The sequence below is a fragment of the Comamonas halotolerans genome, from assembly GCF_030162935.1.
Classification (GTDB): Bacteria; Pseudomonadota; Gammaproteobacteria; order Burkholderiales; family Burkholderiaceae_C; genus Comamonas; species Comamonas halotolerans.
Genome location: NZ_JASAUZ010000056.1, coordinates 1 through 57,671, shown reverse-complemented (window position 1 = coordinate 57,671; position 57,671 = coordinate 1). Strand labels below are relative to the sequence as shown.

At 55.7% G+C, this 57,671-nt stretch carries 43 protein-coding genes and 6 tRNA genes (1 of these 49 running past the window's edge); 30 read left to right on the top strand and 19 right to left on the bottom strand.

The annotated features are described in order from the left end of the window. On the bottom strand, positions 1-643 hold the 5' portion of the coding sequence (selD, locus tag QEP11_RS15925) for a selenide, water dikinase SelD (RefSeq protein ID WP_284337628.1). The gene continues 425 nt to the left of window position 1, outside the view; only the first 643 of its 1,068 coding nucleotides appear in the window; it begins with the start codon at positions 641-643; the stop codon falls past the left edge of the window. Between the two features lie 581 nt (positions 644-1,224). On the opposite strand from selD, the gene QEP11_RS15920 reads away from it, so the two are divergent. Both QEP11_RS15920 and QEP11_RS15915 read left to right on the top strand, forming a co-directional pair. Further along, positions 1,225-3,414, top strand: coding sequence for a TonB-dependent siderophore receptor (locus tag QEP11_RS15920; RefSeq protein WP_349816782.1), 2,190 nt, complete (start codon positions 1,225-1,227; stop codon positions 3,412-3,414). Between the two features lie 5 nt (positions 3,415-3,419). Further along, positions 3,420-4,565: a PepSY-associated TM helix domain-containing protein gene (locus tag QEP11_RS15915; RefSeq protein ID WP_284337627.1), complete on the top strand. Its 1,146-nt coding sequence runs from the start codon at positions 3,420-3,422 to the stop codon at positions 4,563-4,565. Between the two features lie 420 nt (positions 4,566-4,985). On the opposite strand, the gene QEP11_RS15905 is transcribed toward QEP11_RS15915, so the two are convergent. From QEP11_RS15905 to fdnG, 8 genes are all read right to left on the bottom strand, one after another. Next, a tRNA-Sec gene (locus QEP11_RS15905) sits at positions 4,986-5,081 on the bottom strand. 95 nt (positions 5,082-5,176) lie between these two features. Next, positions 5,177-6,232 carry a Bug family tripartite tricarboxylate transporter substrate binding protein gene (locus QEP11_RS15900; RefSeq protein ID WP_284337625.1) on the bottom strand — a complete coding sequence of 352 codons (1,056 nt, stop codon included), beginning with the start codon at positions 6,230-6,232 and terminating at the stop codon, positions 5,177-5,179. Between the two features lie 107 nt (positions 6,233-6,339). Then, complete coding sequence (selB, locus tag QEP11_RS15895) at positions 6,340-8,265, bottom strand: selenocysteine-specific translation elongation factor (protein WP_284337624.1); 1,926 nt, start codon at positions 8,263-8,265, stop codon at positions 6,340-6,342. 83 nt (positions 8,266-8,348) lie between these two features. Then, positions 8,349-9,758, bottom strand: a complete 1,410-nt coding sequence (gene selA, locus QEP11_RS15890; RefSeq protein WP_284337623.1) for an L-seryl-tRNA(Sec) selenium transferase — start codon at positions 9,756-9,758, stop codon at positions 8,349-8,351. Positions 9,759-9,833: 75 nt separating this feature from the next. Further along, positions 9,834-10,808, bottom strand: coding sequence for a formate dehydrogenase accessory protein FdhE (gene fdhE / locus QEP11_RS15885; RefSeq protein WP_284337622.1), 975 nt, complete (start codon positions 10,806-10,808; stop codon positions 9,834-9,836). A gap of 107 nt (positions 10,809-10,915) precedes the next feature. Beyond that, the gene (locus QEP11_RS15880) at positions 10,916-11,542 is read right to left on the bottom strand and encodes a formate dehydrogenase subunit gamma (RefSeq protein WP_284337621.1); all 627 of its coding nucleotides are present in this window, start codon (positions 11,540-11,542) and stop codon (positions 10,916-10,918) included. Continuing rightward, positions 11,539-12,468, bottom strand: a complete 930-nt coding sequence (gene fdxH, locus QEP11_RS15875; protein ID WP_284337620.1) for a formate dehydrogenase subunit beta — start codon at positions 12,466-12,468, stop codon at positions 11,539-11,541. The genes QEP11_RS15880 and fdxH overlap by 4 nt, the downstream gene beginning before the upstream one ends. Positions 12,469-12,481: 13 nt before the next feature. Further along, complete coding sequence (gene fdnG / locus QEP11_RS15870) at positions 12,482-15,541, bottom strand: formate dehydrogenase-N subunit alpha (RefSeq protein WP_284337619.1); 3,060 nt, start codon at positions 15,539-15,541, stop codon at positions 12,482-12,484. Between the two features lie 369 nt (positions 15,542-15,910). On the opposite strand from fdnG, the gene mnmH reads away from it, so the two are divergent. The 7 genes from mnmH (at position 15,911) to QEP11_RS15835 (ending at position 22,263) form a co-directional block, all read left to right on the top strand. Further along, positions 15,911-16,954 carry a tRNA 2-selenouridine(34) synthase MnmH gene (gene mnmH, locus QEP11_RS15865; protein WP_284337618.1) on the top strand — a complete coding sequence of 348 codons (1,044 nt, stop codon included), beginning with the start codon at positions 15,911-15,913 and terminating at the stop codon, positions 16,952-16,954. A gap of 176 nt (positions 16,955-17,130) precedes the next feature. Beyond that, complete coding sequence (locus QEP11_RS15860; RefSeq protein ID WP_284337617.1) at positions 17,131-17,697, top strand: zinc ribbon domain-containing protein; 567 nt, start codon at positions 17,131-17,133, stop codon at positions 17,695-17,697. A gap of 56 nt (positions 17,698-17,753) precedes the next feature. After that, on the top strand, positions 17,754-18,401 hold the full coding sequence (locus tag QEP11_RS15855; RefSeq protein WP_284337616.1) for a hypothetical protein: 648 nt from the start codon (positions 17,754-17,756) through the stop codon (positions 18,399-18,401). 82 nt (positions 18,402-18,483) lie between these two features. Beyond that, entirely contained in the window at positions 18,484-19,671 is a 1,188-nt protein-coding gene (locus QEP11_RS15850; protein ID WP_284337615.1) for a zinc ribbon domain-containing protein, read from the top strand. A 123-nt stretch (positions 19,672-19,794) separates the two neighbouring features. After that, on the top strand, positions 19,795-20,682 hold the full coding sequence (locus QEP11_RS15845; RefSeq protein ID WP_284337614.1) for a pirin family protein: 888 nt from the start codon (positions 19,795-19,797) through the stop codon (positions 20,680-20,682). A gap of 14 nt (positions 20,683-20,696) precedes the next feature. After that, complete coding sequence (locus QEP11_RS15840) at positions 20,697-21,206, top strand: retropepsin-like aspartic protease family protein (protein WP_284337613.1); 510 nt, start codon at positions 20,697-20,699, stop codon at positions 21,204-21,206. A gap of 16 nt (positions 21,207-21,222) precedes the next feature. Beyond that, positions 21,223-22,263 (top strand): endonuclease/exonuclease/phosphatase family protein, encoded by a 1,041-nt coding sequence (locus QEP11_RS15835; RefSeq protein ID WP_284337612.1) that lies wholly within the window; start codon positions 21,223-21,225, stop codon positions 22,261-22,263. A 130-nt stretch (positions 22,264-22,393) separates the two neighbouring features. On the opposite strand, the gene mmsB is transcribed toward QEP11_RS15835, so the two are convergent. From mmsB to QEP11_RS15805, 6 genes are all read right to left on the bottom strand, one after another. Beyond that, entirely contained in the window at positions 22,394-23,377 is a 984-nt protein-coding gene (gene mmsB / locus QEP11_RS15830; protein ID WP_413788743.1) for a 3-hydroxyisobutyrate dehydrogenase, read from the bottom strand. Between the two features lie 4 nt (positions 23,378-23,381). Continuing rightward, entirely contained in the window at positions 23,382-23,783 is a 402-nt protein-coding gene (locus QEP11_RS15825; protein WP_284337610.1) for a DUF488 domain-containing protein, read from the bottom strand. A gap of 6 nt (positions 23,784-23,789) precedes the next feature. Continuing rightward, entirely contained in the window at positions 23,790-24,179 is a 390-nt protein-coding gene (locus QEP11_RS15820; RefSeq protein WP_284337609.1) for a TfoX/Sxy family protein, read from the bottom strand. 88 nt (positions 24,180-24,267) lie between these two features. Beyond that, on the bottom strand, positions 24,268-25,434 hold the full coding sequence (locus tag QEP11_RS15815; RefSeq protein WP_284337608.1) for an acyl-CoA dehydrogenase family protein: 1,167 nt from the start codon (positions 25,432-25,434) through the stop codon (positions 24,268-24,270). Positions 25,435-25,478: 44 nt separating this feature from the next. Then, positions 25,479-25,886: a lysozyme inhibitor LprI family protein gene (locus QEP11_RS15810; RefSeq protein WP_284337607.1), complete on the bottom strand. Its 408-nt coding sequence runs from the start codon at positions 25,884-25,886 to the stop codon at positions 25,479-25,481. A gap of 72 nt (positions 25,887-25,958) precedes the next feature. Further along, positions 25,959-27,482: a CoA-acylating methylmalonate-semialdehyde dehydrogenase gene (locus QEP11_RS15805; protein WP_284337606.1), complete on the bottom strand. Its 1,524-nt coding sequence runs from the start codon at positions 27,480-27,482 to the stop codon at positions 25,959-25,961. A 113-nt stretch (positions 27,483-27,595) separates the two neighbouring features. Between QEP11_RS15805 and QEP11_RS15800 the strand changes: the two genes are divergently transcribed. The 6 genes from QEP11_RS15800 (at position 27,596) to rssA (ending at position 39,838) form a co-directional block, all read left to right on the top strand. Then, complete coding sequence (locus QEP11_RS15800; protein ID WP_284337605.1) at positions 27,596-28,495, top strand: LysR family transcriptional regulator; 900 nt, start codon at positions 27,596-27,598, stop codon at positions 28,493-28,495. 137 nt (positions 28,496-28,632) lie between these two features. Beyond that, complete coding sequence (locus QEP11_RS15795) at positions 28,633-31,842, top strand: bifunctional diguanylate cyclase/phosphodiesterase (RefSeq protein WP_284337604.1); 3,210 nt, start codon at positions 28,633-28,635, stop codon at positions 31,840-31,842. Positions 31,843-31,994: 152 nt separating this feature from the next. Continuing rightward, positions 31,995-35,519 carry a chromosome segregation protein SMC gene (gene smc / locus QEP11_RS15790; protein WP_284337603.1) on the top strand — a complete coding sequence of 1,175 codons (3,525 nt, stop codon included), beginning with the start codon at positions 31,995-31,997 and terminating at the stop codon, positions 35,517-35,519. A 27-nt stretch (positions 35,520-35,546) separates the two neighbouring features. Beyond that, entirely contained in the window at positions 35,547-36,740 is a 1,194-nt protein-coding gene (locus QEP11_RS15785; protein WP_284337602.1) for a cell division protein FtsZ, read from the top strand. 17 nt (positions 36,741-36,757) lie between these two features. Then, on the top strand, positions 36,758-38,860 hold the full coding sequence (ligA, locus tag QEP11_RS15780) for an NAD-dependent DNA ligase LigA (protein ID WP_284337601.1): 2,103 nt from the start codon (positions 36,758-36,760) through the stop codon (positions 38,858-38,860). Next, a complete protein-coding gene (gene rssA, locus QEP11_RS15775) occupies positions 38,861-39,838 on the top strand; it encodes a patatin-like phospholipase RssA (RefSeq protein WP_284337600.1) in 978 nt (325 codons plus the stop codon). It begins immediately after the preceding gene. Positions 39,839-39,898: 60 nt separating this feature from the next. Here rssA and QEP11_RS15770 read toward each other — a convergent pair whose 3' ends face one another. Further along, entirely contained in the window at positions 39,899-40,183 is a 285-nt protein-coding gene (locus QEP11_RS15770; protein WP_284337599.1) for a hypothetical protein, read from the bottom strand. 140 nt (positions 40,184-40,323) lie between these two features. Between QEP11_RS15770 and QEP11_RS15765 the strand changes: the two genes are divergently transcribed. Next, complete coding sequence (locus QEP11_RS15765) at positions 40,324-42,816, top strand: YgiQ family radical SAM protein (protein WP_284337598.1); 2,493 nt, start codon at positions 40,324-40,326, stop codon at positions 42,814-42,816. Between the two features lie 48 nt (positions 42,817-42,864). Here the strand turns inward: QEP11_RS15765 and QEP11_RS15760 are convergent, their stop codons facing one another. From QEP11_RS15760 to QEP11_RS15750, 3 genes are all read right to left on the bottom strand, one after another. Then, positions 42,865-45,315: a putative bifunctional diguanylate cyclase/phosphodiesterase gene (locus tag QEP11_RS15760; RefSeq protein WP_284337597.1), complete on the bottom strand. Its 2,451-nt coding sequence runs from the start codon at positions 45,313-45,315 to the stop codon at positions 42,865-42,867. A 17-nt stretch (positions 45,316-45,332) separates the two neighbouring features. Then, positions 45,333-46,868, bottom strand: coding sequence for a methyl-accepting chemotaxis protein (locus QEP11_RS15755; protein WP_284337596.1), 1,536 nt, complete (start codon positions 46,866-46,868; stop codon positions 45,333-45,335). A gap of 333 nt (positions 46,869-47,201) precedes the next feature. Next, entirely contained in the window at positions 47,202-48,398 is a 1,197-nt protein-coding gene (locus tag QEP11_RS15750; protein WP_284337595.1) for an amino acid aminotransferase, read from the bottom strand. Between the two features lie 118 nt (positions 48,399-48,516). On the opposite strand from QEP11_RS15750, the gene uvrB reads away from it, so the two are divergent. From uvrB to QEP11_RS15680, 14 genes are all read left to right on the top strand, one after another. Next, a complete protein-coding gene (gene uvrB / locus QEP11_RS15745) occupies positions 48,517-50,577 on the top strand; it encodes an excinuclease ABC subunit UvrB (RefSeq protein ID WP_284337594.1) in 2,061 nt (686 codons plus the stop codon). A 244-nt stretch (positions 50,578-50,821) separates the two neighbouring features. Then, positions 50,822-51,358, top strand: coding sequence for a Fe-S cluster assembly transcriptional regulator IscR (gene iscR, locus QEP11_RS15740; protein WP_042412774.1), 537 nt, complete (start codon positions 50,822-50,824; stop codon positions 51,356-51,358). Positions 51,359-51,452: 94 nt separating this feature from the next. Continuing rightward, positions 51,453-52,673, top strand: coding sequence for an IscS subfamily cysteine desulfurase (locus tag QEP11_RS15735; protein WP_284337593.1), 1,221 nt, complete (start codon positions 51,453-51,455; stop codon positions 52,671-52,673). A gap of 43 nt (positions 52,674-52,716) precedes the next feature. Continuing rightward, on the top strand, positions 52,717-53,118 hold the full coding sequence (iscU, locus tag QEP11_RS15730; RefSeq protein ID WP_284337592.1) for a Fe-S cluster assembly scaffold IscU: 402 nt from the start codon (positions 52,717-52,719) through the stop codon (positions 53,116-53,118). Positions 53,119-53,120: 2 nt separating this feature from the next. Further along, positions 53,121-53,444, top strand: coding sequence for an iron-sulfur cluster assembly protein IscA (iscA, locus tag QEP11_RS15725; RefSeq protein WP_284337591.1), 324 nt, complete (start codon positions 53,121-53,123; stop codon positions 53,442-53,444). A gap of 72 nt (positions 53,445-53,516) precedes the next feature. Then, positions 53,517-54,035 (top strand): Fe-S protein assembly co-chaperone HscB, encoded by a 519-nt coding sequence (gene hscB, locus QEP11_RS15720; RefSeq protein ID WP_284337590.1) that lies wholly within the window; start codon positions 53,517-53,519, stop codon positions 54,033-54,035. A gap of 81 nt (positions 54,036-54,116) precedes the next feature. Continuing rightward, complete coding sequence (gene hscA, locus QEP11_RS15715) at positions 54,117-55,988, top strand: Fe-S protein assembly chaperone HscA (protein WP_284337589.1); 1,872 nt, start codon at positions 54,117-54,119, stop codon at positions 55,986-55,988. Positions 55,989-56,001: 13 nt separating this feature from the next. Further along, positions 56,002-56,334 carry an ISC system 2Fe-2S type ferredoxin gene (gene fdx, locus QEP11_RS15710; RefSeq protein ID WP_284337588.1) on the top strand — a complete coding sequence of 111 codons (333 nt, stop codon included), beginning with the start codon at positions 56,002-56,004 and terminating at the stop codon, positions 56,332-56,334. A gap of 18 nt (positions 56,335-56,352) precedes the next feature. Continuing rightward, positions 56,353-57,090, top strand: a complete 738-nt coding sequence (gene dnaQ / locus QEP11_RS15705; RefSeq protein ID WP_284337587.1) for a DNA polymerase III subunit epsilon — start codon at positions 56,353-56,355, stop codon at positions 57,088-57,090. Positions 57,091-57,118: 28 nt separating this feature from the next. After that, positions 57,119-57,193: transfer RNA gene (locus QEP11_RS15700), tRNA-Val, on the top strand. Positions 57,194-57,223: 30 nt separating this feature from the next. Beyond that, positions 57,224-57,298: transfer RNA gene (locus tag QEP11_RS15695), tRNA-Val, on the top strand. A 27-nt stretch (positions 57,299-57,325) separates the two neighbouring features. Continuing rightward, positions 57,326-57,400: transfer RNA gene (locus QEP11_RS15690), tRNA-Val, on the top strand. A 30-nt stretch (positions 57,401-57,430) separates the two neighbouring features. Beyond that, positions 57,431-57,505: transfer RNA gene (locus QEP11_RS15685), tRNA-Val, on the top strand. 26 nt (positions 57,506-57,531) lie between these two features. After that, positions 57,532-57,606 (top strand) — tRNA-Val (locus tag QEP11_RS15680). Positions 57,607-57,671: the final 65 nt, after the last annotated feature.

Genomic DNA, 57,671 nt, shown 5'->3' with positions numbered 1-57,671 from the left:
TGGTGGTAGCCGCAACCATGGATTGGTAGCCGACATCATCCAGAAGATTCTTCTTCAGCGCGGCTGACAAGATGCCCACGCCCAGAGGTTTACCCAGAATCAGAACGTCACCGGCCTTGGCGTCGGCATTGCGCTTCATGTGCTTGGGGTTGACGATGCCAATGCCGACAAGGCCATAGATGGGCTCAACAGAATCAATGGAGTGCCCGCCAGCCAAAGGAATGCCTGCTTCCTGACAGATTGAGGCACCGCCATCCAAAATGGCCGCGATGGTCTCATGGGGCAGCACATTGATAGGCATGCCCACAATTGCCAATGCCATCAGGGGGGAGCCACCCATGGCATAGATGTCACTGAGCGCATTGGTGGCAGCAATACGCCCGAAATCACGCGGATCATCCACGATCGGCATGAAGAAGTCAGTGGTGGCGACAATCGCCTGTTCGTCATTGATGCGGTAGACCGCTGCGTCATCGGCAGTCTCTGTTCCTACCAGCAAGTCTGGGAAAAACTGTTTGGGCAAAGTGCTTTGACCAATCAATTTGGCCAGCACGCCCGGGGCAATCTTGCAACCACAGCCTCCACCATGCGACAAAGATGTGAGACGGGGAGTGGATACGGTAGTTTCAGGAGCTTGTGTCATGGTGATTTCAGAGGCTGCACGCAGCACAGAAAAGTGATTTGCACACGGAAAGATGAGGCATGCAGAGCACATGCAAACCATCATTGTGCGCCAGTTAAGGGGTGGATAGCAGCTTGCGGTTATGCGCGATATCGGAGCAGGAAACACAGTGTCCTGTGAGGGCTGGAAGGGCTTGTGCGAAACAGTTGGATAGAAGCATTCGATAGGTCCACAAATTTGAATCAGCAAACTCGGTGTGCTGGCTGCTAAGTTAGCAGGGACTAAGCCCGCCCAGACAAGCACATTGAGCACGTGATCGAGTTAGCTCAAAGTCCCGGATGCTCCTGCCAAGCAACTGTAAACGCTTGCCCATCATTCATCTCGGCGGAGAACTATGCAGTGTGCTGTGCAGACATTGCTGGACGGATGCGGTGGCAAGGTACCCCATCAACCGTTGTGAAACTGCGTTCAAAGAATGGTTTATGAATGATGCTTTGAATTTTGAATAATAATGATAATTATTGTTAATTACTAGAGGCAACCAATTTCGTCGTTTGAAGCAATAGCCAGCAACGGAGTTTGGTGAAAAATCAAGGTCATTCATGATTCAGAAAAAATTTGCTCTGCGCCGGTTGGTGAGCCATCCGGTATGCATGTGCATTGCTTTAGCACCTTCTGGTGCTGTACTGGCGCAGTCAGTTTCTCCAGTTCTTCCAGAGGTGCAGGTCGAGGCAAGCTCAGCATCAGACTCTGCGCTCAATGCCACGGAGGGCACAGGCCAATACACATCAAGTGGAACTAGCAAGGTCTCGACTCCTCTGGGATTGAGCATTCGAGAAACACCACAGTCTTTGACTGTCTTCACATCTCAGCAGATGGAAGACCAAAAGATGCAGAACATCACAGACGTTCTGAATCAGGCGACCGGCATCTTTGTAAATCGCTATGAAACTCACAGAGGCCAATTCACGGCACGGGGTTTCGATCTGAACACACTAATGATTGACGGAGTTCCCACTACCTGGGATCAGGCTTGGAGTTCAGGCGAGCTATTTAGCAGTCTTGCCATGTATGACCGAGTGGAAGTCGTTCGAGGTTCCACAGGGTTGACATCAGGAACGGGTGACCCATCTGCTTCAGTCAATCTGGTGCGAAAGCGTGCAATGAGCGATGTGCTGACTGGCAGCGTTGAATTGGATATAGGAAATTGGTCACAAAGGCGCGCGTTATTTGATATCAGCACACCTCTGAACGAGGCCAGGACATTGCGAGCACGCATTGTTGGCGAACACTCTCAGGCAGACAGCTGGGTTGATTTGTTGAGAAATAAGTCGCAGACCATTTTCGCCACAGTCGAGGCTGATCTGACGTCAAGCACAATGTTGCGTGCAGGTTTGAGCCGTCAAAAAACGAGTCCCCAAGGCACGATGTGGGGAGGCTTGCCAGCCTGGTATGACGATGGCTCATCCACAGACTGGAGCCGCTCCAAGACTACGTCTGCAGACTGGACGCGTTGGGACACTTCCTATCAAACCTATTTCGCAGGCCTTGAGCAAAAAATGGGCGAGGGCTGGAAGCTCGATATCAATTACGCCCGAGGGAATCGTGAAGCAGATTCCCGCCTGCTCTATTTGATGGGAAGCCCGAATGCTTCCAGTGGGCTAGGCATGTACGCGTGGCCAGGCTCTTACAAAGTGAACACTGAGCAGGACGATTTCAGTGTCCAAGCTGCAGGACCATTTCAACTCTTTGGGCGCAAGCACGACTTGTCCTTGGGCTATTCGTACTCAAAGCAGAGGTTCAATTCAGACAGCCGAAGCGCACAAGGAGCCATGGCTCCTGACTTCAATGACTGGGATGCATCCTGGCAAGAGCCAGTGTGGGGAAGCCTTTCCTACTATGGCAGCAGTGTGACTGAGCAGCAGTCAGTTTACCTGGCCTCACGTTGGGGCTTGACAGATCAGCTCAGGATTATTTTGGGAGCACGTCTCACCAACTATCGCAAGTCGGGCGATGATATTTTTGCCAGCGTATACAGCATTCGCCATAACAGTGAGTTCACGCCATACGCGGGCGTGGTGTATGACCTGAATGATTCCCTGTCGCTGTATGCCAGCTACACGGACATATTCAAGCCACAAAAAGAGCGCGACATCAATGGTCGTTATCTTGATCCAATATTGGGTAAAAGTATCGAGACGGGCATCAAGGGGGAGTTCTTTGATGGAAAGCTCAATGCATCCGCTGCTGTCTTTCAGATTCGACAGAACAATTTGGCTCAGGCCACAACCGAAACGATTCCGGGCTTGGGCGGTGTACCTGAGACAGCCTATCGCGCAACACAGGGAGCGAAAAGCAAGGGGGCCGAGATTGAGGTGACAGGGCAGTTGAAACCAGGCTGGAATCTCAGTGCTGGCTACACACAGTTTTCTGTGCGCGATGCTGAAGGCAAACAAGTGAACACGATGAATCCACGGAAGATGCTGCGCTTGTTTAGCACCTACCGATTAAATGGTTCGTTAAATGCTCTCACTTTGGGCGCTGGCCTCACATGGCAATCGGCAACTTACACAACTGCTGAGAATCCACTCAAGCAGATGAAGCGCATTAACGAGCCCTCATATGCACTGTTTAACCTGATGGCTCGCTATGAGTTCTCCCCGCAATTGTCAGCGCAGTTGAACATCAACAATGTGTTTGACAAGAGTTACAGAGCATTTTTCAGTGCGACAAGCCAGTACACCTACGGCGCACCTCGCAGCGTGTTGCTGTCTGCCAAATATACGTTCTAACAGCTATGCAGAATCGAACCATCAAGATCTGGGCATGGCTGCACAAGTGGAGCAGTCTTGTATGCACAGTGTTCATGCTTCTGCTGTGTCTCACCGGCTTGCCGTTGATATTCCATCATGAGATAGGGCATTTGCTCGGGACGGAAGTTGAGGCTCCGCAATTGCCCCCAGATACAAAACGTGCCAATGTCGATGAGGTCATTGCCGTAGCCCATGCTCAGCATCCGGAGCGTGTTGTTCAATACATTTCTAACGCAGAAGATGATCCCAATATTTGGTTCGTAACTCTGACACCGACACCTGATCCAACTGATGATTTTCGCTCGGTGGCGGTGGATGCACGCACTGCTGAAATCCTTGCTCAGCCGCGATTTGATCAAGGTTTCATGTGGGTAATGTTGAAACTGCATGTTGATTTATTCGCAGGATTGCCTGGCAAGCTGTTTTTGGGATTCATGGGGCTCTTGCTATTGATCGCAATTGTCAGTGGCGTGGTGCTCTACGCGCCATTCATGCGCAAATTGGAGTTTGGAACGGTTCGCCGGAATCGTCGCGCACATATCAAGTGGCTGGATCTACATAATTTGTTGGGCATCGTGACGCTTGTCTGGCTGTTCGTTGTGGGAGCCACTGGCATGGTCAACACCTGGGCAGATTTGATGATCAAGTACTGGCAGCATGATCAGCTCAGTGCATTGGTTGCCCCTTATCAAGGTCAGCCAGTCACTCCTGTTGAGCAGCGCGCGTCACTACAGTCAGCCATGGATGCAGCCATGAAAGAGCTACCTGATTCGCAGCTGTCTTTTGTTGCCTTCCCGGGTACGGCTTTTTCAAGCCCGCATCACTACGCCTTCTTCATGCACGGGAATGAGCCTCTGACATCCAAGCTGTTACAACCTGTCTTGGTGGATGCCCAAAATGGCCAGATCACTGCAGCCCCCACACTGCCTTGGTACTTAACGGCACTGCTCTTATCCCAACCGCTTCACTTTGGTGACTATGGTGGAAGGGCCATGCAAATTATCTGGGCGCTACTCGATATTGCCAGCATCATCGTTCTAGGCAGCGGTCTATATCTTTGGTGGAACAAGCATCGGCAGTCGAAGAAGGAGTCACTGTCCGTGGCCCAAACCGAGGGAAGTGCTGCATGAGTCGTTCTTCACAAACTTTGTCTCTTTGGATGGCGCCAACCGCACTCGGGGTGCTGACGATTGTGGGCTTGATCTCGGCACTATTTAGCGACGGAGGTTGGGGCGATCACTTGGCCAATGTTTGCCTTGCCATCCCGACCTGTGCTTTCATCTGGTATGGATGGATACGAGGAAGCAATAGAAGCGATTGATGCGAAGTCAGATCACTTCAGAGACGAATATGGGTGATTCGCTTTCTAAATTTATGCGCAATCAGTTTCAGTCAACGGGGCTTGGAGTGGCTTTCCAGCCGTTCGTCCATGTTCTCTCCTACGGCCAAAATGAGTGGGCAGTTGATAGGCGTAAAAGCCAAAAGCTGATGTGCTTATCAATGAAAAAGCCCCTTGCGGGGCTTTTAAGAGTTCCATGGAACCCTGAATCTGGCGGAAAGCAGCTGGAGTCGAACCAACCCGAGAGTGGCTAACACCCTCCACCGGGTTTGAAGCCCGGCCGCACCACCGGGTACGGTTGCCTTCCAAAGGAAAAGTCAATTCTAGGGTAAAAATGCTTTCGCTTGCCGATCACACACATGAATAATCATGTCTGCGAGGGGGAATGATGGCACGCTGAAATCAATTGGGCTGGACATCAGCCTCATGGAGCAAGCGTTTCCAGATCGCCATTTCTTCGATCCAGTTTTTTGCAAACTTTTGAGGCGTATCGTCACTCAAAGGAACGAACCCTGCAGTCAAGACACGTGCATTGACGTCTCGTTGCGTCAGGGCAGAGCGAAAAGCCTGTCCAATTTTTTGCACAATTTCAGGCGGAGTCCCACCGGTTGCCACAACGCCTAGCCAGCCAGATATACGCAGTGCTTCCTGCTTAAAGCCTGCTTCTTCAAAAGTGGGAATATCTTGAAGCGCAGGTACGCGGTGAGCGCCTGTAAATGCCAGCGCACGGAGTTTTCCCGACTCGATGTGCTGTTTCAGGGAAAGCGTGCTGCCCATACCCATTTTCAAAGATCCTCCCACCAGCTCCTGGGTCATGGGGGCCTCACCTTTGTATGCAATATGGGTCATGCCTCCATTCGCCAGTTTGTCCAGTGTTACAAATGCAAGATGCGCATGGGAGCCAATGCCATAGGAACCGTAGCTAAGTCTGCCTTTGTTGGCGCGTATGTACTCAACAAGCTGATTGACTGTGTGAACGGGTAGCTCCGAGTTGACGACCAGAACAATAGGGGCCCAGCAGATCCGTGAGACTGGCGCAAAGTTTGTCTGCGGATCAAATGGCATTTTCTTGAATAGAAACTGCATGGAGAGCATGGTGCTCGTGGTGCCCAGATAGAGGTTGTGACCATCGGGAGTGGCTTTGGCTACAACATCGCCACCAATCAGACCAGCGCCTCCTGGACGGTTCTCAATGATCACTGGTTGCTTCAGTTGTGCGGCAAGACCGTTTCCAGTGACGCGGGCTAACACATCGGTAGCACCACCTGGAGCGAATGGAACCACAATGCGAACAGGCTTGGTGGGGTAGCTGGCGGCAGTATCGGCAAATGCCGAAGGTACTGCTGAGGCAGCGAGCAAACATGCCGCTTGCGTGAGCCACAGACGGCGCTCTGGGTGGTGTGAGTCCGTCAGACAATCGATTGCGCAAGCGACAAAATCACGAGAAAAATCACCCATAGCCCACTCCTGACGTGTCCTGGTTGAATTGAGGGACAGTGTGGCGAGTGGTCGCGGCGACTGATGTCGCAGAGGTTGCAGCTCAGGGGTAATTACGGGGCAGGTTTTTACCTGGTCTGACTGTGCCACTGAGCATCAGGACGCAGCACGTGAGCGTCACGCACACGGCGGGTGTAGCCCATGCGGTCAAAGCATTCAATGATTTGAATGGCGCGCTTGCGCCCCAGGCCGGTGGCATCACGGAACTCGCGGGCCACGACTTCGCCATTGGGCGTGGCGCTGGCCAGCGTTTTGATGATGGTTGCCAGCTCATCCATATTGGAGGCTGTGTAGAACAGGTCTTTGACGACCTGAAACAGCGTGCCCTGGCGAGCAAGCTTGCGCAGCAGCTGGCGCACCACTTCTTCTCCGGTGCCAGTGTCTGCGGCCAAGTCGCGCACCCAGGGAGGATCAAAGCGGCCCGCCTGCAATTTGGGCAGCAGCAACTCGACCAGCGATTGCTCGTTGGGTGTGAATTGGACGCTGTGGCTGGGCAGGTGCAGCCAGGCCCCACTGCTAGACAGTTGCTTGCTGCCCAGGAGCTGATCCATCAGTGCACGCCACAGCTTGTCGTGCTGGCTGTGTACCAGCCCAGGCCATGCCATGCGGCGCAGGCGGGCTGCATTGATGCCTGGTTCGTCAGGGTATTTTTCGTGAAAACGTGCCACTGCCTCCATCACTTGCTGCTGCAACTGCTCCCAGCGTGCTGTGTCAATGAAGAGTGCATCGCCATCAGTTTGGGTAATGCGTTCGGTGCCGGCGAGTTCCACACCTTCCATGGTGCGTCCTGACAGGCGCTGCAGCTGTGACAAGCTGATGCCATGGCCAGCGTGGCTGATCAGGGCAGCAGGGTTGCCGGTGGCAATCAAGCCCTCCAAGGCCTGCAGATACGCGCGGCGCTCTGCGCTACGGCGTTTGCGCGCTGGAGCATAGGGGTCAAGGACCATGCCGCCGGCAATCGTGCGGCTGGCTTGTGCATTGCGCAAGATTAACCGGTCGCCTGGGATGGCAAAAACGGCAGTGTCCAGCACCAGTTGGACTGCGACTTCGGTGCCCGGCTCAATGGCAGAGTCCTGCAGCAAGGCCACATGGGCGGTGCAGCGCTGGGTGCCAATGTGCACATGCACTGCAGTCCACTGCTGCATGGGCGGCGCTTCTGCCAGCAGGTGCAGGCGAATGTCGATACGGTCTGTAGATTGCAGCACGCGTGCGTCGGCGATCCAGTCTCCGCGTTCAATGGCTTCCTTGGCAACCCCGGCCAGGTTGAGTGCACAGCGTTGGCCTGCCACACCGACTTCTGCGGATTGGTTTTGGGCGTGGATGCTGCGTACACGAACTTCCTGGCCACTGCCCGAGTGTTGCAGCACATCGCCGACAGCCACCTTGCCGTTGAAAACAGTGCCGGTGACTACCGTACCCTGGCCGGGCAGGGTGAAAACGCGATCAACAGCGAGGCGGAACAAACCGTCTTGTGGCCTGCTGGGCATCATCTGCGCCTGCACTTCCAGATACTCGCGCAGTTGCTGGACACCTGGGTCTCCGGCCTGGGTGGCCGCAGTCTCAAAGATGGGGCTGTCGTGCAGCGCACTGACCGACAGAATGGCCGCGATCTCCAGTTTGACCTCTTCAACACGCTCCGCTAGCACACGGTCGACTTTGGTGAGAGCCACCGTACCTTTTTTCACACCCAGCAGTTGCAGGATTTCAAGGTGTTCCAGCGTTTGTGGCATTACACCGTCATCGGCGGCCACTACCAGCAGGGCGTGATCAATGCCAACGGCGCCAGCAGCCATGGTGTGAACGAATTTTTCGTGACCTGGCACGTCGATGATGCCCAAGACATCACCGTTAGGCAGTGGGGCATAGGCGTAGCCCAGCTCAATGGAAATGCCGCGTGCCTTTTCTTCTTTGAGGCGGTCGGTTTCGACGCCGGTCAGTGCGCGTACCAGGGTGGTTTTGCCGTGGTCAATATGTCCCGCGGTGCCGATGATCATGCAAACACTTTCTAGTCAGCAAAATAAATGAGTGATAGGGGCCCACTGCATGGCTGTTGCACATTGCAGGTGGTTTAGCGAAGTCAGGTGCTCTTCAGCGCATCCAGCTGCTGCACGAACTGTGCTTGCATGGACGCCTCCAGGCAGCGCAGATCCAGCCACAGTGCATCGTCATGCAAACGGCCGATGACTGCGCGGGGCAGGGCACGCAAGCGCGCTTCCAGCTGATTGAGCTGGCGGCCTGCCTGCTTGCCGCTGGCTGGATACAGTTTGAGTCCAAAACTGGGCAGGTTGTCCACGGGCAGGGCGCCGCTGCCAATCTGGCTGTTCATGGCTGCAGTTTCCACCACCCAGGCATTGCCCAGTGCGGTTTGCAGCAACGGAGCCAGGATTTCTGCCTGGGCTTGCATGTCAGCCTGCGGCCGTGTGAACAGGCGCAGTGTGGTCAAACGCTCGGCCAGTTTTTCCGGGTGCAGATACAGGCGCAATGTGGGCTCCAGGGCTGCCAGCGTGAGCTTGCCCACGCGCAAGGCGCGCTTCATGGGGTTCTTCTTGATTTTGGCGATCAACTCCTTGCGCCCGACAATGATGCCCGCTTGCGGACCACCCAGCAGTTTGTCGCCTGAGAAGGTGACGATGTCGGCACCTGCATCCACGGTCTCACGCACAGTGACCTCATGCGGCAACCCCCAGTTGCGCAGGTCCACCAAGGTGCCGCTACCCAGGTCCACCAGCATGTGCAGGCCGCGTTCGTGAGCCATGGTGGTGACGTCGGCGTCTGAGACGGCTTTGGTAAAACCCACCACTTCGTAGTTGCTGGTGTGCACCTTCATCAGCAAGGCTGTGTGTTCCGTCACAGCTTCTGCGTAGTCTTTGGCATGCGTGCGGTTGGTGGTGCCCACTTCCACCAACTGGCAGCCTGCGCGCTTCATGATGTCGGGGATGCGGAAGGCTCCGCCAATTTCGACCAGCTCGCCACGCGAGACCACTACTTCTTTGCCGGAAGCCAGAGTGGACAGGGCCAGCAGCACGGCGGCTGCATTGTTGTTGACAATGGTGGCGGCCTCTGCGCCCGTCAATTCGCAAATCAGTTGTTCCACCAGATCGTCGCGGTCACCGCGACCACCCGTTTCCAGGTCATATTCCAGATTGGCAGGATTGGTGAGCGCCTCCACCACGGCATCGACCGCTTCCTGGGGCAGCAAGGCGCGTCCCAGGTTGGTGTGCAGAACTGTGCCCGAAAGGTTGAAAACGGATTTCAGGCGCGGTGCAAAGCGCTGTGTCAGGTGCTCGCGTACCGCACTGATCAGGCTGTTTTCTTCGATGTGTGCAGCTTGCAGGCTGCCATCGCGCAGGAGGGGGCGCAGACCATCCAGGACATGCCGCACTGCATCGGTCACGCTGGAGCGACCAAATTCAGCCTGCAAGCCTTGCAAGACGGGGGTTTGAAGCAGTTTGTCTACAGAAGGTAGACGCGGTGCGGCAGTGTTCAAAGTGCTAACTCGCAATCAGAGAGAACAATAAATAAAGGCCGCCGAAGCGGCCTTTCGGCATATGGGCGCAAATGCTTATTCTGCCGCAGGGTCAACCAAACCTGGCTCTTGATCGGGTGCTTGCTCTTCGGCAACCGCCACAAACAGCAAAGGGTTGGCGCTGGATCGTCTGAACTTGGTGTTTTCGCTCATCAGCAAGTCCAGCATCAGGCTGGCCAAATCGTCAGCCAGTGGTTCGGCCAAGGGGTCTTTTTCCTGGTTCACCACCTTGCGATAGGTGCCGCATTCGTCGCAGGTTTCTGCGGTAATGACATCCTTGCTGCCTTCAATGGTTTCGTAGTGAATCCCCTTGGTGGATTCGCAGTGAGAGCACTTCACTCGCACCATGTGCCACTCGGTGCAGCAGGTACCGCAGTGCAGATAGCGGTGACCGTTGGCCTGACCGCCGATGCGCAGCACACTAGCTACGGGCTCGCTGGCACATACGGGGCAGATGCTTGCAGGATCGGTGTAAGGCACATCGGCCACGTTCAGGGCTGCTGCGCGTTTGGCGTAAGTGACTTGCAGCGCAGCCATGATGAAGGGGGCCATGCCGATATGGCGTGCAGCCACTTCTTTTTCCAGAAGGCGCTTGGCGATCTCATCACGTTCTGCATGACTGAGTTCACGCAGCGAAGTAATCAGTGGCTGCAGCGGCTCTGGCAGACCTTCATTGCCCGCAAGGGTATTCAGCATGGCGTCCAAAACCAGGTGCCAGGCAGGGTCTACATGCTCGGCAGCTGGCAGCAAAGGCATGGAGAATTGTTGAGCGCGTTCCATGGTGCTGCTGTCCATGGGCTGCAACTCGACGCCAGCAGCTGCGCTGTGTTGCGCATCAACGATCTTGGCTGCAAATTGCAAATAATCTGCAATGGCGTTGCCATCGGAGAGTTGGCGCAGGCGCGCCGCACGCTCGGCAAACAGGCTGGCGACTTGTGGCAGCAGAATGCGAGGGAAGGAGGTTTTGTCCAGCGCTTCGATTTCGCCTGGTTGAAGAATGCGTTGTTGCATGAAAAGGAATCCCTAAATTGAAACCGCCGGTACGCCCAGCGTTGGGCATACCGGCGGCAGTCAACAAGCGTCTAAGTGACTTCTATTTTTAGACCAAATCCTGAGACTTAGTCTTTTTCGCCAGTCATCTTGCGATACCAGCCGCGGTGGTGTTGCTTGGCCCAAGCACGGGTCACTGTGCCATACAACATGGCGCGGATGGTTCCAGTGGTCCAAATAGCCGCATAGACGTGCATGATGATCAAGCCAATCATCCACACTGCAGCAATGGCGTGCACCACGGAAGCTGCGCGAACCATGTCCACAGGCAGCGTCCACCAGGCACGCCACATCACAAAGCCGGAGACAGTGATCAGCGCCATTCCGATGACCAGACCCCAGAACAACAGCTTTTGACCGCCGTTGTACTTGCCTTGTTCAGGCATGTCGTGGTCGTCACCATCGATCATCTTGTTCACGTTCTTGAGCCACTCGATATCGCGAGGCTCAATCACGTTCAAACGCCAGAAGCGGAACGCCATGATGATAAAGAACACTGCCATCACCACACCGATGTAAGGGTGCAGGATGCGTGTCCAGGGACCACCGCCGAACAGCTGTGTCAGCGGGAAGAACGCTGGATGGAAGAAGGCCAAGCCAGACAGCGCCAGCAAGATGAAGCAAATGCCTACCACCCAGTGGTTGGCGCGCTCCGATGCGTTATAGCGCACGAGGTCGCGTGGATTGCGTTTCATTTGCCGTTCTCCTTCTTCTCGGCTGCAGCATCCTTGCGATCCATTTCATCTTCCAGTTCCTTGGACACTTCGTTCGGGCCCTTGGTGATGTAGTGGAACAAGCTGCCGACAGCGGCTGCACCCAGTGCGGCCATAGCCAAAGGCTTGGCCACGCCCTTCCACAGGGAAACCATGGGACTGATCTTGGGATCGTCTGGCAGGCCCTTGTAGAGGGATGGCTTGTCTGCGTGGTGCAGCACGTACATGACGTGTGTACCACCGACGGCGGCTGGGTCATACAAACCAGCGTTGGCGTAACCACGGTTTTGCAGATCGCCAATGCGACGTTCTGCCTGTTCGTGCATGGCCTCTTTGGTGCCAAACATGATGGCGCCGGTAGGGCAGGTCTTTACGCAAGCGGGTTCGCGGCCCACAGCCACGCGGTCCGAACACAAGGTGCACTTGTACGCCTTGTTGTCCTTCTTGGAGATGCGCGGAATATTGAATGGGCAGCCTGTCACGCAGTAACCGCAGCCCACACACTGGTCCTGCTGGAAGTCCACGATGCCGTTGGCATACTGCACGATCGCGCCTGGCGATGGGCAGGCCTTCAGGCAGCCTGGGTCTTCACAGTGCATACAGCCGTCCTTGCGGATCAGCCATTCCAGATTGCCTGTGGCTTCGTTTTCGTATTCCGCGAAGCGCATGACAGTCCAGGAGTCGGCCGTGAGGTCGGTTGGATTGTCATACACGCCGGCAGCCAATGTGCCGACTTCGTCACGCAGATCGTTCCACTCCATGCATGCTGTCTGGCAAGCCTTGCAGCCAATGCATTTGGAGACGTCGATCAGCTTGGCCACTTCGCCGCCGTGTGCTTCACGCACGCTGGGCGAAGGGGTGGTCGTTGCGGAACGACGTTTGATATCGAGAGACATGGTTGAAGACATCAGCTATTCCTCCTTACGCCTTCTCGACCTTGACCAAGAAGGTCTTGGACTCAGGGGTCATGCTGTTGCCATCACCGATCGAGGCTGTCAGGTTGTTAGCCATATAGCCCTTGCGACCCGTGGTCGAGAAGCCCCAGTGAATGGGAACGCCCACGTGATGAATGGTCTTGCCGTCAATTTGCATAGGCTTGATACGCTTGGTCACCACGGCAGCTGCCTTGATGAAACCACGTGCGGAAGAAACCTTTACCTTCTGACCCGTCTCGATGCCCAGCTCCTTGGCCAGCGCTTCACCAATTTCCACAAACTGCTCAGGCTGAACAATGTTGTTCAGCTGAACGTGCTTGGTCCAATAGTGGAAGTGCTCGGTCAGGCGGTAAGTGGTGCCCACATGTGGGTATTCCTTGGGATCGCCAGCAGTGCCCTTGGTGGATTCCAGAATGCGCGCTGCCGGGTTGATAACCGCCAGCTTGTTCTCTGGGTACATTGGGTTGTAGCCCAATGGGTTATCGAACGCCTCGTAGTGCGTTGGGAATGGGCCTTCGTTCATGCCCTTGCGAGCAAAGAAGCGGGCCACGCCTTCGGGATTCATGATGAATGGGTTGACGACTTCAGGGTCCAGACCCACAGCCACGTCAGGCACGTCTGCTCCGCCCCACTTGGTGCCATCCCACTTGATCAGCACACGGTTGGGGTTGAAAGGCTTGCCCTGACGGTCGCAGGATGCGCGGTTGTACAGCACGCGACGGTTGGCGGGCCAGGCCCATGCCCAGTTCAGCGTATTGCCGATTCCAGTCGGGTCGCTGTTGTCGCGGCGGGCCATTTGGTTGCCCGAAGACGTCCAGCTACCTGCCCAGATCCAGCAACCGCCCAGGGTGGTGCCGTCATCACGCAGTTCGCCAAAGCCACCCAGTTGCTCTCCGGCCTTGCGGATTACATTGCCGTTGGCATCCTTGAGGTCGACCAGTGCACGACCGTTGTATTCCTTGGCGATTTCCTCGGAAGTGGGGTGTGCAGCCTGGGCGTAAGGCCACCAGAGGTTGACGATAGGGTCAGGGAACTTGCCGCCGTCCTTTTCGTACAACTTTTTCATGCGCAGATGCAGGCCGGACATGATGGCGATGTCGGTCTTGGCTTCGCCAGGAGCGTCAGCGGCCTTCCAGTGCCATTGCAACACGCGCGAAGAGCTCACCACTGCACCATCTTCTTCAGCGAAGCAGGTGGTAGGCAGGCGGAACACTTCAGTCTGGATGGATGCTGTGTCCACGTCGTTGAATTCGCCGTGGTTCTTCCAGAACTCGGAGGTTTCAGTGACCAGAGGATCCATCACCACCAGGAACTTCAGCTTGCTCAGACCGTTTCGCACATTGTTGGAGTTGGCCAACGATGCCAATGGGTTGAAGCCTTGGGCAATGTAACCATTGACCTTGCCTTGCACCATCATGTCAGTGATCTGCAGCATGTCGTACTGCTTGTCCAGCTTGGGCAGGTAATCAAATGCCCAGTTGTTTTCAGCAGTGGCAGCAGGACCCCACCAAGCCTTCATCAGGCTGACGTGGAACTTGGGGGTGTTCTGCCAATAGTTCATTTGACCGGGGCGCATCAGCTTGGGTGTGCGCGCGTCAATGTACTTTTGGTAGTCTTGCTCGCTCTCGTTAGGCAGCGACAGGTAACCCGGCAACGATGCGGACAAGATACCCAGGTCAGTCAGACCTTGAATGTTGGAGTGACCACGCAGCGCGTTCATACCACCGCCAGCAACACCGATGTTGCCGCACAGCAGTTGAATCATGGCGCCAGTGCGCAGCATCTGTGCACCCGTGGTGTGCTGTGTCCAGCCCAGGGCGTACATGATGGTGGCAACGCGGCCAGCTTCGGCGGTCGAAGCGAACTGCTTTGCCACGTGCAGGAACTTCTCCTTGGGTGTACCGCAGATGCTTTCCACCTTTTCTGGGGTGTAGCCTGCGTAGTGACGCTTGAGCCACTGGTACACGCAACGGGGGTGCTGCAGTGTGGGGTCCACCTTCACAAAGCCATCCTCACCCAGCTCGTAGTCCCACGACGATTTGTCGTAAGTGCGGGTTTCGGGGTTGTAGCCCGAGAAGATACCTTCGTCGAACGCAAAGTCCTCACGCACGATGAACGAGAAGTCTGTGTAGTTCTTCACGTATTCGTGGTGGATCTTGTCGTTGGTCAACAAGTAATTGATGATGCCGCCAAGGAACACGATGTCCGAGCCCGAACGAATAGGGGCATAGAAATCGGCAACCGATGCGGAACGGTTGAAGCGGGGATCGACCACCATGAAGTGCGCACCATTGTGCTCCTTCGCTTCGGTGACCCATTTGAAGCCACATGGGTGAGCTTCTGCGGCGTTACCACCCATCACGAGAATCACATCAGCATTCTTGATGTCTTCCCAGTGATTGGTCATGGCTCCACGGCCAAACGTCGGGGCAAGACCTGCCACCGTCGGGCCGTGTCAGACACGTGCTTGGTTATCGAGCGCCAGCAGACCCCAGGAACGGGCTACCTTGTGTGTGACGTAACCGGCTTCGTTGCTGGAGGCCGAGGCAGCCAGCATGCCGGTGGTGAGCCAACGGTTAACCGTTTGACCCTTTTCATTCTTCTCAACGAAGTTGGCGTCGCGGTCTTCCTTCAGGAGTTTGGCGATACGGTCCAAAGCTTCGTCCCAAGACATGCGCTTCCACTCATTGGAGCCAGGAGCGCGGTACTCGGGGTACTTGAGGCGGTTGGGGCTGTGCACGAAGTCGAGCAGCGAAGCACCCTTAGGGCACAGTGTGCCGCGGTTGACGGGGTGATCTGGGTCGCCTTCAACGTGCATGACGGACAGCTTGGCGTTGCGCACACCGTCGCTGTACGAATACATCAAAAGACCGCATCCGACCGAGCAGTACGTGCATGTCTGCCGTGTGACGGTGGTAGCGGCCAGCTTGAACTGGCGTACTTCAGCAAGTGCGGCGGTGGGCGAGAAGCCCATCACTGCCAAGCTGGATGCCGCCAGACTCGAGCCAGTCACTTGCATGAACTGGCGTCTGGATAGTTGCACCATGGGGTTACCTTTTTTAAAACTTGACGCTTGTAGGCGGAATTCTAGTTATGTGTCTCATACAAGACCCATTCCCGAGCCAATAACCCGACGTAGTCGGCTGGGGAATGTATGCATATCGTTGCATAGATTGCAATTGCATATAGCAATACAAACCCTTGAATGCTGTAAGACAGAGGCGGTAATACAGGTGTCGGGTCGTGAATGTGCATCACCAGACGATAGCGGTGACAATCCAGCCCTATCTATAAGGAATCTCTGTTAGCCCAGAGGCGTGTCGAGGCTCGACCATCCTTGTTCTGTTGGCCGCACTTTTTGCTGTGGCTGCGTTTGTCGAGCCAGAGCGCCCGCCTAGCACTGTTAGAAATTGAGATGTCCCATCGCCAACCCGTTCGCGTCACTGAAATTAATCAATACAGCACCATCATTGATGCGCGAACTCCTGCTGAATTTGAGTTAGACCATATTCCCGGAGCCATCAACTGCCCTGTGCTGAGTAACGAGGAGCGTGTCACCATTGGCACCATCTATAAACAGGTCAGTCCTTTTGAGGCCAAGCGCCTGGGGGCTGCGATGGTTGCTGCCAACCTTGCCAGACACCTCCAGGAAACGTTTTCGGACAAGCCAGCCAACTGGAAGCCCTTGGTGTATTGCTGGCGAGGAGGGTTGCGCAGTGGCTCCATGGTGACGTGGCTGCGCTTGGTGGGCTGGGATGCCCAACAACTGGCAGGGGGGTACAAAGCGTTCCGCCAGCATGTGGTGTCGCAAATAGATGCCACAGTTCCGCAGTTGAAGCTGCGAGTGCTGTGCGGAGCAACCGGCAGTGCCAAAACGCGTGTCTTGCTGGCACTCAAAGCACAGGGTATGCAAGTCATTGACCTGGAAGGTCTCGCGCGTCACAAGGGGTCGCTGCTGGGCTCCTTGCCAGGGGTTGAGCAGCCTAGTCAAAAGCACTTTGACACCTTGTTGGCCGAGCAATTGCAGACTTTGGATCTCAGTCAACCTGTCTACATTGAAGGCGAAAGTCCCAAGATTGGCAGAGTCTCATTGCCACTTTTGCTGGTGCAGCACATGCGCCAGGCAGAAGTGTTCGAGATCAAGGCGACGCCCGATGCGCGGCTGGAATATCTGCTCAGGGACTATGCCTATCTTGGCGAGCATGTGGACAAGCTCTGCGAGCGCCTGGGCTTTATGAAGGAAATTCAAGGCAATGAAACAATTGCCCGTTGGCAGGCATGGGCACGCGAAGGGAATTTGCCCGCTTTGTTTGAAGAGCTGATGCGCTTGCACTATGACCCCCAGTACGAGCGCTCTCAAACCAAGCATTTTTCGCAATGGCCACAGCGTAGGACTGTTGAGGCCACTGCACTGCACGAGTCTGCGATTGAGACACTGGCCGCAAAACTGGCTATTTAATTTGACGATGGGCTACACCTTGATGATGTTTGTGAAGCTGCAGCCCTTGAATAGACTTTTGTTACGAAGTTGACGCCGACTGTGTTCGGCGTCTTTTCATTATTTCGGAGGGCTCTTGTATATTGCTGCGCCATAGGCATGTGAAATGTGCGCATGCCAATAAATACTGCTGAAATATGAACTGTCCAAACTGCTCTCATGAATTGGCTGAAAGAACAAAGTTTTGTGTCCGATGCGGCTGGGCCAAGGTGGCCGGTGGTGATGAGTCCGGTGGTGCAAAGAGGCAAGAGGTGAAAAGGCTTGGGTTCGTGGCACATCGCGAATCCATAGAACAGTCGAGTAAACGATGGTGGCCCAAAGTTGTTGCACTTTTTGCTCTGCTGGTGATGGTTTTGTGCGTCGCAACTTGGTATGCCATGAAAAGTGCCAACCCCTTCAAGGAGTCTGCACTTTCTCGTTCCGGGGGAGATTCTTCAGCTATCTTGTCGAATGATGCAGGGGTGGCCGAGGATGTGAATCGTGCTATTTCTGCACAGAATCAAGAACCTGAAATGTCTGGCAATCCGGCCACACCAGTAGTGAATGAGGCAGTGCCCGAAGTTTTGCACAACAGCGCTGTACCAGATTCTGAAAATGATGTGACTGAAATTGCTCCGCAGACGCAGAAAAATGGCGAAGTGATCAACCCAAGAATTTCCAATAGCCCTGAAGTGCAGCAAACAGATCGCAGCGCTATCTATTGATTTCAGTGCCTCAAATTGAAATCCTTGTGACAAAGCCATAGGCTAGAAAGGAAACAATGCGTATACGGAGACTGTCTGGAGTGGCGCTTATTGCTGTGCTATTGAGCGGTTGCACGACCACCGGAGGAAGCAGTACCTCCATTCAGTGCAGCCTTGCGCGTATTTTGGGGCAGCAAACCCAAGGCTGTAGCCCGGGTGGCTCGGTATCGTCTCCCACGGCGGAGCGCTGGGCACATGTACAAAAAGTGTTTGACGACGAGATCTCCGCGGCCCGGGCTGCTCAAGCTCAGGCAGTAGCGCAAAGCACCAAATTGCCTGCACCCCACCGCGCAACAGCAGGCGAGCTTACTTTGCTGAACGTGGCCATCAGAGACAGCAAAACCAAAGAGGCTCGCACCATCCGGACACTGGATACCGTGGAGTTGCGTATTCCTCTGGCGGCTAAAGGTAAGGCAGAGCACTTGGCGGCTTTCAACACCTTCATGGACCTGGCCAACACCCTGGCGGATAACCGTGGCACCGCTTCTGTGACTGTCTATCAAAACCCTTCAGATGTGCAAGCGGGGCGCGCTAACCCCGCTGGTGCTGTACTCAAAACCAAAGACGGTAATCCGGTGCATGTGCGCAAGGTCGCGCAAACATCAACTCCGCAGGGACTTGAGCGCTATGTGATCCAGGCGGGAGAAGTACGCGGCGAGCTCTGAGAAAGTTGGCTTCTGACAAGCAGCATCGAGAGCAGGGAGGCGCTTGAGATGTTGCTATCCACAACGACGGGGAGGAACAATAATGATTGATACCAAAGTATCCAGCGGAATCCAATTTGCTGAACTGGCGCGTGCTGCTGAAGGGTTGACGCAGTGGCGCCCCTTGTTGATGGGCTTTTTAAGCATTTTGTTTGCAGTGGGACTGGGGGCAGTCGCAGGTGTGAGCATGTTTTCAGTGGGCGGAGTGGTGGGCGTCTTGCTGGCTGGGCTGATTGGGCTGCTGGCCCTGGTGGTGTTTTTTGCAGGAGGCTCCGCTGTCGGCGTGATGCTCATGGACAAGGCCAGAAACCTGCCCGTGCGCTCTTTTGGGGATGCAGTCATGTTTGGCATGCAGTGCATTTCGAAGTTCCTGCTTTTTGCGTTGTGTCTGGTGGTGGCATGGGCCACTTTTGCACTGCTGGCATCATTTCTGTACTGGCTGTGCAAGATTCCGTATTTAGGGGCTTTGCTGGCTTTTTTTATTCACCCTGCCTTGGTACTTGTCTGCGCTTTTGCGTTCGTTGCGGTAGCTTGCGTGGTGATTCCTCTGTTCTCCCCTGCAGTGTGGTCAGGGTTGAGTTTTAGAGACGCTATTGCCAGCTTGCTGGCTATTGCTCAAAAGCGGCTGGTTCATGTCGTTTTGATGCTGATCGTGCTGTACGTGGTTGTGGGTGTGGTGATGGCCTTGATTTTGACGGGCCTTCTGCCAGCATTGAGCATCATGAGCACGATTGCGGCCTCCGTCATCTCTCCCTTTGGCTCATATGAATATGGCAGTGCTGGCGTGTATATGAACCCAATGGCCATGCTGGGCAACCTCAGCGCAGGCGGTATGTCTGGGATTGCGGCTGGCACCACCGTGTTGTTGGTGGCTGTTGTAGCCTTGTTGATGCAAGTTTGGCTGATGGGCGTGAATCTGCTCTACCTGCAGGCTCAGGATGGTGTGGATGCTTCTCACGCCTCGCAAGGCCTGGGCTCCATGATGGAGGGGTTGAAGCAACGCGCCAAAGAGGCCAAAGACAGTGCGGTTGCTGCTGCAGAGCGTGCAAAACAGGCTGCCGCAGAGCGCACGGCCAACGTCAAGGCAGCGAATAGCTCAAGTCAACCTTCCGAGGTGGAGTCAGCACCGACGACTTCTGAAGCACGAGATTTGCAATGTCCTGCATGCCATCAAGCAGTGCAGGCGACAGATTTATTTTGCGGCGAGTGCGGGCACAAGCTCTCGAACTGATTTCATGCTTTGAAGCGGCTCTCTGGTTTTCGCGCACATCAAACGAGAGCTTGAGCACGAGAAGACTTCAAATGGCATGCAAGTGGTACAAAGGCAGCATTGCAGCTTGTTCAAGGAGTCACGATGAGCGCTACACCATTTCAGATTGAACGAATCGCTGCCCGCAAGGGAAGTTTGGGGGAGGGCATGGAGATAGCTCGCGCACTGCCTACCAAGCAGCGGCGCATGATTGGAGCCTGGTGTTTTCTGGACCACCTTGGGCCGATTGCTTTTTCTGCAGAAGACGGCATGCATGTGGGGGCACATCCGCATACGCGTTTGCAAACATTCACGTGGATGATCGAAGGTGAAATCATGCACCGTGACAGCTTGGGTTCCGAGCAGGTGGTGCGTCCCGGGCAGGTTAATTTGATGACGGCAGGCTACGGTATTTCGCACACTGAAGATTCGCTGCGCCCAGGTGAGCGTTTGCATGCCGCGCAGTTGTGGATTGCCTTACCGGATGCCGTGGCAGACCAGGCTCCGGCATTTGCCCACTATCCGCAAGTGCCGCAGTGGAGTGAACAGGGGTGCTCCTGGTCTTTGGTGGCGGGGCATTACGGTGCCAGGACGGCGCCCACGCAGTTGTTCAGCCCATTGCTGGGCCTGGAGGTGCTAGCCCCCAATGATCTTCCTTCGAAGGTGAAACTGCAGATGGACACAAAGTTTGAATATGGTCTGATCGCGCTAACGGGCGGCTTCACATTGGAGGGCGAGACTTTTGTGCAGGATGAGCTGGCGTATCTGTCCCCAGGTGGGCGGGGGGTGGATGTGCACTTGGACCCAGGTACGAGGTTGCTGGTCATAGGCGGAGAACCTTTTACAGACAAGGTCACCATCTGGTGGAATTTTCTGGGTCAGGATCTGCCATCTATTCGTGCGTATCGCGAGCAGTGGGAAGCGGAAGATGCGCGCTTCGGTAATGTAGTGGGAGGTGAAGCGCGCCGTTTGAAGGCACCGTCATTGCCGTAAGAGGGAGCAGGGTTGTGAAAACATCGGGCAAGGCTGCGCGCAATGCTTTGTGGCGCATGCATACGGGAATGGCCGTATTCTGGATCGTGGCGCTTGGCCTGATGTATGTAGCCATGGACCGCTATTTGCAGCCAGCAGCGTCCATGGTGACAGCCGACGGCAGTCTTCAGTTACAGCGCAACCGGGATGGTCATTTTTATGTGGACGGCAGCGTGAATGGTCATTTTGTTCGCTTCATGGTGGACACCGGCGCTACATCCATTTCCGTGACCGATGAGCTGGCTGAGCAAGCGGGGCTGGAGGGTGGGGAGAAAGTGCAGTTTCGCACGGCCAATGGGACACGCACTGGCCGTTTGGTGCGCGCGCAAAGCATCGAAGTGGGGCCGTTTCAGGCGCGCAATTTGACGGTCGGCACAGGCTATACCGGCAGCAGTGCGCAAGATGCACTGCTGGGTCAGAACTTCTTGCGAAATTTCGATGTTTTGATGCGCAATGACACGCTGGAACTGCATCCAAGGCGGTAAACGGAAAATAACACTTATGTTTGACGCATCTTCATCAGCGAACACGGGGGCGCGTGAGACGCTAGCGTTGAGCTTCGTTGAACGGTGGCGCAGTCGTGTGCGAACTCGTGTGACCGTGCTGTGCTGGATGGCCTTTGTGGCTGCGCTGATTTCAGCATTTGCCCCATGGATGCAGCAAGTGTTGCATGCCACTCCGCAGTTGGCATGGTTGCTAGGGCTTGCTGTGCACTGGCAATGGCTTGTCTTGCTCATTGGAGTCCCCGCGGGCATGCTGGCATGGCTGTTGGGGCGCAAGCTCACGCTTGTGCCGCTAGGGTGTATTGTGGTGGCGTGGTTTTTACAGTTGCCTGCAGCTCCTCTGGAGCGAGTTGGTGATGGTGTGGCAGACGCAAGCTTGCGAGTGGCCAGCCTGAACCTGCATTTGGACAACCAGAATCTTCATCGGCTATGGGCCTGGCTGGCGAGTAAAGAGGCTCCAGACGTCATCGTCTTGCATGAATTCACGCCGTTTCATGCGCAAGCGCTTCATGCCCAGGGCACATGGCTTGACACGCTGTATCCTGAGCGTCGCTTGCACCCGCAAGAGGGGCCTTTTGGGCAGGCGATTCTTGCACGCATACCTATCACCGGCAGCATATGGCAGCCTGACCCGGTGAACACGCCAAAACTGCATGTACGCCTGCATTGGCAGGGCCAAGAGATTGCACTGCAGAGCTTGCATAGCATGCCGCCGATCAGTGCTTCAGCTGCGCAGGATGAGGCACATCGTTTGCATGAAGCTGCTGTTGAAGCGAGTTTGCAACCCTATGGAATTATCGTGGGCGATTTGAATGCCACACCTTGGAGTGCAAGCATGCGCGCCATTGCTCCTTATGTACAGCGTGCTTCGGGCATTGCTCCAACGTGGCCCAATTGGGGTGGTTGGTTTTCCATGCTGCCACTGGATCACATTTTGATAAGCAATGGGTGGGTCGTGCGTGAACGCAGGCGGGGGCCAGATGTCGGCTCAGACCATCGGCCAGTCATCGTTCAGCTTTCCATGGTAGCGGTCCCGTGAGGACTTCATGGCTTGCTGCACCTCTTGTCAACAAGCGTCGTGCAACAAGCACTGGATGCTGTTGTTAGGACGAAGGCGGGAGGTATGCCAGAGCTTGTTGCCAAGCAGGCAGTCCTCCCTGAACCTGGCCTCAGGACTTCATCATGGGTTGAATGATGCTCGAGAAGTCCAGTGCACCGCTGCCTGCGATGCTGTGCTGCGCATAAATGGCGCGTGCCAAACCTCCCAATGGCGTGCTGGCCTTGACGGACACCGCATTCTCTTGAGCCAGGCCCAGGTCCTTGAGCATCAAGTCGGTGCCGAAGCCGCCGGTATAGCCTTTGCTTGCAGGCGCTGCTTCATGCACGCCTGGAAAGGGGTTGTACTTTTCCAGTGCCCAGTTTCCGCCCGAGCTGCGGCGCATGATTTCGGAAAGTACCTTGGGGTCCAGGCCATTCGCTACGCCGAGCGCAATGGCCTCGCTGGTGCCAATCATCAAAATTCCCAGCAGCATGTTGTTGCAGATTTTGGCAGTTTGCCCAGCCCCCACCTTGCCAGCATGAAAGATGTTGGCACCCATTTTCTCCAGAAAGGGTGTGGCACGTTCCAATTGAGATGTGGTGGCGCCTACCATAAAGGTCAAGGTGCCGGCAATGGCGCCTCCGGTACCACCCGAAACAGGGGCATCGATAAAGTCAATACCGGCTGCATCTGCAGCCTTGGCCACTTTTTGGCTGCTGGCGGCAGCAATGGTTGAGCTGTCGATCACAAGGGTGCCGGGCGCAATGCTGGCCAGCAGTCCGGGTGCTCCGTCTTTGCCTAGATACAGAGCTTCCACATGCTGGCTGGCGGGTAGCATGCTGATCACTACTTTGGCGCCTTGCACGGCATCTTGTGCACTCAGTGCCGCAATGCCCCCTTGGGCCACGACCTTGTTGACGGCGTCCTTGGATAGGTCGAAAGCGCGTACCTGATATCCGGCTTTTTGCAAATTGATGGCCATGGGTGCTCCCATATTGCCCAGCCCAATGAATGCGATTGTGCTCATGCTGTGTCTCCTGTGGTTGTGTTGCAAGGCTTTGAAGGTGAAAAGTGCGGTGTGCCAGCCGTAGCAGCGCTGCTGGCAGTTGAGCATGGGGTTACGCGCAGCGGACGTCCGCTCCACGTTCTTGCAGAAGCTTGCGCAAAATGCTGCGATGGCATAGCGTTTCCTCAGCGCAATAGCACCCAATGGAAAATTGAGTGTGGTGCGAGAGGGCCGCCAGCATATCCAGCGTCCTGCTGGCGGGTGGCGAGGCCATTTCTTTGCGGAAAGCTTTGTGAAATTTTTGCCAGTCTTGAGTCTCAGCGCTGTGCTGGGCAGCTTGGCCTGGGGCCATCACCTCCGGGCTGGGCGCAAGCTCGGGGTACCAGACATCGAAATAATTACGGCAGGCAAATTCTGATTTGGGAACGCCTCGGGGCGGCCTGCGTACCGTGCCAATGCGCAGGCCTTCGCTTGGCAGGCGAGGGCTTCCCAGCTGAACAATGTGGATAGACATGGGCTCTCAATCCTCCTCAAACACGCTGGTGCGCGTTTTGCGTTGACGTCGGGGACTGGCCTTGGCCTGCGGGTTGTAGGCCAGGGCCTCCGCAATCCAGTGCTCCCACTGCGCGCGCGTGGCGTAGCCATCAGGGGTTATCCAGAAGTAACCTTTCATGCCACCGCGCGGGTCAAGTTCGCGCACGCCAGCCTGCTCCACAATGGTCATATGTTCACCGGGAGGCAAACGTACCAGCAGTTCATCAGCCTTGACGCCGATACACAGTTTGCCGTCTACAAAAAAGCAGTAGCTGCCAAACAGTGTGCGCTCCTCCACGTCATTGCAGTGGGCCAGTGCATGACGCACTGCATCAATCAGATGCAGTGTTTCATCGGACAGAGGTTGGGAGGGCATGCTGGCAACAAAGTGTTGGTGTAGGGAAGTTTGAGCTGGCGAACGCAGACTTTCGTTGGTAAATGTACTTTTATTTATAGATGTTGGTTTAGCGAATTGCGGACGGTGCATCGCCTTCGAGCATGCGGCGTGCAATGATGACGCGCATGATTTCGTTGGTGCCTTCCAGAATCTGGTGCACGCGTGCGTCACGTAGCAGGCGCTCCAGCGGAAAGTCGCGCAGATAGCCATAGCCGCCATGCATCTGCAATGCTTCGTTGCACACTGTAAATCCGACGTCGGTGGCAAAGCGCTTGGCCATGGCGCAGTAAGTGGATGCATCGCGTGCGCCAGCATCAAGTTTGCTAGCGGCCAGGCGGACCATCTGGCGGGCCGCCACCAGTTCGGTGGCCATATCGGCCAGCTTGAATTGCAGCGCCTGGAAGCTGGCAAGGGTTTTGCCAAACTGCTTGCGTTCCTGCAGATATTGCTGAGCCTGCGTGAGCGCACCTTGGGCCGCACCCACAGAGCAGGTGGCGATGTTGATGCGCCCGCCGTCCAGGCCCTTCATGGCAATCTTGAAGCCTTCTCCTTCGCGGCCCAGCAGGTTCTGTGCGGGAATGTGCACGTTATCGAAGTTGATCACCCGGGTGGGCTGGCTGTTCCAGCCCATTTTTGCTTCTTTTTTCCCGTAGCTGATGCCTTCGGCGTTGGCTGGTACAGCAAAGGCACTGATGCCGGAGGCACCTGAGTCAGCACCGCCGGTTCGCGCCATGAGCACCAGCACATCGGTGCTGCCTGCACCGCTGATAAAGGCTTTGGCACCGTTGATGATGTATTCATTGCCCACGCGTTCGGCGCGGGTCTTCAAAGAGGCTGCATCCGAGCCTGCACCGGGCTCCGTCAAGGCGTAGCTGGCCAGTTTTTGCCCGCTGCACAGCAACTCGCCCCATTCGGTGCGAACGGTGTCAGTGGCCCAGGTGCCCAGCATCCAGGTAGCCATATTGTGAATGGTGATAAAGGCTGTGGTGCTGGGGTCTACGGCGGCCAGTTCCTCAAACACCAAGGTGGCATCAAGGCGCGGCAACGCCAGCCCACCTGCGTTTTCAGGCGCATAGAGGCCACAAAAACCAAGTTCTCCGGCTTTGGCAATGGCTTCGCGAGGGAAGCTGGCTTGCTCATCCCACTGCGCAGCATGGGGGGCCAGCTCATCTTGCGCGAACTGGCGGGCTGTCTCGGCATAAGCGCGTTGGTCTTCGCTGAGTTCAAAGTCCATGGCGTTGTCTCCTTGTTGTTTTCATGAACCGAGTGAGCAACGGATCAAGAATCCGGTGCTCGTTCTTGGTGCAGCCAGTGCATCAGTGCTTGGCGGCGCAGTTCAGTTGCCTGCGTGAGGCAGTCGTGCAGGCGCTGGGGCCAGTCGGCACGGCCTTCATCGCTGGCATGCTGGGCTTTGCAGCGCTGCATGCGTTGGCGGCTCCACGCGGCTTGGTCTTTGCGCAAGGCCGGGCGTTCATGGGCAGACAAGGCACGCATCACGTCGCCGTAGAGGATGTTTTGCGCGGTGTCTGCTTGCTGAAAGCGCTGCACGGCACATGCATTGGAGCTGCTGATGTTGCTGCTCTGTGGATCACAAACAGCACCTGCCTGCGCTTGCGCCTTTGCAGCAATCAATAAACTTGCTGCCAGGGTGGCGCAGCAAATCCAGGGAGAGATACGGTATTTCATGGGTCATATCTTCCCAGAACCCCATGCGCAGTGCCCGGCGTTGCTGGCTGCATCAGCCTTGGCACAGGCGCGTCATTTCAGACTGATGGTGGTGTTCACGCCGTGGCTTGTGGTGCTGTCGTCAAACCAGCGAGCAGTCACCGTCTTGGTCTGGGTATAGAACATGACCACTTGCTTGCCGTAAGGGCCCAAATCGCCCAGCTTGGAAGCGCGGCTGCCTGTGAACGAGAACAGCGGAACGGGCACAGGGATGGGTACATTGATGCCAACCTGACCCACATCGATTTCTTCCTGGAACTTGCGGGCCGCTGCACCGGATTGCGTGAAGATGGCCGTGCCGTTGCCATTGGGGTTGGCATTGATGAAGTCGATGGCCTGATCGATATCGTCGGCAGCCACGATGCACAGCACAGGGCCAAAGATTTCCTGGTCGTAAATGCTCATGCCGGGCTTGACGCCACTAAATATGGTGGGACCGACAAAGTTGCCTTTTTCGTAACCGGCAACCTGGGGTCTGCGGCCATCGAGCTCCAGCACAGCGCCTTCGGCCACACCGCGTTCAATCAGGCCTTCCACGCGCGAAAGTGCTGCGCAAGAAACCAGTGGGCCCACATCGGTACCAGCTTCAGTGCCTGCATTGACCTTGAGTGTCTGCGCCTTGGCAACAAGGTCGGGGATCCATTTTTGCGCTTCTCCCACCAGCACAACTACGGAGAGCGCCATACAGCGTTGGCCTGCGGCGCCGAAGGCTGCGCCTGCCAAAGCGTTGAGCGATTGCTCTTTGTTTGCGTCTGGCAGCACAATGGCATGGTTTTTTGCGCCCATCATGCACTGCACGCGCTTGCCATTGAGGCTGGCCCTGTTGTAGACATGGGTGCCAACTTTGGTGGAGCCCACGAAGCTGATGGCCTTGATGTCTGGGTGATCGCAAATGGCGTTGACAACATCTTCGCCACCATGCACCACGTTGAGCACCCCTGGAGGCACGCCGGCTTCCAGGGCCAGCTCGCACAGGCGCATGGTCACCATCGGATCCTGCTCAGAAGGCTTGAGCACAAAGGTGTTGCCTGTGGCAATGGCCATGGGGAACATCCAGAGTGGAATCATGGCCGGAAAGTTGAAGGGGGTGATGCCCGCACACACCCCCAAGGGCTGGTTCAGCGTATAGGTATCCACGCCGTTGGCCACGTTGTTGGCCAGCTCCCCGAGCTGCAGCGTGCCGATGTTGGCCGCATGTTCAACCACTTCCAGCCCTCGGAAGACATCTCCTTCGGCATCTGGCAGAGTTTTTCCTTGCTCCGCAGTGAGCAGGGCGGCTAGCTCCTTCATGTTCTCACGGATGAGCTGCTGCAACTTGAGGAAGATGCGGGCACGTGTGCCAATGGGGGTTTTCTTCCAGCTTTTGAATGCTTCTTTGGCGTTGCTGACAGCCAGATTGATCTCATCAGGAGTCGCAAATGGCACACGGGCCAGGACTTCCTGGGTCGCTGGGTTGACGACGTTGCGCCACTGCGTGGTTTTTGATTCAACAAACTCACCGTTGATGAGTAGCTTGACAGTGGGTGCAAGCACTTGGTTGTCCGCAGGGGCATTCATGGTTGGTCTCCTTGTGTATAGCTGTATCCAACATCCTAGGTGTGCAAAACTGCTAAGGCAATACGCGTTTACGCACGTTGGCTTTGCAAAAAAGCACAGGCACACTGTTGTGTATGGACTGGGATCACCTACGTTTTTTTGCAGCTCTGGCACAAACTGGCACTTTGGCGGGGGCTGCACGTGCCCTGGAGGTTGAGCACACAACGGTGGCGCGGCGTATCCAGGCGCTGGAGCAGCAGTTGGGTTATCCGTTGTTTGTACGTGAAGTGTCAGGACACAAACTCAATGAAGCCGGACGGCAGCTACTGTCAGTTGCCCAAGCCATGGAGAAAGCGGCTCGTGGCATGGAACATCTGACACAGCAGGTAACGGCAGAGACTGCCGCGGTGGCGGGTTTGGTTCGTGTGGGTGTCACGGAGGGCCTGGGTGGCCAATTGCTGGCAGCGCCTTTGGCGATGCTGTCACAGCAGCACCCCAAGCTGTCTGTGGATTTGTTGGCTTTGCCACGCTTGATGCATTTGTCGCGGCGTGAAGCAGATATTGTGATTTCCCTGGAGCGGCCCAAGCGCGGAACGGTTGTGGTGAGTAAGCTGGCTGACTACCACCTCTATCTGTATGGCGAGCGACAGTATTTGGCGCACAAGCCGTTGGTGCGCGGTAGCGAGGATTTACGGCATCACCATTTCATCGACTATGTGGATGATTTGCTGTTCACCAAGGAGTTGCAGTTGCTGGCGCAATTGCACAAACCATTGCATTACGTTTTTCGCAGTACAAGCATTGCCGCGCAATATGAGGCGGTGCGTGCCGGGGCAGGGCTGGCGGTATTGCCCGCCTTTTTGGCGGATCGCGATCCGCTGTTGCAGCGGGTGTTGCCAGAGACGGCCAAATTTGAGCGTACCTTTTGGATGTCGATGCCCGAAGAAGCCAAAGGCTTGCTACGGATTCAGACAGTTTGGCGCCTCATCAAGCAGATTGTGGCCGAGCACCAAGCTGCGCTCAGGCCAATTTAACCAAGGATTAGAGCGTTTATTTTGTCTTTATGTTGGATTTTTGGGCTCGTTTGCGCGGTTATGCTAGGGGGCAGGTAATCTTTGTTAGCAGTTGCTTGTCGGATAAACGGCAATTTTTGAACTTTTCTGCCTCCCCTATGAAATTCCGCTACAAGCTTCAACAGCAGTTGCAAATCTGGTGGCCGGCAGTAGCTGTCTTTGCAGTTGGAAGTACTCTGAGCCTGGGCCTGTGGCATGCCCTGGAGCAGCGTCAGGTGCAGACGGTGCAGGAGCGCCTGGAGCAGCAAGCCAAACTGTTTGCAATAGCGCTGGAGCAGCGGCTGTTTGTCTACTCGGACTACGTGCAGGGCTTACGTCCCTTGCTGGAGGCGACTCCGGCTGCTGCAGATAAGGTGTTCAAATCTCTCGGCCTGATGCAAGAGCGTGGCACGCGCTATGCAGGAATGGAGGCGTTGATGCTGATGCGGCGAATGGACGCACAGGAGTATGCGGCTTACCGTGCCAAATTGCTCAACGAGGTTCCAAGTGCGTTGCGTGTGGATGAAAGCGCAATGCCAGTTGTTCCTTTGAAACAATCCAGCTATTACATAGTGGATGAGGTCTGGCCATTTGCTGCGAGACAAGTGCTCAAGGGGCTGGATGCACAGCAGCAGCCGCAACTTCAGGCCCAGATTGAGCAATTTCAAGTGAATACGCAGGCTCAAGCGCTGATGAGTGAGCCGCATGCGCTGGATGGAATCGGGGGTGCAGGGGTATTGATCGGTGTTCCATTAAGAGGTGGTGAAGCAGAGCATCACTTGCTGGACGGTGTGCTTAGTATCAGTGTGCGGGTTGATTCACTGATTGAGCTGCTGCGCTCACGTGGCATGTTGCCGCATACCTTGCTGTCAATTCAGGATCAATCCAGTGATCCTGCTTCCCGCAGCCTGACTGTTTATGAATCACAGGGCTGGTCTGCAGAGCCGCAGTCTCTGGCATACGCTCAAAGGCAGATGTCCTTCATGGGGCGACAGTGGACTCTGGATTTCATGGCCAGTCATTCCATGCTGTCTCAGATAGAGCGCTCATTTCCAGCCACTATCGGAGCAAGCACGCTGGCGGCAACCATGCTACTGGCTGCTGTGGTGCTGCTGTTGTCACTGCAACGGCAGCGCGCACAAACCCGCTCCAAAGCGAAACATAATTTGCTGCGCGAGCGCACCGACAGACTCAAGGCGTTGTTCAACCAGTCTGCAATTGGTGTCGCCGAAATTGAGGCAAAAAACAGTCGCTACATCAGTGCCAACACGCGCTTCTCAGACATTGTCGGCTTCAACTGGGAAGCGTTGGAGAGTATGGATATCTATGACGTGATTCATCCTGATGACCGTCAGGATTGTCTGCTGCTGGAGCGCCAGCTGTCCGAAGGGCGATCGCAACACTTTACGACCACCACCCGTATGGTGCGAAAGGATGGCAGCACCATTTGGGTCGAATTGTGGGTTTCTCCCCTGCGGAATGCGGATGGCAAGCCCCTTGGGCGACATATCGCATTGCTGCTGGATGTGACCGAGCATCGCTTGATGCAGGTGCAATTGCAGGCGCGCGAAGCTTATTCCAGTGAAATGCTGCGTTACATGCCGGTGGGGCTGGTGGTGGTCGGGCCGGTGGGTGATATCGAGTTCGTGAACCACCAGTTTGAAGCCATGACAGGCTGGGCACTCAGCGATCTGTCTGATGAGTCAAGCATGTGGCGTCATCTGTGCGTGGACATGCAGCAACATACTGCCTTGCTTCAGCGATTGAATGCTGGGCGTTGCGAGGTCGTGCCCAACGGTGTGAACATGCCCGCGATGGAATACCTGCTGCGTCGCAAGGATGGTCAAGAGTTGAGTATGGAGGTGTCTGGGCGGTTTTTGGGCGGCCGCATCCTGCTGAGCTTTGTGGATGTAAGCCAGCGCAAGGCAGCAGAGGCCGAAATCCGTTGGCTCGGTTATTACGACATGCTCACCCAACTGCCCAATCGGCGTTTGCTGCTTGACCGGCTCAGTGAAGCTCTGGTGCGCAGCCAGCTCGGCAATGGCAACAAGGGGGCTTTGCTGCTGCTTGATATTGACAACTTCAAGTCACTCAATGAAACACTGGGCCACGATCATGGCGATGCCTTGCTGCGTTTGGTTGCAACACGCCTGAGCAGTTGCATTGCCGGGAGGCATACCCTGGCCCGCCAGGGGGGCGACGAGTTTGCCGTGGTGCTCGAAGACTTGCCTGTGGATCCGCTGGAGGCAGGGCGCTGTACCGAGCAGGTGGGCTGTGCGATCTTGCAAGCCTTGCGCACTCCCTTCTATTTGAGTGGGCAGGACTTTCACGTCACCGTCAGCATGGGGGCTGTGGTGCTGGGCAGTGCAAGTGACACGGTGGAAGAGCTGCTCAAACGCGCAGATCTGGCGCTTTATCAGGCCAAGTCTGCAGGGCGTGACACTCTTCAGTTCTTTGATCCCAGCATGCAAAAAGCGGTCAGCGCACGCGTGGAAATGGAAAAAGATCTGCGTCTGGCTTTGGAGCGTCATGAGTTTGACCTGTTTTTTCAGCCACAGGTGCAAAGCGACAAAGTGGTGGGTGCAGAGGCATTGCTGCGCTGGCACCACCCCGTCAAGGGTTTTATTACTCCGTCCGTGTTTGTCCCTGCTGCAGAAGACTCGGGCTTGATTTTGCCTTTGGGAGAATGGGTGCTCTATGCAGCTTGTCGTCAGCTGGCGCATTGGGCACAGGATCCTTTGCTGTCCACGCTGACCATGTCGGTCAATGTAAGTCCACGCCAGTTTTACCAACCCGGCTTTGTGGAGCAGGTGCGGCAAGCGCTGGAAGTGACCGGTGCCAAGGCCAGTCTGTTGGAGCTGGAGTTGACAGAGGGAATGCTGCTGACGGATGTGGAGGACACCATTCGAAAAATGGTGCAGCTCAAGACAATGGGTGTGATCTTCTCGCTCGATGATTTTGGTACGGGCTACTCATCCCTGAGCTATCTCAAACGTTTGCCGCTGGACAAGCTCAAGATCGATCAGAGTTTTGTGCGTGAAGTTGACACCAGTTTGAACGATGCCGCTATTGCGTGTTCCATCATTGCGCTGGGCACCAGCTTGGGGTTGCAGGTGATTGCGGAGGGTGTCGAGACCGAGGAGCAGCGGTGCTTTCTCGCCGCCAATGGTTGTAGCTATTGGCAAGGATTTTTATTCAGTCGTCCGCAGCCCGTTGACAAATTCGAGGTCTGGGTCCGTGAATATGGAGGCTCCCGCACCGTTAAGACGCAAGCTGATGTGGTATCTGAACTTCATGGTGCTTCCGCAGTGGCAAATCAGTCTGCTTAACGCTAGATTGGGAGCTTGGATGTCAAGAAAGTAGATGGCATATCCCTTTTTGTTACAAAGTTCGTGAAATGCGCTCGCAGGTAGTTGTAACGGCGCGCGTTATCATCGCAGGTCATTCTCATTGCTTTGTTTGCTTCAGCGTCTGATCTTCCGTGCGCCTTAACTCCATCAAGCTTTCTGGCTTCAAGTCTTTTGCTGAACCTACCAACTTTCTGCTGCCAGGGCAGCTGGTAGGTGTGGTGGGCCCCAATGGTTGCGGCAAGTCCAACATCATGGATGCAGTGCGTTGGGTGCTGGGTGAAAGCAAGGCCAGCGAGTTGCGCGGCGAGAGCATGCAGGACGTGATCTTCAACGGCACAACGCACCGCAAGCCAGCCAGTCGATCCAGCGTGGAATTGGTGTTTGACAACAGCGATCACCGCGCCGGAGGGCAATGGGGGCAGTTCACGGAAATTGCTGTCAAACGCGTGCTGACACGTGATGGCAACAGCTCCTACTTCATCAATAACCAGCCTGTGCGTCGGCGTGACGTGCAGGATGTGTTCCTCGGCACGGGCTTGGGGCCACGCGCCTACGCCATCATTGGTCAGGGCACCATCAGCCGCATCATCGAGTCGCGTCCCGAAGAGTTGCGCCTGTTTCTGGAAGAGGCTGCAGGGGTTTCCAAGTACAAAGAACGCCGCCGCGAAACGGAAAATCGTCTGGGAGACACCCGCGAGAACCTCACGCGCGTCGAAGATATTTTGCGCGAGCTCAATGCCAACCTTGACAAGCTCGAGAAGCAGGCTGAGGTGGCTGCGCAGTACAACGCCCTGCAAAGCAGTGTCATGCTCAAGCAACACCAGCTGTGGTTTTTGAAGAAGCAGGACGCTGAAGGCGATTTGGCCAAGATTCGCCAAGAAGGCTTGCAAGCCGTCAACGACCTGGAAAGCCGCATGGCGGAGATTCGTCATATTGAGGCGGATCTTGAAGCTGTACGCCAAGCGCATTACGAAGCCGGTGACAAGGTTAACCAGGCACAAGGCCGTCTCTACGAAGCTACGGCTGAAGTTGGCAAGCTGGAAGCAGAAATCCGCTACGTGGTGGAAGGCCGTCAGCGCGTCGAACAGCGCATGCAGCAACTGGCCGAGCAAATAACCCAGTGGGCGCAGCGCAAGGAAGACGCGCAGCTGGAGCTGGAAAGTCTGGCGGCCAATGGCATGGATGCGGAAGAGCTGGCGGAGATGCTGGCCGCGCAGCTGGAAGAACAAAGCCTGCGTTTGCCGGATCTGGAAGATGCATTGCGGGCCACTCAGAACAAGGCCAACGAACAGCGCCAGCAGGTGGTGCAGGTGCAGCAACAAATTCAGGTTCTGGCTGCAGAGCAGCGCAGCATCAACGAGCAAAATCGTCAGCACGAAAGCCGTCTGGAACGCTTGCGCAATGATCGCAATGCCTTGACCACGCCGGATGAAGCACGCCTGCAGCAAATCACGGCGCAATACGAAGACGCCGCTGAAATGGCCGAAATGGCTGAAGCAGCCTTGGCTGAACTGCAAGACAGCGTGCCGCAGCTCGATGACGAGCGCCGTACCCGTCAGCAATCCTTGAATGCAGAGACTGCAAGGCAGGCCGAGCTGGCCGCGCGTATGGAAGCGCTTAAAGCGCTGCAAGAAAAGGTCAAGACCGATGGCAAGCTGCAGCCGTGGTTGGCACAGCATGGGCTGGAAAGCCTGCAGGGTTTATGGACCAGGATTGCCGTGGAAGCTGGCTGGGAAAACGCTTTGGAAGCAGCCTTGCGCGAACGCATGGGTGCGCTGGAGATCAGTCGTCTGGACATGGTGCGGGGCTTTTTGGGCGCAGGAGCCAAGGATGCGCCGCCTGCACGCCTGGCTTTCTATTCCAAGCCCGATGCGGCCATCCAATTGCGGAGCAATGGACTGCCTTTGATCGCTGATTTGCTACGCGTGTCAGATATTGGTTTGAAAGCCTTGCTGAGCGAATGGCTGGCAGGCTGCTACACCGCACAAACACTGGATGAGGCGCTGAATCACCGCAGCCAGCTCCAGGCAGGGGACACTATCTATGTTCCTACAGGCCATGCAGTGACAGCGCACAGCGTGAGCTTTTATGCGCAAGACTCCGAGCAGTCAGGATTGCTTGCACGCGCCCAGGAAATTGAACATCTGGAAAAAGAGTTGCGCGCCCAGGCGATGATCAGCGAAGATGCGCGCACAGCCTTGGTCAAGGCTGAAGCTGCGTATGCAGATGCTTCACAGCGTCTGGTGACCGCACGCCGTGAAGCTACAGAAGCCAAACAGTCTGCGCATGAGCTGCAGGTGGACATGTTGCGCCTGACACAGCAAGCCGAGCAAGCGCGTGCACGAACTGCACAAATTGAGGCCGATGTGGCTGAAGTACAGACAGTGCTGGACGATTTGCAAGAGCGTGCGGTGGCTGCGGAAGCGCGTTTTGAGGAGCTGGATATGCAGTTGGCCGACAGCCAGGAGCTGCACGCCCAGCTGGATGAAAAGGTGATAGAGGCCGAGCGCAGGTTGGCTGAAAGCCGTGAGCAGCTGCGTACCCTGGAGCGGCGAGCCCAGGAGGCTACCTTCAGTCAGCGCAGCATGCAGGCACGGCAGGCCGAGCTGCAGCGGACGCTGGAAACCGCAGAGCAGCAAACCAAGGCCTTGCTGGAAGAGCGCGACCGTGCGCAGGCCGAGCAGGGGCGTTTGAACGATGCTGCTGCCCAGGGTGGCTTGCAAGATGCGTTGGCGCTGAAAATGGAGCGCGAGCAGGCCGTGGCGGCAGCACGCAGTGAATACGAAGATCTGACCAACAAGCTGCGTGCCAGCGATGATCGCCGTGTGCAGATTGAGCGCGCGCTGGACCCCATGCGCGCTCGCATCACAGAGTTCCAGCTCAAGGAACAGGCGGCCTCGTTGGGTAGCGCCCAATACGAGCAGCAGTTGACCGAAGCGGGCGCAGATCTGGCTGCAGTGGCCCAATCCATTCTCGAAGGCAACGTGAAACTGCATGGTTTGCAAAGCGAGATTGATCGCTTGCACCGCGAGATTGCAGCGCTGGGTGCGGTGAATCTTGCCGCACTGGAAGAGCTGCAACTGGCCAAGGAGCGCAAGACCTTCCTGGATGCCCAGATGGCAGATTTGACCGAGGCAATGAGCACGCTGGAAAACGCGATCAAGAAAATCGACAACGAAACGCGTGAACTGCTCTCAGGCACATTCAATACTGTCAACGAGCATTTTGGGCGCATGTTCCCCGAGCTTTTTGGCGGTGGACAGGCCAAGCTCATCATCACTGGCGATGAAATTTTGGATTCCGGCGTACAGGTGATGGCGCAACCTCCTGGTAAAAAGAACCAGACGATTCATTTGCTCTCGGGTGGTGAAAAAGCACTGACGGCCATCGCCCTGGTGTTTGCCATCTTCCAACTCAATCCAGCGCCTTTCTGTCTGCTTGATGAGGTGGATGCCCCCTTGGACGACGCCAATACCGAGCGCTATGCCAAACTTGTGGCCAGCATGAGTAAGGGAACCCAGTTCCTGTTCATCAGCCACAACAAAATTGCCATGGAAATGGCACAACAATTAATTGGTGTGACGATGCAGGAGCAAGGTGTTTCTCGCATCGTGGCCGTGGACATGGAATCTGCCCTGTCTATGGCGCACACTTAAGTATGGATAACGGAACCGAGCAACTCCATGAGTACCCTTCAAATCAGTCTGGCCGTGGTGGGTGTGATCCTGCTGGGTCTGATCGTGGCCTACAACACTTGGACGCATCGCCGCAATGCTCCAAAGCGGGCAGATGCGGATACGCGTTTTGCAGAGAACCATTCGCGCTTTGACCCTGCACTGGATGGTGTTGATGTCACCAATATGCCTGTGCATGCCAATACTGCTTTGGTTGATCCGCTGCTGGATGCAGCACCTGCGCAAGACCATGAGCAACACGGCGTTGCGGCTGATGATGTGCTCAATACTGCACCTGCAGCACAAGTGCAGCCTGTGGGTGAAGATGGGGTGGCTGCGGTGGAGCCTGTCGTGCGTACTGCTCAGCAAAACGCTGACCGCAAACTCGCGCTGGACGGATTGATTGATGCAATTGCACCGATCCGCGTTGAAGGCCAGATTACGGGCGATGCAGCGTTGGCGGTGCTGCCAACCACACGTCGTGCGGGCAGCAAGCCATTCCGTATTGAAGGTTTGAATGCAGCCTCGGGCGAGTGGGAGACTGTGCGTGCAGGCCAGCGTTACTCGGCATTTCAGGCTGGTGTGCAACTGGCGAATCGCCTCGGTGCACTGAATGAAATCGAATTCTCTGAGTTCGCGGCCAAGGTGCAGTCCTTTGGAGATGCGCTCAACGCTGCAGTGGACCTGCCCGATATGTTGCACGAGGTGGGGCGAGCCCGGGAGCTGGATCAGTTTGCCAGTGAACACGACGCCCAGTTGAGCTTTGTGTTGCGCCCACGCCGCGCAGCATGGAGCCCTGGCTATATCGAACAACATGCGATGGGTGCAGGCTTTGTGCCAGCGCCCATGCCAGGGCGCATGCAATTGCCTTCCAACGTGGCAGGTCATGCGCCTTTGCTGACCCTGGTCTACGACGGTCAGGCAGCGCAGGCAGACAACCTGGATCAGACAGCCGTGCACGAAGTGTGGCTGACCCTGGATGTGCCACAAGTGCCTCGTGAAGAAGAGCCCTTCACGCGTTTGCGTGAAGTGGTGCAGGTGCTGTGTGAAGGCATGGATGGCGCTTTGTGCGATCAAAACGGCTACCAGCTGCTGCCGCAGGTGCTTGATCCCATTGCTGCCGATTTGGAAAAGCTCTACGACAAGCTCGACAGCCGTGAGCTGTCGGCTGGCTCCGTGCTGGCGCGTCGCCTGTTCAACTGATTGCTTGTTGAATACGCATGAGCGAGAATTTGGACCTTTTTGGCGATGCTTCGCCTATACCGCCTGCTGCTGTGCCGCAGGCGGTTGTGCGCAAGGTGGAAGCTTTGCGTGCTCAGTTGCAGCAGTGGGCGCATGAGTACTATGTGCTCGATACGCCCACGGTGCCCGATGGTGAGTACGACAAGGTCTTTCAGCAGTTGCAGGCACTGGAAGGTGCATACCCGACACTGATCACTCCTGATTCTCCGACTCAGCGTGTGATTGGGGCAGTGCTTGATGGCTTGACGCCCGTGCGCCACGCGGTGCCCATGCTGTCGATTCGCACAGAAACCGACAATGAGGCCTCTGGAGCAGAAGCATTTGATGCACGTATCCGTCGTGAGCTTGAGCTCAATGATGGCGCTCCTGCCGTTGAGTATGTGGCTGAGCCCAAGTTTGATGGCTTGGCCATGAACCTGCGTTATGAGCACGGCATGCTGGTGCACGCGGTCACGCGCGGTGATGGTGAAGTGGGGGAGGATGTCACCCACAATATCCGCACAATTCGACAGATTCCTCTGGTGCTCAAGGCTGACAATGTGCCTGCAGTATTGGAAGTGCGTGGCGAGGTGTATATGCGCCGTGCCGACTTCCTCAAGCTCAATGAGCGACAGGAGACTGTCGGAGGCAAGCTGTTTGCCAACCCGCGCAATGCGGCTGCCGGGTCGGTGCGCCAGCTGGATTCACATATTGCCATGCAGCGGCCACTGTCATTCTTTGCGTATGGGGTGGGAGAGGTCACGCCGCCAGAGCAGGGGGGGCCAGTTTTTATTACACATTACGCGATGCTGCAACAGCTAAAAGCATGGGGATTCCCTGTGGCCGAGCAAGTGCGCATTGCCTATGGCGCTGCAGAACTGGTGGAATTTCATGCGCAATTGGGTGCCGAGCGTGCCACGCTGCCATATGAGATTGATGGCGTGGTCTACAAAGTCAACAGCCTGGCCTTGCAGCGCCAGCTTGGTTTTGTCACACGTGAGCCACGCTGGGCTGTTGCGCATAAATATCCCGCCGAAGAAATGGCTACCTTGATGGAAGGGATTGATATTCAGGTGGGCCGTACTGGCAAGCTCACGCCTGTAGCGCGACTGGCACCCGTCAGCGTAGGCGGTGTGACGGTTACCAATGCCACGCTGCACAACCTCTTTGAAATCCGCAAAAAGCGTGTGAGAGTGGGTGACACGGTCATTGTGCGGCGTGCCGGAGATGTGATTCCTGAGGTGGTGGGCAGGGTTCCGGGTGAGCGTCCTGCCTATGTGCAGAATTTTCAGATGCCAAGCAAGTGTCCTATTTGTGGCTCTGATGTTGTGCGAGAGCCAGGGGAGGCCAACCATCGTTGCTCGGGCGGCTTGTTCTGTCCTGCTCAGCGCAAAGAGGCGCTGCTGCACTTTGCTGCACGCCGTGCCATGGACATTGAGGGCCTGGGCAGCAAGCTGGTCGATCAGCTGGTCGATAGTGGTGTGGTGCGCACTTTGCCTGACTTGTATCGTCTGGGTCTGTCGGGTTTGGCGTCACTGGATCGCATGGCGGAAAAATCTGCACAAAACGTGCTGGATGCGCTGGAAAAGTCAAAATCCACCACGCTCAACCGTTTCTTGTTTGGCTTGGGCATTCGCCATGTGGGTGAGGCCACGGCCAAAGATCTGGCGCGCCACTTCGGCTTGCTGGATGCCATCATGAACGCCAGTACGGAGCAGTTGCTGGAGGTGCGTGATGTAGGGCCTGTCGTGGCAGAAAGCATTCACACCTTTTTTGCCCAGCCCCACAACCGGGAGGTCGTTGAGCAATTGCGTGCTTGTGGCGTGCACTGGCAGGAAGGGCCGCCTGCAGAGAAATCCCCTCAGATTCTGGCCGGAAAAACAGTGGTGTTGACTGGCACCTTGCCGACCATGGGGCGCGATACAGCCAAGGAGCTGCTGGAAGCTGCAGGGGCCAAAGTCAGTGGCTCCGTCAGCAAGAAGACCAGTTATGTGGTGGCCGGTGCTGAGGCAGGCAGCAAACTCACCAAGGCTCAGGAGTTGGGAGTGCCGGTACTGGACGAGGCTGGGTTGCTGGCTTTGCTCAAGGGCGAGGAGCTGTAAATGGCACTGACCCGGCGCACTCCGAAGATTGGTTTGGCGCTGGGCAGTGGTTCGGCGCGCGGATGGGCGCACATTGGTGTGCTGAAGGCTCTGGAAGATGCCTGCGTGAAACCCGATGTGGTTTGCGGCGCTTCCATTGGTGCCCTGGTTGGTGCAGCCTACGCGGCCGGTGAGCTGGATCGTTTTGCACAATGGGTGCAAAGCCTGGGCATGCGCGATGTGTTCGGCTTCATGGACTTCAATCTGTCTGGCGGCATGCTCAAGGGGGAGAAGCTGATTGATTTCTGGCGACGCAATTTTGCCGACTTCGATATTGAAAATGCGGCCATGCCATTTGCTGCGGTGGCTACAGATTTGCATTCAGGGGCAGAAGTCTGGCTGCGCCACGGCTCCATAGCCAAGGCTGTGCGTGCGTCCATTGCGTTACCAGGGCTGTTCACACCCGTGGTGCATGAGGGGCGATTGCTGGTGGATGGGGGGCTGGTCAATCCCGTGCCTTCCACGCTTGCGCGTGCCATGGGGGCTGACATTGTGATTGCCGTGGACCTGAATGCTGATTTGCTCCAGCGTCATATGCGACCGCTGGGTGTGGTAGCCACGGAGGCCGCAGGCGATGCGCAACCGCCCCAAGTGGTAGAGGCCCAAAGTGCGGCCTGGATCAGCCGCCTGCAAAGTGGTTTGCGTAGCTGGATGCCCAGTGCCAGCAGCGCTTCAGCATCTGCCGGGGCAGATGCCGTGCAAATCCCCTCTTTGCTGGATGTGGTGATGACCAGCGTGAATATCATGCAAATGCGCATCACGCGCAGTCGCATGGCAGGCGATCCGCCGGAGTTGGTGATTGCGCCTCGGCTTTCTCATCTGGGTCTGCTGGATTTCCATCGCGCCAATGAAGCGATGGAGCAAGGCTATGCGGCCGCGCAGGCTGCTTTACCCAATTTGCAGCATTTTGGCTGGAAGGCCGTGGAATCAGAGAAGTAAAACTTGCGGGCTGTTGCCGAAGTGCAGCCAATGTGCTGGCTTGGGGAGAGGGGGCGTTTTTTAGCGGCGGCGTGCTGCACCAGCGCGACCTGCTTTGCTCCATTCGTACACTTCACCATCTGGTGTCCGGCCATTCTCCACGGCAGACACGCCCATGATGCCCACCATCTCGCGCAACTCCGATGAGATGCAGACATGCGCATTGCGAGGATCTGCACGCAGCGTTTGGCACTGTGCCAATGCTTCGCTCATGGCTTGATCGTTGTAGGCCTGGCAATGTGCTTGCCAGGCAGGAGGCTGGTCTTGGGGGGCGATGTTGTGCAAATAAAAGACGACGATGCTCATGCTGACAAATTCGTGTTCAGGGGACAATGCTTTTGTACCGCAAGTAAAGATGGGCTGCAGCGATATATACCTACTGCCCCCAATGTTGGTAGTGCAAAAGTACACTGTCGGGTTAAATTTTTCCCCGCACGAATCCCCCGATGAACGCACCGATAGATGTTTCCTTTTTTCAGCGTGATGCCAAGCCGCTGACCAGCTACCGCCCCTATTGGGCGAAGCGCTTTGGCACGGCACCGTTCCTGCCGATGAGTCGTGCAGAGATGGATCAGCTGGGCTGGGACAGCTGCGACATCATCCTGGTGACGGGTGATGCTTATGTGGACCATCCCAGCTTTGGCATGGCTGTGATTGGCCGTGTGCTGGAGTCTCAAGGCTTTCGCGTGGGCATCATTGCTCAGCCAGACTGGCAGAGTGCAGAGGCCTTCAAGGCGCTGGGCAAGCCAAATCTGTTTTGGGGCGTGACAGCCGGAAACATGGATTCGATGATCAACCGTTACACGGCAGATCGAAAAATCCGTACTGATGATGCATACACCCCCGGCGATGTGGGTGGCAAGCGCCCAGACCGCGCTGCCATTGTTTACTGCCAGCGTTGCCGCGAAGCCTTCAAAGATGTGCCTATCGTGCTGGGTGGCATTGAAGGTTCGTTGCGCCGCATTGCTCACTATGACTATTGGAGCGACAAAGTCCGTCGCTCCATTGTGGTGGACAGCAAGTGTGACATCCTGCTCTACGGAAATGCCGAGCGTGCTCTGGTGGAGGTGGCTCACCGTATTGCCCGCCGTGAGCCTGTGGAGCAGATCACGGATGTGCGTGGTACGGCATTTGTGCTGCGCCAAGCCAAAGAGGGATGGTTTGAAGTGGATTCCACCATCGTGGATGAGCCCGGTGTGGTGGAGCCACACATCAATCCTTATATGACCACCAGTGAGCAGGCAGCCACCCAGGGGCAGACCTGTTCCAAGGAGGACGCGTCCAATGCCGCCACAACAGGGGGCGCAGCCTGTGGCTCAAGCGGCTCGGCTGCGGCGATGCCTGAGGTGCAGCCCGTTCAGTTTGTGCACAATTTTTCGCTGCGCGGCAAGGGCAAGCAGCCACCGCGGGAGAAAACCGTGCTGCGTCTGCCCAGCTATGAGCAGGTCAAAAGTGATCCAATTCTCTACGCCCATGCCAATCGCGTGCTGCACCTGGAAACCAACCCCGGTAATGCCCGTGCCCTGGTGCAAACCCATGGTGAGGGTGTTACAGCGCGCGATGTATGGCTGAACCCGCCGCCCATCCCGCTGACCACTGCGGAGATGGATTGGGTGTTCGGCCTGCCGTATGCGCGTGGCCCGCACCCCAGCTATGCCGATGAAAATGGTAGTCATGAAGGTGCCACCAAGATTCCTGCTTGGGAGATGATCCGCACCTCGGTGAACATCATGCGTGGCTGCTTTGGAGGCTGCACCTTCTGCTCGATCACCGAGCACGAAGGCCGCATCATCCAGAGCCGCTCCGAAGACTCCATCATCCAGGAGATTGAGGACATCCGTGACAAGGTCAAGGGTTTCACCGGCACAATCTCAGACCTGGGTGGCCCTACGGCCAATATGTATCGACTGGGGTGCTCCAGCCCTGAGATCGAAAAGCACTGCCGCAAGCCCAGCTGTGTGTTTCCTGGCATTTGCCCGAATCTGCACACGGACCATGGCCCCCTGATCAACATCTACCGCCGTGCCCGGAAGCTGCCTGGTATCAAGAAGATCTTGATTGGTTCTGGCCTGCGCTATGACTTGGCGGTGAAGTCTCCCGAGTACGTGCGTGAGTTGGTGCAGCACCATGTAGGCGGCTATTTGAAGATTGCGCCTGAGCACACCGAGACTGGGCCTTTGTCCAAGATGATGAAGCCTGGTATTGGTAGCTATGACAAGTTCAAGCAGCTGTTTGAGAAATACAGCGAGGAAGCCGGCAAGAAGCAGTTCCTGATTCCTTACTTCATTGCAGCTCACCCGGGCACCAGTGATGAAGACATGATGAACTTGGCTGTCTGGCTGAAGAAGAATGGCTTTCGTGCCGACCAGGTGCAGACCTTCTATCCCAGCCCAATGGCTACGGCGACAGCCATGTACCACTCCGGGCGCAACACGCTGACCAAGGTGCGACGCGACATGCGTGATGAACAAGAGGAACGGGTGGACATTGTGCGTGGTGAAAAACGACGTCGTCTGCATAAAGCATTCTTGCGCTATCACGATCCCAACAACTGGCCGTTGCTGCGCGAAGCCCTCAAGACCATGGGGCGGGCAGACCTGATCGGTAATGGCAAGCACCACCTGATTCCTACCTTCCAGCCACTGGTGGATGGTAGTTATCAAAGCGCGCGCAAGAAAAACAGCACGAGCTCAACCAGTGTGAAAACAGGTATGGGCTATACCACCAACAAGGATGGCAAGGCTGTGGCACTGCGTCCGCGCAAGGTGGATGAGCAGGCTCTGATGGAGCCTAAGGGTGATGTGCGCTTCCGTAATAAGGAAAGCGCTGCGCAACCTCGCCCGGGCAAACTGCTGACCCAGCATACGGGGTTGCCGCCACGTGCTGGGGTGAGGTCCCGCTCCAGCCAGGCTGCAAAGCCAGGCAAACCGAAACGCTGATAAACCAAAAAGAGCCACCATTCAAACGGTGGCTTTTTCTTTGAAGATTCAAAAACGTGGAACAGGTACTCGGTTGCTGGCTGGGGTAGATTGCGGCGGTGGCTCAGCAGCATGCAAAAAGAACTCTGCATTCAGTGGAACAGGGGGGGCAATATAGTAGCCCTGTGCATAGTCCACGCCCATGACCTTGAGTGCCTCAAAGGTCGCTGCATCACTGACAAACTCGGCCACGGTGTATTTGCCAAGCACCCGGCCAATGTGGTGGATGGCTTCCACCATTGCATGGTTGCTGGGGTTTTTCAGCATGTCTTGCACAAAACTACCGTCGATCTTGAGGTAGTCCACGGGCAACTGCTGAAGGTATTTGAAGCTGGCCATGCCTGAGCCAAAATCATCCAGTGAGAAACGGCAACCGAGCTTGCCTAGCTCCGTGATCATGGTGGTGGCGTTTTCTATGCTGGCAATCGCGCTGGTCTCGGTAATTTCAAAGCATAGCTTGTCGGCAGAAACTCCGTAATCGAGGATGCTTTGGCGAATGAATTCCAGCAGCTCGTTGTCACCAAGGCTGGCTCCAGAGAGGTTGATTGAGCAACTGCTGATATTCGCACCTTCGGACAAATGCAAGCGCAGCAGCCTTAAGGTGTTGCGCACCACCCAGCGGTCGATTTGAGGCATGAGGTCATAACGTTCAGCAATCGGGATGAAAACTGAAGGTTCGATGTACTTGCCCTGGCCATCTTGTAGGCGCAGCAGCACCTCAAAGTGCACACCCTTCATGCCTCTTGGTTGTGGCTGGAGTGGGTACACGGTTTGCGCCATCAAGGAAAATAAATCGTTTTCCAGGCTGGAACGCAAGCGCTGCACCCATTCCATATCTCCTTGATAGCGCTGGAAGATACGGTTGAACGGGTTGTAGACCGAAATCCGGTTGCGCCCACTTTCCTTGGCGTGCTTGCAGGCGTTATCGGCCATGCCCAGCAGTAATTGCGGATCATGGCTTTGCTGAGATCCGATATGCACCACGCCAATGCTCACGCCAGTGTGCAGATTCTTTTGGTGCCAGTGCACATTCAGCTCATGCACACTTTTCCGCAGCCGCTCAGCGGTTTGCATCGCCGCGTGGGGGGGGCAATTGTTGAGCAAAACGGCGAATTCATCGCCCCCAATGCGGGCTAGTACATCGGTTTCGCGCAAGGCCGAGCGCAGCATGTGACAGACCTGGCGCAGTACCTCATCACCTACAGCATGACCATAGGTGGCATTTATCATTTTGAAATGGTCCAGATTCAGTTGCAGCAAGCTGCAAGGCTGCTTGCCATCAACCTGCATTAAATGCTTCTCGAAAGCCGTGCGGTTTTGCAAGCCAGTGAGAGCGTCATGGCTCTCCTGCCAGGCCAGCATACGCATATAGTTTTGCTCTTGCGAAACATCATGCAACACGAGTACGCTGCCCGAATGCGCGTTCGACTCCTCCAAGGAGGTGACGGTGATACGCACTGCAACGCTATCCTTGCCAGGACGGTTGATCCAGTGCACGTTGCTATCCGAAAACTTGCTCTTGATGTTGCTGTCGTCTGTCAGAGGCCGTTGCTTGGAAATGCATTCCGGCGCAAAGGGCAAAACGTGCTGTATTTCGCAATCTTGCAAATAGTGGGCCGGAATATCAAGCAGTCTTGACGCTGACGGGTTTGCGTAACGAATGCGCTGCTGCATATCCAGTGTGATGACTCCGTCCCCCAGGGCTGCCAGTGTGATGCTGCTGCGCTGACGCTCAACTTCCAGCTCGTTATAGGCTTTTTCGCTCTCGGCAATCGCTCTTTGCACCGAGAGCCAGTAAAGCAAGCTCAACAGTAATGCGGTCAGCATGTTGATGCCAAGCAGCAGCTGGCTGAGTTGGCGTGAGTTATAGCCCAAGGTGGCGCTGAACTGCTTGGCCAGCGGTATGACAGTGCTGTTGATGTCGTCGATTTCGTTGCGCCACGCGGTGATTTCAACATTGCTTACAGGTGAGGCGGAGTGACGCCGTTCAACAATGCGCTGGCTCAATTCTTGGAGATGCTGCACATGGTGATCACCTTGTCGCCATATTTCAATGGCGGGTGCCAATGGCTGGAGGTTCCATGCCCAAGGCAGAATGCTCAGCAAGGTGTTAATGTCATCGGGATGACTCTCGCCTTGCAGCAATCCCTGGCGGATGGCTGCCAGATCTTTGGGCTGTGTATCCAGGGTTTGGCGTGCAACACCGACACCTAAAGGAATGGATAGAGCCTGCTTGAAGCTGGAGTAGTCTTGCTCGGCCCCGGTCTCCGCATAGCGTTGCAAGTGCATCAAAGATGCAGAGAAGCCCTTGCTCCATAAACTTTCTCCGCTGACAACCACACGCACGGCGGAGATCAGAACGATGCTGCCACTTGCAACGATCAGCTGTACGGCCACCGCACAGATAAACAGCCAGCGTCGCCATTTGTAGCTGTTGCTGGTGATGATGTTGCTTGCCATGCAAGTTTCTCCTGGGTTTAGAAAATGGTTTGCATGGAGACTGCTGGTTGAGGTTGGTAGGGTTGCTCAGGAGCGTGCTTGGTGCTCGCTGCCAAGAGGTATTCTTGCGGGCCCTCTTTGAGGGAGGTATTCAAAGTTTTGACGCCAATGACCACGCTATGCAGTTTGGTGGCTTGTTGGAGCAACTGGGCTGCTGAATGGGATGATTTTGCAACCAGATGTGTATTTTCCTGGGTCATGGTGTCTATATTGCCTAGCGCTGCAGCAGCCTGACGCAGAGACTGGGCCTGCGAGTGAGCAAGTTCGCTAAGCTGCTCGATCAATTGCGCCATGTTGCTGGTGTGAGTTAATACGCTTTTCATGCTATCGCCAGCGATATGAACCAGCTCCGCGCCTTGCGCTGCATGCTGCAGGGAGCTCTGGATCAGACTGCGCACATCTTTGGCAGCATTGGCGCTGCGTTGCGCCAAATTGCGGACCTCGGTAGCCACTACTGCAAAGCCCCTGCCGTTCTCTCCGGCGCGAGCAGCCTCAACAGCGGCATTGAGCGCCAAGATATTGGTTTGAAAAGCGATGGAGTCAATCAAACCCACAATGTCACCGATCTTGTGAGAGCTTTCATTGATGGCATGCATGGCGCTGACTACTTGAGTGACAAGCTTGGCACAGTGCTGGGCATTCTCGGTAGTTCGCTCTCCGAGGTCGCGTGCGGTTTCAGATGATTTGGCGCTGGTGAGCGCGTCGTTCTGAATATGGGAAACGAGTGCTGCAGTAGCTTGCAGCTGTTCAGCAGTCTGTTGTGCGTGCTGGTGCAACTCCAAATTGCTTTGCGCAATGTGAGCACTGCTTTGCTGGACGACGTTGGCGGTCATGCGCGCCTCTGTAACCAGTTGCTCTAGCTTAAGAAATGCTTCGCGTACCGCTATGGCAGAGGTACTGTGCACCTCGATGGGGCGTACATCCAGATTGAGCTCACCCTCCTGAGTCGGTTTACATAGTACATGTAGCTCCTGCGCTTCCTGTGCGTCTGCCCGCATGCGCTTGGCCATCACAATTTCAACCCCAGTTTGTATGACAACAAATGCCGCATGTATGAGCACTCGGCCAAAATTTGGCTCACTCATGCAAAAGACGGGCCAACCATGGGCTTGAAGACGGTCAAACAACACGTGATGCAGTGCAATGGTGATTGCTGCTGCGACGATAGGCCGCCAATCGCGATAGACGAGTAGGAAAGCCAGAAATACGAACACACCAAAGTGCAGTTCGGTCAGCCCCATTGCCAATTGAATGTGTAGACACACCATCAACATGCCAATGATGGACAGCATGATGCGGCTGAAGAGTGAGCCTGGAGCCACGCGCCAAGCGAGAACACCAGCCAGAAACAGGCCGCAGGCAAACATTGCACCGGAAAGTGCAGGGCCATGCACCTTACCCAAAGCAATCGCCGCTGCGGCACCCAGTAGAAGTACTCCAACAACCATGCGGTCGGCTTTGAGTGCAAGGTTTTTGAGGCTGCTATCGGGGTGGGGGACTAGGCTGTGGTGCATCTATGGAAACCTTTAAGGCGCAGTGTGCAGCGCCTGCAGCCGTTCCTGGACGTCAGCTGCATGGGGCTGACTGTTACGGCTGTATATGTGTCTGAAACTATGTGTAATTATTTGTTTTTGCAAGAAACCCCCTGTAGGTGGATGCCGCTTTTTACTGACGTCTTGGCGGTCCAGGGGGGTGAGTGGCTTCGTGTGAGATTTCAATCAAAGCCGCCTTTCTCAATTTGCCTTCCTGGCTCAAGCATCCGCGCACAATTTCTGGGTGGATGCAATACAACGGGAATAAAAAAAACCGCCCGAAGGCGGTTTTCATTGCTTTGTCACGTAGGAGGCTTAAATCACGGCCGCAATGGCCTTGCACACGTGTTCGATATTCTTGCTGTTTAGCGCAGCCACACACATGCGACCGGTGTCGGTGCCGTACACACCGAATTCTGAACGCAGTCGCACCATTTGTTCCTTGGTCAGGCCGGAGTACGAGAACATACCGATCTGCGTAGTGATGAACGACATGTCTTGAGTAACGCCTGCGGCCTTGAGGCCATCCACCAGTTTCTGGCGCATTTCCTTGATGCGCACACGCATCTCGCCCAGCTCTTCTTCCCACTGAGCACGCAGCTCGGGGCTGTTCAGCACGGCTGCAACCACAGCACCACCATGTGTAGGTGGGTTGGAGTAATTGGTGCGGATCACAATCTTCAGTTGTGACAACACACGGGCAGCTTCTTCCTTGTCGGAAGCTACCACCGACAGGGCGCCTACACGCTCGCCGTACAGGCTGAAGCTCTTGGAGAAGGAGGTGGAGACAAAGATGTTCAGTCCGGCAGCGACAAACTTGCCGATAACTGCGCCATCTTCGGCGATGCCGTGGCCAAAGCCCTGGTAAGCCATGTCCAGGAATGCCACCAGACCCTTGGCCTTGACCACTTCAATGACCTGGTCCCACTGGGCGGCTGTGATGTCGTAGCCGGTGGGGTTGTGGCAGCAAGCGTGCAGCACAACAATGGTGCCCGCAGCGGCTGCGTTCAGGTCAGCCAGCATGCCGTTGAAGTCGATGGAGCGGGTGGCTGCGTCATAGTAGGCATAGGTGCCCACTTCAAAGCCTGCGTTCTGGAAGATGGCGCGGTGGTTTTCCCAGCTGGGGTTGGAGATCAGAACCTTGGCGTTGGGGTTGATTTTCTTCAAGAAGTCAGCGCCAATCTTCAGGCCGCCTGTACCACCAATGGCTTGAACGGTCGAAACGCGGCCAGACTTGACCACATCAGAGTCAGCGCCAAATACCAGTGCCTTCACGCCATTGTCATACGCTGCAATACCGTCGATGGGCAGGTAGCCACGAGGGGTGGGCTTTTCCATCATGGTCTTTTCAGCGGCTTGCACACATTTGAGCAGAGGCAGCTTGCCGTTGTCGTCGAAGTACACGCCCACGCCCAGATTCACCTTGTTGGGGTTGGTGTCGGCTGCGAATTGATCATTCAGACCCAGGATAGGGTCGCGGGGGGCCATTTCGACGGCGGTAAACAGAGACATGGGTCGTCCTTGAGGGTAGAAATATTTCAGCAAACCCCCAACTGACTCCTGCGGTAGGCTTGAGGGTTAGCTCGCCATTTTACTCCGGCAATGGGCTATGCGCCCAAGACATAAATCCATGCAAGAAGAAATTAACGCTTCTGTGCCACAAGGCACGTTTGTCACCTTCCCAGATTCGCCGTTTGAGCTTTTTCAGCCCTATCCACCGGCGGGTGATCAACCAGTGGCTATCGAGAAACTGGTAGAGGGTGTGCACGATGGTGAAGCCTTCCAGACGCTGCTTGGCGTGACGGGCTCTGGCAAGACGTTCACCATGGCCAATGTCATTGCGCGCCTGGGGCGGCCAGCCATTGTTTTTGCACCCAACAAAACACTTGCCGCACAGCTGTATTCGGAGTTCCGTGAGTTTTTCCCAAAAAACGCGGTGGAGTATTTCGTCAGTTATTACGACTATTACCAGCCCGAGGCCTATGTGCCGCAGCGCGATCTGTTCATTGAAAAAGACAGTGCCATCAACGAGCATATTGAGCAAATGCGCCTGTCTTGCACCAAGAGCCTGATGGAGCGTCGCGACGTGGTGATTGTTGCCACGGTGTCTGCCATCTACGGTATCGGTGAGCCAGAGAGTTATCACCAGATGGTAATGACCACGCGCACGGGTGATCGCATGAACCAGCGCGATGTGATTGCGCAGCTCATTCGCATGCAGTATCAGCGCAATGACCAGGATTTTTCGCGCGGTACCTTCCGCGTACGCGGTGACACTATTGATGTTTTCCCCGCCGAGCACTCCGAGCTGGCCTTGCGCATTGAGTTGTTTGATGATGAGGTGGATAGCCTGCAGCTGTTTGACCCACTGACAGGGCGTATCAAGCAAAGCATTCCACGCTTCACGGTGTACCCCAGCAGCCACTATGTGACGCCGCGCGACAAAGTGCTGGCGGCAGTGGAAACCATCAAGCTGGAGCTGGCCGAGCGCAGCAAGCAACTGGTGGAAATGGGCAAGCTGGTGGAGGCGCAACGCCTGGAGCAGCGCACGCGGTTCGATCTGGAAATGCTCAGCGAAGTGGGGCACTGCAAAGGCATTGAAAACTACACGCGCCATCTCTCAGGTGCGGCGCCCGGCGAGCCGCCAAGTACGTTGACTGACTACATGCCCAAGGATTCCATCATGTTCCTGGACGAGAGTCACCAGATGATTGGTCAGCTCAATGCCATGTACAACGGTGACCGTGCGCGCAAGATGACACTGGTGGAATACGGTTTTCGGCTGCCGTCGGCGATGGACAACCGGCCGTTGAAGTTCGAAGAGTTCGAGCAGCGCATGCGGCAGGTGATCTTTGTTTCAGCCACGCCGGCAGAGTACGAGAAAACACATTCGGGTCAGGTGGTGGATCAGGTGGTGCGCCCGACCGGTCTGGTGGACCCAGAAATCGAGGTGCGTCCTGCAACCCATCAGGTGGACGACGTGCTGCAAGAAATCCGCTTGCGCACCGAGCGTGACGAGCGCGTGCTGATCACGACCCTGACCAAGCGCATGGCCGAGCAGCTCACCGACTACCTCACTGAAAACGGCGTCAAGGTGCGCTATCTCCACTCTGACATTGATACGGTGGAGCGTGTGGAAATCATTCGTGACCTGCGGCTGGGAGTGTTTGATGTGCTGGTCGGGATCAATTTGTTGCGCGAAGGGCTGGATATTCCGGAGGTGTCCCTGGTGGCGATTCTGGATGCAGACAAAGAGGGCTTTTTGCGTGCCGAGCGCAGCTTGATTCAAACCATTGGTCGTGCGGCACGCAATCTGCACGGCAAGGCGATTTTGTATGCGGACCGCATTACTGACTCCATGCGAAAAGCCATGGACGAGACGCAGCGGCGCCGAGACAAGCAAATTGCTTTTAATGAGGAGAATGGAATAACCCCTACAGCGCTTGTCAAGAGGGTGAAAGACCTGATTGATGGGGTCTATAGTGAAAAAAGTGTGCGACAGGCCGATGAGCAACAGCGCGCATCAGCACATTCCGAGAGTTTTGACAACATGTCCGAGGCAGAACTCACCAAAGCTATCAAGAAAATGGAGAAAGAAATGCTGGAACGCGCTAAGAACCTGGACTTTGAAGCTGCAGCACGCTTGCGAGATCAACTGGCACTGCTTAAGCAAAAACTATTTGGAGCTTGATTTGCAAGCGCTTTTTCCTCTTGATAGCTTGTTTTGATGATCACGATTAGATGTATCCGACCAAATTGATGGGGTTTCTGGTATACTCGGGGTAATTACTCAACAACAACAAAAAAACTTCTTACTTAAACGAAGGGCTCGGCGCGATAGATTGGTGCGCTGGAGTAAGGGCGGAGACGGTAGTCAATCCGGTTGCCGCGATTGATGTTTCTGTTAACTATTAGCCTGACTGAAGGAGCTCACGATGCGTCTCACTACCAAAGGCCGCTTTGCGGTCACAGCCATGATCGATTTGGCATTGCGCCAAAACAATGGTCCCGTCACGCTGGCCGCGATCAGTCAGCGTCAACAAATTTCGCTCTCTTACCTGGAGCAGCTGTTTGGCAAGCTGCGTCGCCACGAGTTGGTGGAATCCACGCGTGGTCCTGGTGGTGGCTATACCCTGGCCCGCAAGGCCGCAGAAATCACCGTTGCAGACATCATTGTCTCGGTGGATGAGCCTATTGATGCTACCCAGTGTGGCGGCAAGGAAAACTGCATGGGTGAAGCAGGGCGCTGCATGACCCATGAACTGTGGTCTGCGCTGAATCAGCGCATGGTTGAGTTCTTGGACTCTGTCACCCTGCAAAAGCTGGTGGACGAGCAGTTGGCCAAGGGCATCCAGATTGAAGACAAGCCTGTTGTGCGTCGTGCGATTTCCACGGCGCCGGTGGTCAAGCCTATTCGTGTGAATGCGCCCAACTCGGTGTTTGCGCTTGGCAACGTGTTCGCCAAGTCTTGATCACACGAGACAGCCCGCCGGGCACGCTCGGCAGGCAAATTTGAGTTTTAAGAGGTAGCGAGCAGCTTCCGGACAGACATTAGTAGAGCCAGCCATGGACATGACCCCACACTTCCCCATTTATCTTGACTACGGTGCGACCACACCTTGCGACCCTCGCGTGGTGGACGCCATGATCCCGTGGTTGCGTGAACACTTCGGCAATGCTGCTTCCCGAAGCCATGCTTGGGGTTGGGAGGCGGAAGAGGCTGTTGAGAAGGCGCGCCAGCAAGTGGCAGACCTGATCGGTGCTGATCCACGTGAAATTGTCTGGACCAGCGGCGCTACTGAGTCTGACAACCTGGCCATCAAAGGTGCTGCGCACTTCTACAAAGGCAAGGGCAAGCATCTGATTACGGTAAAGACCGAGCACAAGGCGGTTCTGGATACCATGCGTGAACTGGAACGCCAGGGCTTTGAAGTGACCTATCTGGACGTTCAAGAGAATGGTCTGCTAGATCTGGAAGTCTTCAAGGCTGCGTTGCGTCCTGACACCATTTTGGCCAGCGTGATGGCGGTAAACAATGAAACCGGTGTGATTCAGGATCTGAATGCCATTGGAGCGATTTGCCGCGAAAAAGGCATCATCTTCCACGTCGACGCTGCACAAGCGACTGGCAAGATGCCTCTGGACATGGTGACCATGCCTATCGACCTGATGAGCCTGGCGTCGCACAAGACCTACGGTCCCAAGGGAATCGGTGCGCTGTACGTTCGTCGCAAGCCTCGCGTTCGCCTGGAGGCGCAAATGCACGGTGGCGGTCATGAACGTGGCATGCGCTCCGGTACTTTGGCAACGCACCAGATTGTGGGCATGGGTGAAGCGTTCCGCATTGCCAAGGAAGAGATGCAAAAAGACTATGAGCACGCCAAGCGTTTGCAGCAGCGTTTGCTTAATGGTCTCAAGGACATTGAACAGGTGTTTGTGAACGGTGACCTGGAGCACCGTGTGCCACACAATTTGAACATCAGCTTCAACTATGTGGAAGGCGAGTCCTTGATCATGGGTATCAAGGGCTTGGCAGTGTCTTCGGGTTCGGCATGCACATCGGCCAGCCTGGAGCCCAGCTATGTGCTGCGTGCCTTGGGTCGCAGCGACGAGCTGGCTCACAGTTCGCTGCGCATGACGATTGGCCGTTTCACCACGGAAGAGGAGATCGACTATGCCATCAGCACCATCCGCCAAAACGTAGCCAAATTGCGTGAGTTGAGCCCGTTGTGGGAAATGTACAAGGATGGTATCGACCTGAGCACCATCCAGTGGGCTGAGCACTAAGCACGCCAACGAACAGATTATTTGAATTCAAGAGGTAGACACCATGGCTTACTCCGACAAGGTCATTGACCACTATGAAAATCCACGCAACGTTGGCTCTTTCGACAAGGGTGACGACAGCGTAGGCACTGGCATGGTAGGTGCCCCTGCTTGCGGCGACGTGATGAAGCTGCAAATCAAGGTGAATCCCGAGACTGGTGTGATTGAAGATGCGCGCTTCAAAACCTATGGTTGCGGCTCGGCGATTGCGTCCTCTTCTCTGGTGACAGAGTGGGTCAAAGGCAAGACGCTGGACGAAGCAGCGGCGCTGAAAAACAGCGTGATCGCTGAAGAATTGGCGCTGCCTCCAGTCAAGGTGCACTGCTCGATTCTGGCTGAAGACGCGATCAAGGCGGCTGTGAACGATTACCGCGCCAAGCGTGGTGAGACTGTTGCTGCTGAGTAAACATGGCAGTTACGCTCTCTGATGCAGCTGCACGCCACGTCAACCGTTATTTGACGAAGCGTGGCAAAGGGATTGGAGTGCGCCTGGGGGTGAAAACCACAGGCTGCTCCGGTCTGGCCTACAAGCTGGAGTATGTGGACGAACAAGATCCCGAAGACGTCGTGTTTGAGAGCAATGGCGTTAAGGTGATGATTGATCCGAAGAGCCTAGCTTACATCGATGGCACGGAGCTGGACTTTGTGCGCGAAGGGCTCAACGAAGGCTTCAAGTTTCACAACCCCAATGAGCGTGATCGTTGCGGTTGTGGCGAGAGCTTTCGCATTTAAGCGTAACGGAGTCCTACGGGGGCTCTCAACAACAAAACCGCCTTGCTCTCCTGCTGGCGGTTTTTTATTGACATGAATCTGCAGTCTGACGATTTCGAATTACTGGGCCTGCCCAAACAGTTTGCCTTGGACAGAGCCTTGCTGGATGAGCGCTGGAAAGCCTTGCAAAAGCAAACCCACCCTGATCGTTTTGCAGGTGAGGGTGGAGTGGCGCAGCGTGTGGCCATGCAGTGGTCGGTACGTATCAACGAGGCATATCAGCGCCTGAAGAATCCGCTCAAGCGCGCTGCGTATCTGTGTGAGCTGTTCGGGGCACCTGTGCGTGCTGAAGACAACACCGCAATGCCCACGGCTTTTCTGATGCAGCAGATGGAATGGCGTGAAGCCCTGGACGATGCCAGCACGTCAGAGAATCTGGATGATTTGGAATCAGAAGTAGCGTCAGTCAAACGTGGCATGTTTGAAAAGTGCGAGCAACTTTTGACATCTTCTGAGGGGGCTCAGGACGCGGTTCAAATTGTGAGATCCCTCATGTTTGTTGAGCGCTTTGCGCAAGACATCGACCGTCGACGCGAGCAACTGGAACAATAGCCTTGTTACAGCGCTCTGAACTTTGCGTAGCAAGTCAGGGCATAGGAGTGGCGTTGCCGCTCATACAGAGACAGATTCACCATGGCCTTATTGCAAATTTCCGAACCCGGTCAATCACCCAATCCTCACCAGCGTCGTATCGCAGTGGGTATTGACTTGGGTACCACGCATTCTTTGGTGGCCTCTGTGCGCAATGGCGTTGCAGAGTGTTTGCCCGATGATGAAGGTCGCGTGTTGCTGCCGTCGGTGGTGCGTTACGCGCCTGATGGTAAGCGCCAGATCGGCTATTCGGCACGCAGTCATGAAGTGGATGATGCAGCCAACACCATTGTGTCGGTGAAGCGTTTCATGGGGCGTAGTCTGACTGACCTGGGTGAGCAGGCACAGCAGCTGCCTTATGCGTTCGAGCAGGCCAGCGCCAATGCAATGGTGGAGCTCCAAACCCGTGCAGGGCGTAAAAGCCCCGTCGAGGTGAGTGCGGAAATCCTGGCAACTTTGCGCTACCGTGCTGAAGATACCTTTAATGACGACATTCACGGAGCGGTGATCACCGTGCCCGCGTATTTTGATGATGCACAACGTCAAGCGACCAAAGACGCCGCCAAGCTGGCTGGGCTGAATCTGCTGCGCTTGATCAATGAGCCAACGGCAGCAGCCATCGCCTATGGTCTGGATAATGGCAGCGAAGGTATTTATGCCGTGTACGACCTGGGTGGCGGCACCTTCGATATCTCCATTCTGCGACTCACGCAGGGTGTGTTCGAGGTGGTGGCTACTGGCGGTGATTCAGCCTTGGGGGGTGATGATTACGACGCAGCCCTGACCCGCTGGGTGTTGGAGCAAACCGGTATCACCCCGCAAACGGTGGAAGACCGAGCTGCATTGCGCATAGCTGCCAAGGCATGCAAAGAGCGCTTGACCGACGCTGAGACTGCCGTGTTTGAATTGCTGCTGCCTAGTGGCGCGCAGATCAACCAACTCGTGAGCCGCGATGACTTTGCGCAAGCTACTGCAGCTTTGACCAAGCGCTCATTGCAGGCTGTGCGCCGTGCCTTGCGCGATGCGGATTTGGCGGTCGAAGACGTGCAAGGTGTGGTGATGGTAGGTGGTTCTACCCGCATGCCCTCGGTGCGCGATGCAGTGGAGCAGCTTTTTGGCCAGCCACCGTTGACGAACTTGAATCCCGATGAAGTGGTGGCGCTGGGGGCTTCCATTCAGGCGAATCAGCTGGCAGGCAATAACGCGGCTGGCGAGCTGCTGTTGCTGGATGTGATTCCCTTGTCGCTAGGTATTGAGACCATGGGTGGCCTGGTGGAGCGCATCATTTCGCGCAACGAAACCATTCCCACGGCACGAGCGCAGGACTTCACCACCTACAAAGATGGTCAAACAGCCATGGCTATTCATGTGGTGCAAGGTGAGCGTGATCTGGTGCAGGACTGTCGCAGCCTTGCACGGTTTGAATTGCGGGGCATCCCAGCGATGGCTGCAGGAGCAGCACGCATTCGTGTGAGTTTTACGGTGGATGCGGATGGGTTGCTGTCTGTCAGTGCCAGGGAGCAAGCCAGCGGTGTGGAGGCGCACATTGAGGTCAAACCCTCGTATGGCTTGTCTGACGAACAAGTAGCCAAAATGCTTCAGGATGGTTTTGCCACGGCCCAGGAAGACATGAAGGCACGCGCATTGGTGGAGGCGCGTGTGGATGCTGACCGCATGTTGCTGGCCACACAAAGTGCGCTGGATGCTGATGGCGATGTGCTCAGTCCGCAGCAGCGCCAGGACATTGAAGCCTTGATGGCGCAGCTGCGCCAGGCATTGACTTCAGACGATGCAGCCCATGTGGAGGCTGCAACGCAAGCGCTGGCAAAGGGTACAGAAGCATTTGCGGCGGAGCGCATGAATCGCGGCATCCGAGAGGCCTTGGCGGGCAAGAGCGTTCAATCTATTTCTTGATCAAACAGAGCATATGGCAATCATCAAAATACTTCCTCACGCTGAATACTGTCCTGAAGGTGCAAGTCTGGAAGTTCCTGCGGGCACTTCGATTTGCGAAGCACTGCTGGACAACAATATCAATATTGAGCACGCTTGTGACATGAGCTGCGCATGTACAACGTGCCATGTGATCGTCCGTGAGGGCTTTAATAGTCTGAACGCTTCTGAAGAAGAGGAAGACGATCTGCTCGACCGTGCATGGGGCTTGGAGCCACAATCGCGCTTGAGCTGTCAGGCCATCGTGGCGCAAACTGATCTGGTGGTTGAAATTCCCAAGTACTCGATCAACCACGCCAAAGAGTAAACAAAAAAGCACTGATTTATGTCGCGTCTTATCGTTCTGGATACGGAAACCACGGGTCTGTCTGCGGAGACAGGAGACCGCGTGATCGAACTTGGCTGTGTGGAGCTGGTGGGTCGTAAGCTCACGGGCAACAACTTGCACCTGTACTTCAATCCAGGACGTGACAGCCATCCAGATGCTTTGCGTGTGCACGGTTTGACGACAGAGTTTTTGAGTGACAAACCCAAATTTGCCGAGAAGGTGGACGAGATTCTGGCCTATCTCCAGGGTGCAGAACTCATCATTCACAACGCACCTTTCGATATCGGATTCCTGAATAAAGAACTCTCGTTGCTGGGTTTGAAGCCTGTGACCACCTATGTGGCAAAGGTAACGGACTCTTTGGTGATGGCCAAGGAACTCTTCCCTGGCAAGCGCAACTCTCTGGATGCACTGTGTTCACGTCTCGAAGTGGACAACAGTGGCCGCCAACTGCATGGCGCTTTGCTGGATGCGGAGTTGCTGGCGGATGTCTACATCAATATGACGCGAGGACAGAATGCCTTGGTCATGCCGGATGAGGACGATGTGCAGCCAGGAGTGGAGTCGGGTGAGGCTTCTCCAGCCATCGATTTGCGCAGCTTCAAGCTTCCTGTGATCAAGTCGAGTGAGCAAGAGCTGAAGATGCATGAGTCGGTACTGGCCGAGCTCGATAAAGCGTCGGGTGGCAAAACTATTTGGCGTGTTTGGGAAAACGCAAGTCAAGCTGTGACATAATCTAGGGCTTGTCAGAACACTGGCAAATGGGTGATTAGCTCAGCGGTAGAGCACTGCCTTCACACGGCAGGGGTCACATGTTCGATCCATGTATCACCCACCAGATTCCTGAAATCAGCAGCAATGCAGATCAGCGTGATTAGCTCAGCGGTAGAGCACTGCCTTCACACGGCAGGGGTCACATGTTCGATCCATGTATCACGCACCAATTTCTGATTTGGCAGGTATGCCAATCGGGTGATTAGCTCAGCGGTAGAGCACTGCCTTCACACGGCAGGGGTCACATGTTCGATCCATGTATCACCCACCAGATTTCTGAAATCGGCAGCAATGCAGATCAGCGTGATTAGCTCAGCGGTAGAGCACTGCCTTCACACGGCAGGGGTCACATGTTCGATCCATGTATCACGCACCAATTTTGAATTGGCAGCTATGCCAATCGGGTGATTAGCTCAGCGGTAGAGCACTGCCTTCACACGGCAGGGGTCACATGTTCGATCCATGTATCACCCACCACACTCCAAGCTCTCTTAAGTCTACGATTTAAGGGAGTTTTTCATTTTTCAGTCCCAGTACCTGTA

What these genes read in the sequence shown, in the direction of transcription:
- rssA (WP_284337600.1), top strand. Translation starts at nt 38,861, where the DNA reads ATGGCACTGACCCGGCGCACTCCGAAGATTGGTTTGGCGCTGGGCAGT.
- QEP11_RS15785 (WP_284337602.1), top strand. Translation starts at nt 35,547, where the DNA reads ATGAGTACCCTTCAAATCAGTCTGGCCGTGGTGGGTGTGATCCTGCTG.
- QEP11_RS15825 (WP_284337610.1), bottom strand. Translation starts at nt 23,783, where the DNA reads ATGTCTATCCACATTGTTCAGCTGGGAAGCCCTCGCCTGCCAAGCGAA.
- hscB (WP_284337590.1), top strand. Translation starts at nt 53,517, where the DNA reads ATGAATCTGCAGTCTGACGATTTCGAATTACTGGGCCTGCCCAAACAG.
- QEP11_RS15800 (WP_284337605.1), top strand. Translation starts at nt 27,596, where the DNA reads ATGGACTGGGATCACCTACGTTTTTTTGCAGCTCTGGCACAAACTGGC.
- selB (WP_284337624.1), bottom strand. Translation starts at nt 8,265, where the DNA reads ATGATCATCGGCACCGCGGGACATATTGACCACGGCAAAACCACCCTG.
- QEP11_RS15770 (WP_284337599.1), bottom strand. Translation starts at nt 40,183, where the DNA reads ATGAGCATCGTCGTCTTTTATTTGCACAACATCGCCCCCCAAGACCAG.
- iscA (WP_284337591.1), top strand. Translation starts at nt 53,121, where the DNA reads ATGGCAGTTACGCTCTCTGATGCAGCTGCACGCCACGTCAACCGTTAT.
- QEP11_RS15750 (WP_284337595.1), bottom strand. Translation starts at nt 48,398, where the DNA reads ATGTCTCTGTTTACCGCCGTCGAAATGGCCCCCCGCGACCCTATCCTG.
- mmsB (WP_413788743.1), bottom strand. Translation starts at nt 23,377, where the DNA reads ATGCTCAACTGCCAGCAGCGCTGCTACGGCTGGCACACCGCACTTTTC.
- QEP11_RS15815 (WP_284337608.1), bottom strand. Translation starts at nt 25,434, where the DNA reads ATGGACTTTGAACTCAGCGAAGACCAACGCGCTTATGCCGAGACAGCC.
- mnmH (WP_284337618.1), top strand. Translation starts at nt 15,911, where the DNA reads ATGTCCCATCGCCAACCCGTTCGCGTCACTGAAATTAATCAATACAGC.
- fdxH (WP_284337620.1), bottom strand. Translation starts at nt 12,468, where the DNA reads ATGTCTTCAACCATGTCTCTCGATATCAAACGTCGTTCCGCAACGACC.
- QEP11_RS15760 (WP_284337597.1), bottom strand. Translation starts at nt 45,315, where the DNA reads ATGGCAAGCAACATCATCACCAGCAACAGCTACAAATGGCGACGCTGG.
- dnaQ (WP_284337587.1), top strand. Translation starts at nt 56,353, where the DNA reads ATGTCGCGTCTTATCGTTCTGGATACGGAAACCACGGGTCTGTCTGCG.
- fdhE (WP_284337622.1), bottom strand. Translation starts at nt 10,808, where the DNA reads ATGCAACAACGCATTCTTCAACCAGGCGAAATCGAAGCGCTGGACAAA.
- iscU (WP_284337592.1), top strand. Translation starts at nt 52,717, where the DNA reads ATGGCTTACTCCGACAAGGTCATTGACCACTATGAAAATCCACGCAAC.
- fdx (WP_284337588.1), top strand. Translation starts at nt 56,002, where the DNA reads ATGGCAATCATCAAAATACTTCCTCACGCTGAATACTGTCCTGAAGGT.
- uvrB (WP_284337594.1), top strand. Translation starts at nt 48,517, where the DNA reads ATGCAAGAAGAAATTAACGCTTCTGTGCCACAAGGCACGTTTGTCACC.
- QEP11_RS15795 (WP_284337604.1), top strand. Translation starts at nt 28,633, where the DNA reads ATGAAATTCCGCTACAAGCTTCAACAGCAGTTGCAAATCTGGTGGCCG.
- QEP11_RS15915 (WP_284337627.1), top strand. Translation starts at nt 3,420, where the DNA reads ATGCAGAATCGAACCATCAAGATCTGGGCATGGCTGCACAAGTGGAGC.
- QEP11_RS15900 (WP_284337625.1), bottom strand. Translation starts at nt 6,232, where the DNA reads ATGGGTGATTTTTCTCGTGATTTTGTCGCTTGCGCAATCGATTGTCTG.
- QEP11_RS15880 (WP_284337621.1), bottom strand. Translation starts at nt 11,542, where the DNA reads ATGAAACGCAATCCACGCGACCTCGTGCGCTATAACGCATCGGAGCGC.
- QEP11_RS15855 (WP_284337616.1), top strand. Translation starts at nt 17,754, where the DNA reads ATGCGTATACGGAGACTGTCTGGAGTGGCGCTTATTGCTGTGCTATTG.
- QEP11_RS15850 (WP_284337615.1), top strand. Translation starts at nt 18,484, where the DNA reads ATGATTGATACCAAAGTATCCAGCGGAATCCAATTTGCTGAACTGGCG.
- QEP11_RS15820 (WP_284337609.1), bottom strand. Translation starts at nt 24,179, where the DNA reads ATGCCCTCCCAACCTCTGTCCGATGAAACACTGCATCTGATTGATGCA.
- QEP11_RS15845 (WP_284337614.1), top strand. Translation starts at nt 19,795, where the DNA reads ATGAGCGCTACACCATTTCAGATTGAACGAATCGCTGCCCGCAAGGGA.
- QEP11_RS15835 (WP_284337612.1), top strand. Translation starts at nt 21,223, where the DNA reads ATGTTTGACGCATCTTCATCAGCGAACACGGGGGCGCGTGAGACGCTA.
- QEP11_RS15810 (WP_284337607.1), bottom strand. Translation starts at nt 25,886, where the DNA reads ATGAAATACCGTATCTCTCCCTGGATTTGCTGCGCCACCCTGGCAGCA.
- QEP11_RS15920 (WP_349816782.1), top strand. Translation starts at nt 1,225, where the DNA reads ATGATTCAGAAAAAATTTGCTCTGCGCCGGTTGGTGAGCCATCCGGTA.
- iscR (WP_042412774.1), top strand. Translation starts at nt 50,822, where the DNA reads ATGCGTCTCACTACCAAAGGCCGCTTTGCGGTCACAGCCATGATCGAT.
- QEP11_RS15755 (WP_284337596.1), bottom strand. Translation starts at nt 46,868, where the DNA reads ATGCACCACAGCCTAGTCCCCCACCCCGATAGCAGCCTCAAAAACCTT.
- QEP11_RS15805 (WP_284337606.1), bottom strand. Translation starts at nt 27,482, where the DNA reads ATGAATGCCCCTGCGGACAACCAAGTGCTTGCACCCACTGTCAAGCTA.
- QEP11_RS15860 (WP_284337617.1), top strand. Translation starts at nt 17,131, where the DNA reads ATGAACTGTCCAAACTGCTCTCATGAATTGGCTGAAAGAACAAAGTTT.
- QEP11_RS15735 (WP_284337593.1), top strand. Translation starts at nt 51,453, where the DNA reads ATGGACATGACCCCACACTTCCCCATTTATCTTGACTACGGTGCGACC.
- QEP11_RS15765 (WP_284337598.1), top strand. Translation starts at nt 40,324, where the DNA reads ATGAACGCACCGATAGATGTTTCCTTTTTTCAGCGTGATGCCAAGCCG.
- ligA (WP_284337601.1), top strand. Translation starts at nt 36,758, where the DNA reads ATGAGCGAGAATTTGGACCTTTTTGGCGATGCTTCGCCTATACCGCCT.
- hscA (WP_284337589.1), top strand. Translation starts at nt 54,117, where the DNA reads ATGGCCTTATTGCAAATTTCCGAACCCGGTCAATCACCCAATCCTCAC.